This is a genomic window from Streptomyces sp. NPDC096339 (genome assembly GCF_044762985.1).
Lineage (GTDB): Bacteria > Actinomycetota > Actinomycetes > Streptomycetales > Streptomycetaceae > Streptomyces.
In genome coordinates this window covers 1-56,888 of sequence record NZ_JBIWFI010000019.1, presented here as the reverse complement: position 1 = coordinate 56,888, position 56,888 = coordinate 1, and the positions used below count along the sequence as shown (strand labels likewise).

General features: G+C 72.4%; 46 protein-coding genes and 2 tRNA genes (1 of these 48 running past the window's edge). 23 read left to right on the top strand and 25 right to left on the bottom strand.

The genetic code is table 11. The annotated features are described in order from the left end of the window. From aroA to ACIQ5Y_RS23320, 3 genes are all read left to right on the top strand, one after another. Positions 1-547 carry the end of a 3-phosphoshikimate 1-carboxyvinyltransferase gene (gene aroA, locus ACIQ5Y_RS23330; protein ID WP_403883576.1) on the top strand. The gene continues 815 nt to the left of window position 1, outside the view, so only the last 547 of its 1,362 coding nucleotides appear in the window; the start codon falls outside the window, past its left edge; it ends in the stop codon at positions 545-547. A gap of 9 nt (positions 548-556) precedes the next feature. Further along, positions 557-1,567, top strand: coding sequence for a ribosome small subunit-dependent GTPase A (gene rsgA, locus ACIQ5Y_RS23325; RefSeq protein WP_403883573.1), 1,011 nt, complete (start codon positions 557-559; stop codon positions 1,565-1,567). A 114-nt stretch (positions 1,568-1,681) separates the two neighbouring features. Further along, complete coding sequence (locus ACIQ5Y_RS23320; protein WP_366678933.1) at positions 1,682-2,005, top strand: multidrug efflux SMR transporter; 324 nt, start codon at positions 1,682-1,684, stop codon at positions 2,003-2,005. Here ACIQ5Y_RS23320 and ACIQ5Y_RS23315 read toward each other — a convergent pair. Further along, positions 1,971-2,510, bottom strand: a complete 540-nt coding sequence (locus ACIQ5Y_RS23315) for a TetR/AcrR family transcriptional regulator (protein WP_403883570.1) — start codon at positions 2,508-2,510, stop codon at positions 1,971-1,973. The genes ACIQ5Y_RS23320 and ACIQ5Y_RS23315 overlap by 35 nt on opposite strands. A 124-nt stretch (positions 2,511-2,634) precedes the next feature. On the opposite strand from ACIQ5Y_RS23315, the gene hisN reads away from it, so the two are divergent. The 3 genes from hisN (at position 2,635) to ACIQ5Y_RS23300 (ending at position 4,606) form a co-directional block, all read left to right on the top strand. Further along, positions 2,635-3,438, top strand: a complete 804-nt coding sequence (gene hisN, locus ACIQ5Y_RS23310; RefSeq protein ID WP_403883567.1) for a histidinol-phosphatase — start codon at positions 2,635-2,637, stop codon at positions 3,436-3,438. Positions 3,439-3,570: 132 nt separating this feature from the next. Beyond that, positions 3,571-3,963 (top strand): cyclic nucleotide-binding/CBS domain-containing protein, encoded by a 393-nt coding sequence (locus ACIQ5Y_RS23305; RefSeq protein WP_403883564.1) that lies wholly within the window; start codon positions 3,571-3,573, stop codon positions 3,961-3,963. A 226-nt stretch (positions 3,964-4,189) separates the two neighbouring features. Further along, the gene (locus ACIQ5Y_RS23300) at positions 4,190-4,606 is read left to right on the top strand and encodes a Fur family transcriptional regulator (protein ID WP_403883561.1); all 417 of its coding nucleotides are present in this window, start codon (positions 4,190-4,192) and stop codon (positions 4,604-4,606) included. A 113-nt stretch (positions 4,607-4,719) separates the two neighbouring features. Here the strand turns inward: ACIQ5Y_RS23300 and ACIQ5Y_RS23295 are convergent. The 5 genes from ACIQ5Y_RS23295 to ACIQ5Y_RS23275 all read right to left on the bottom strand — a co-directional run bounded on the left by ACIQ5Y_RS23295 (position 4,720) and on the right by ACIQ5Y_RS23275 (position 10,814). Then, positions 4,720-4,793, bottom strand: a tRNA-Met gene (locus ACIQ5Y_RS23295). Between the two features lie 47 nt (positions 4,794-4,840). Continuing rightward, a complete protein-coding gene (locus ACIQ5Y_RS23290) occupies positions 4,841-5,437 on the bottom strand; it encodes a TetR/AcrR family transcriptional regulator (protein ID WP_403883558.1) in 597 nt (198 codons plus the stop codon). Positions 5,438-5,697: 260 nt separating this feature from the next. Continuing rightward, positions 5,698-7,569, bottom strand: a complete 1,872-nt coding sequence (locus ACIQ5Y_RS23285; RefSeq protein ID WP_403883555.1) for a tetratricopeptide repeat protein — start codon at positions 7,567-7,569, stop codon at positions 5,698-5,700. A gap of 215 nt (positions 7,570-7,784) precedes the next feature. Further along, positions 7,785-7,858 (bottom strand) — tRNA-Met (locus ACIQ5Y_RS23280). Positions 7,859-7,922: 64 nt separating this feature from the next. After that, positions 7,923-10,814, bottom strand: coding sequence for a UPF0182 family protein (locus tag ACIQ5Y_RS23275; protein ID WP_403883783.1), 2,892 nt, complete (start codon positions 10,812-10,814; stop codon positions 7,923-7,925). Between the two features lie 130 nt (positions 10,815-10,944). Between ACIQ5Y_RS23275 and ACIQ5Y_RS23270 the strand changes: the two genes are divergently transcribed. Continuing rightward, complete coding sequence (locus ACIQ5Y_RS23270) at positions 10,945-11,514, top strand: PPA1309 family protein (RefSeq protein ID WP_403883552.1); 570 nt, start codon at positions 10,945-10,947, stop codon at positions 11,512-11,514. A 13-nt stretch (positions 11,515-11,527) separates the two neighbouring features. On the opposite strand, the gene ACIQ5Y_RS23265 is transcribed toward ACIQ5Y_RS23270, so the two are convergent. From ACIQ5Y_RS23265 to ACIQ5Y_RS23250, 4 genes are all read right to left on the bottom strand, one after another. After that, the gene (locus ACIQ5Y_RS23265; RefSeq protein ID WP_403883549.1) at positions 11,528-12,622 is read right to left on the bottom strand and encodes a PDZ domain-containing protein; all 1,095 of its coding nucleotides are present in this window, start codon (positions 12,620-12,622) and stop codon (positions 11,528-11,530) included. Positions 12,623-12,712: 90 nt separating this feature from the next. Then, complete coding sequence (locus ACIQ5Y_RS23260) at positions 12,713-12,910, bottom strand: hypothetical protein (protein WP_403883546.1); 198 nt, start codon at positions 12,908-12,910, stop codon at positions 12,713-12,715. A gap of 147 nt (positions 12,911-13,057) precedes the next feature. Continuing rightward, positions 13,058-13,519, bottom strand: a complete 462-nt coding sequence (locus ACIQ5Y_RS23255; protein ID WP_403883544.1) for a molybdenum cofactor biosynthesis protein MoaE — start codon at positions 13,517-13,519, stop codon at positions 13,058-13,060. A 438-nt stretch (positions 13,520-13,957) separates the two neighbouring features. Further along, the gene (locus tag ACIQ5Y_RS23250; protein ID WP_403883541.1) at positions 13,958-15,112 is read right to left on the bottom strand and encodes an SDR family oxidoreductase; all 1,155 of its coding nucleotides are present in this window, start codon (positions 15,110-15,112) and stop codon (positions 13,958-13,960) included. Between the two features lie 192 nt (positions 15,113-15,304). Between ACIQ5Y_RS23250 and ACIQ5Y_RS23245 the strand changes: the two genes are divergently transcribed. Next, on the top strand, positions 15,305-16,708 hold the full coding sequence (locus tag ACIQ5Y_RS23245) for a zinc-dependent metalloprotease (RefSeq protein ID WP_403883538.1): 1,404 nt from the start codon (positions 15,305-15,307) through the stop codon (positions 16,706-16,708). Next, on the top strand, positions 16,705-17,235 hold the full coding sequence (locus ACIQ5Y_RS23240) for an NUDIX hydrolase (protein ID WP_403883535.1): 531 nt from the start codon (positions 16,705-16,707) through the stop codon (positions 17,233-17,235). Before ACIQ5Y_RS23245 ends, ACIQ5Y_RS23240 begins: the two co-directional genes overlap by 4 nt. A gap of 92 nt (positions 17,236-17,327) precedes the next feature. On the opposite strand, the gene ACIQ5Y_RS23235 is transcribed toward ACIQ5Y_RS23240, so the two are convergent. From ACIQ5Y_RS23235 to ACIQ5Y_RS23220, 4 genes are all read right to left on the bottom strand, one after another. Next, on the bottom strand, positions 17,328-18,083 hold the full coding sequence (locus ACIQ5Y_RS23235; protein WP_403883532.1) for an AIM24 family protein: 756 nt from the start codon (positions 18,081-18,083) through the stop codon (positions 17,328-17,330). Positions 18,084-18,100: 17 nt separating this feature from the next. After that, on the bottom strand, positions 18,101-18,790 hold the full coding sequence (locus tag ACIQ5Y_RS23230) for an AIM24 family protein (RefSeq protein ID WP_403883529.1): 690 nt from the start codon (positions 18,788-18,790) through the stop codon (positions 18,101-18,103). An 11-nt stretch (positions 18,791-18,801) separates the two neighbouring features. Further along, a complete protein-coding gene (locus ACIQ5Y_RS23225; RefSeq protein WP_403883526.1) occupies positions 18,802-20,484 on the bottom strand; it encodes a TerD family protein in 1,683 nt (560 codons plus the stop codon). Between the two features lie 118 nt (positions 20,485-20,602). After that, a complete protein-coding gene (locus ACIQ5Y_RS23220; RefSeq protein ID WP_403883780.1) occupies positions 20,603-21,199 on the bottom strand; it encodes a M48 family metallopeptidase in 597 nt (198 codons plus the stop codon). Between the two features lie 165 nt (positions 21,200-21,364). Here ACIQ5Y_RS23220 and ACIQ5Y_RS23215 point away from each other — a divergent pair, with 165 nt between their 5' ends. Both ACIQ5Y_RS23215 and ACIQ5Y_RS23210 read left to right on the top strand, forming a co-directional pair. Beyond that, on the top strand, positions 21,365-22,507 hold the full coding sequence (locus ACIQ5Y_RS23215) for a ThiF family adenylyltransferase (protein WP_403883523.1): 1,143 nt from the start codon (positions 21,365-21,367) through the stop codon (positions 22,505-22,507). 84 nt (positions 22,508-22,591) lie between these two features. Beyond that, entirely contained in the window at positions 22,592-23,920 is a 1,329-nt protein-coding gene (locus ACIQ5Y_RS23210) for an ABC1 kinase family protein (RefSeq protein WP_403883520.1), read from the top strand. 54 nt (positions 23,921-23,974) lie between these two features. Here ACIQ5Y_RS23210 and ACIQ5Y_RS23205 read toward each other — a convergent pair whose 3' ends face one another. From ACIQ5Y_RS23205 to ACIQ5Y_RS23185, 5 genes are all read right to left on the bottom strand, one after another. Further along, positions 23,975-24,181: a hypothetical protein gene (locus ACIQ5Y_RS23205; protein ID WP_403883517.1), complete on the bottom strand. Its 207-nt coding sequence runs from the start codon at positions 24,179-24,181 to the stop codon at positions 23,975-23,977. A gap of 100 nt (positions 24,182-24,281) precedes the next feature. Further along, positions 24,282-24,611: a hypothetical protein gene (locus ACIQ5Y_RS23200; RefSeq protein WP_403883514.1), complete on the bottom strand. Its 330-nt coding sequence runs from the start codon at positions 24,609-24,611 to the stop codon at positions 24,282-24,284. Then, on the bottom strand, positions 24,608-24,979 hold the full coding sequence (locus ACIQ5Y_RS23195) for a WhiB family transcriptional regulator (protein WP_365165514.1): 372 nt from the start codon (positions 24,977-24,979) through the stop codon (positions 24,608-24,610). Before ACIQ5Y_RS23195 ends, ACIQ5Y_RS23200 begins: the two co-directional genes overlap by 4 nt. Before the next feature lie 180 nt (positions 24,980-25,159). Beyond that, positions 25,160-25,498, bottom strand: a complete 339-nt coding sequence (locus ACIQ5Y_RS23190) for a hypothetical protein (protein WP_403883777.1) — start codon at positions 25,496-25,498, stop codon at positions 25,160-25,162. Between the two features lie 181 nt (positions 25,499-25,679). Further along, positions 25,680-27,914: an ATP-dependent DNA helicase UvrD2 gene (locus tag ACIQ5Y_RS23185; protein WP_403883511.1), complete on the bottom strand. Its 2,235-nt coding sequence runs from the start codon at positions 27,912-27,914 to the stop codon at positions 25,680-25,682. 101 nt (positions 27,915-28,015) lie between these two features. Here ACIQ5Y_RS23185 and ACIQ5Y_RS23180 point away from each other — a divergent pair, with 101 nt between their 5' ends. Further along, complete coding sequence (locus ACIQ5Y_RS23180) at positions 28,016-28,276, top strand: mycoredoxin (protein WP_030029876.1); 261 nt, start codon at positions 28,016-28,018, stop codon at positions 28,274-28,276. A gap of 77 nt (positions 28,277-28,353) precedes the next feature. On the opposite strand, the gene nudC is transcribed toward ACIQ5Y_RS23180, so the two are convergent. The 5 genes from nudC to ACIQ5Y_RS23155 all read right to left on the bottom strand — a co-directional run bounded on the left by nudC (position 28,354) and on the right by ACIQ5Y_RS23155 (position 39,163). Next, positions 28,354-29,295 carry an NAD(+) diphosphatase gene (gene nudC / locus ACIQ5Y_RS23175; RefSeq protein ID WP_403883508.1) on the bottom strand — a complete coding sequence of 314 codons (942 nt, stop codon included), beginning with the start codon at positions 29,293-29,295 and terminating at the stop codon, positions 28,354-28,356. Positions 29,296-29,366: 71 nt separating this feature from the next. Beyond that, positions 29,367-30,776 carry a dipeptidase gene (locus tag ACIQ5Y_RS23170; protein WP_403883505.1) on the bottom strand — a complete coding sequence of 470 codons (1,410 nt, stop codon included), beginning with the start codon at positions 30,774-30,776 and terminating at the stop codon, positions 29,367-29,369. Positions 30,777-30,786: 10 nt separating this feature from the next. Further along, positions 30,787-34,545, bottom strand: a complete 3,759-nt coding sequence (locus tag ACIQ5Y_RS23165) for a UvrD-helicase domain-containing protein (RefSeq protein ID WP_403883502.1) — start codon at positions 34,543-34,545, stop codon at positions 30,787-30,789. A 433-nt stretch (positions 34,546-34,978) separates the two neighbouring features. After that, positions 34,979-38,554, bottom strand: a complete 3,576-nt coding sequence (locus ACIQ5Y_RS23160; RefSeq protein ID WP_403883775.1) for a UvrD-helicase domain-containing protein — start codon at positions 38,552-38,554, stop codon at positions 34,979-34,981. Positions 38,555-38,803: 249 nt separating this feature from the next. Then, entirely contained in the window at positions 38,804-39,163 is a 360-nt protein-coding gene (locus ACIQ5Y_RS23155) for an MGMT family protein (RefSeq protein WP_403883500.1), read from the bottom strand. A 119-nt stretch (positions 39,164-39,282) separates the two neighbouring features. Between ACIQ5Y_RS23155 and ACIQ5Y_RS23150 the strand changes: the two genes are divergently transcribed. The 4 genes from ACIQ5Y_RS23150 (at position 39,283) to ACIQ5Y_RS23135 (ending at position 44,813) form a co-directional block, all read left to right on the top strand. Next, complete coding sequence (locus ACIQ5Y_RS23150) at positions 39,283-42,114, top strand: lysylphosphatidylglycerol synthase domain-containing protein (RefSeq protein ID WP_403883497.1); 2,832 nt, start codon at positions 39,283-39,285, stop codon at positions 42,112-42,114. 103 nt (positions 42,115-42,217) lie between these two features. Beyond that, complete coding sequence (locus ACIQ5Y_RS23145; protein ID WP_403883494.1) at positions 42,218-42,793, top strand: hypothetical protein; 576 nt, start codon at positions 42,218-42,220, stop codon at positions 42,791-42,793. 9 nt (positions 42,794-42,802) lie between these two features. Beyond that, positions 42,803-43,978 carry an N-methyl-L-tryptophan oxidase gene (solA, locus tag ACIQ5Y_RS23140; RefSeq protein WP_403883491.1) on the top strand — a complete coding sequence of 392 codons (1,176 nt, stop codon included), beginning with the start codon at positions 42,803-42,805 and terminating at the stop codon, positions 43,976-43,978. 55 nt (positions 43,979-44,033) lie between these two features. After that, complete coding sequence (locus ACIQ5Y_RS23135) at positions 44,034-44,813, top strand: class I SAM-dependent methyltransferase (RefSeq protein WP_403883488.1); 780 nt, start codon at positions 44,034-44,036, stop codon at positions 44,811-44,813. Here the strand turns inward: ACIQ5Y_RS23135 and ACIQ5Y_RS23130 are convergent. After that, a complete protein-coding gene (locus ACIQ5Y_RS23130) occupies positions 44,791-45,531 on the bottom strand; it encodes a YwiC-like family protein (protein ID WP_403883485.1) in 741 nt (246 codons plus the stop codon). The genes ACIQ5Y_RS23135 and ACIQ5Y_RS23130 overlap by 23 nt on opposite strands. A gap of 190 nt (positions 45,532-45,721) precedes the next feature. Between ACIQ5Y_RS23130 and ACIQ5Y_RS23125 the strand changes: the two genes are divergently transcribed. The 7 genes from ACIQ5Y_RS23125 to ACIQ5Y_RS23095 all read left to right on the top strand — a co-directional run bounded on the left by ACIQ5Y_RS23125 (position 45,722) and on the right by ACIQ5Y_RS23095 (position 56,753). Further along, complete coding sequence (locus ACIQ5Y_RS23125) at positions 45,722-49,381, top strand: nitrate reductase subunit alpha (RefSeq protein WP_403883482.1); 3,660 nt, start codon at positions 45,722-45,724, stop codon at positions 49,379-49,381. Between the two features lie 4 nt (positions 49,382-49,385). Next, the gene (narH, locus tag ACIQ5Y_RS23120) at positions 49,386-50,930 is read left to right on the top strand and encodes a nitrate reductase subunit beta (protein WP_403883479.1); all 1,545 of its coding nucleotides are present in this window, start codon (positions 49,386-49,388) and stop codon (positions 50,928-50,930) included. Further along, on the top strand, positions 50,927-51,631 hold the full coding sequence (narJ, locus tag ACIQ5Y_RS23115; RefSeq protein WP_403883476.1) for a nitrate reductase molybdenum cofactor assembly chaperone: 705 nt from the start codon (positions 50,927-50,929) through the stop codon (positions 51,629-51,631). Before narH ends, narJ begins: the two co-directional genes overlap by 4 nt. Beyond that, entirely contained in the window at positions 51,631-52,356 is a 726-nt protein-coding gene (gene narI, locus ACIQ5Y_RS23110) for a respiratory nitrate reductase subunit gamma (protein WP_403883473.1), read from the top strand. The genes narJ and narI overlap by 1 nt, the downstream gene beginning before the upstream one ends. Then, entirely contained in the window at positions 52,353-53,615 is a 1,263-nt protein-coding gene (locus ACIQ5Y_RS23105) for a TIGR04053 family radical SAM/SPASM domain-containing protein (RefSeq protein ID WP_403883470.1), read from the top strand. The genes narI and ACIQ5Y_RS23105 overlap by 4 nt, the downstream gene beginning before the upstream one ends. Before the next feature lie 31 nt (positions 53,616-53,646). Further along, on the top strand, positions 53,647-55,023 hold the full coding sequence (hemG, locus tag ACIQ5Y_RS23100) for a protoporphyrinogen oxidase (protein ID WP_403883467.1): 1,377 nt from the start codon (positions 53,647-53,649) through the stop codon (positions 55,021-55,023). Between the two features lie 122 nt (positions 55,024-55,145). Then, positions 55,146-56,753 (top strand): alpha/beta hydrolase, encoded by a 1,608-nt coding sequence (locus tag ACIQ5Y_RS23095; RefSeq protein ID WP_403883464.1) that lies wholly within the window; start codon positions 55,146-55,148, stop codon positions 56,751-56,753. The last annotated feature ends 135 nt before the right edge of the window (positions 56,754-56,888 follow it).

The window sequence follows — 56,888 nt, the reverse complement described above, 5'->3', positions numbered from 1 at the left end:
CACCGGCGGCACGGTCACCATCCCGGACTGGCCGCGCCGCACCACGCAGCCCGGCGACGAGCTGCGCCGCATCTTCACGGAGATGGGCGGCTCCTGCGAGCTGACCGAGGAGGGCCTGGTCTTCACCGGCAGCGGCAAGATCCACGGCATCGACGTGGACCTGAGCGAGGTCGGCGAACTCACCCCGGGCATCGCGGCGGTCGCCGCGCTGGCCGACTCGGAGTCGGTGCTGCGCGGGGTCGCGCACCTGCGCCTGCACGAGACGGACCGGCTGGCCGCGCTGACCAAGGAGATCAACGCGCTCGGCGGCGACGTCACCGAGACCGAGGACGGTCTGCACATCCGCCCGCGCAAGCTGCGCGGCGGCGTCTTCCACACGTACGACGACCACCGGATGGCCACCGCCGGCGCGGTGATCGGTCTGGCCGTGGAGGGCGTGCAGATCGAGAACGTGGCGACGACCGCGAAGACCCTGCCGGACTTCCCGAAGATGTGGGCCGACATGCTCGGTCAAGCTCCGCGAGGCACGACGGGAGCGGGAGCGTAGGGCCCCGTCATGCGCAGGTACGGCAAGCACACCGACGAGGACGACATCCGCCAGCGCCCGAACCCCAAGGGCAACCGGGCCAGGACGAACATCCGGCCCAAGCACGAGGACGCCTCCGAGGGCTTCGTCCTCACCGTGGACCGCGGCCGGCTGACCTGCCTGGTCGAGGACCGCACGGTCACCGCCATGAAGGCCCGTGAGCTGGGCCGCAAGGCGGCGGTGGTGGGCGACCGGGTGTCACTCGTCGGTGATCTGTCCGGCAAGAAGGACACCCTCGCGCGGATCGTGCGGATCCAGGAGCGCAAGTCCGTCCTGCGGCGCACCGCCGACGACGACGACCCGTACGAGCGGGTGGTCGTCGCCAACGCGGACCAGCTGGCCATCGTCACGGCCCTGGCCGATCCGGAGCCGCGGCCCCGGATGATCGACCGCTGCCTGGTCGCGGCGTACGACGCCGGGCTGGAGCCGCTGCTGGTGCTCACCAAGTCCGATCTGACCTCCGCGGACAAGATCCTGGAGATCTACTCGACGCTCGGTCTGAACTACGTCGTCACCAACCGCGAGGAGCTCGCGACGGGCGACGCCGCCGAGCGGGTCCGCGAGCGGCTGACCGGCCGGATCACCGCTTTCGTCGGGCACTCGGGCGTCGGCAAGACCACCCTGGTCAACTCGCTGGTCGCCGAGGGCCGCCAGCGCGCCACCGGGCACGTCAACGCGGTGACCGGCCGCGGCCGGCACACCACCACCTCCGCGCTCGCGCTCCCCCTGCCCTCGGGCGACGGCTGGGTCATCGACACCCCCGGCGTGCGTTCCTTCGGCCTGCACCACGTGGACCCGTCCCGGGTGATCCTGGCCTTCCCGGACCTGGTTGCGGGTACCGAGGAGTGCCCGCGCGCGTGCAGCCACGACGAGCAGGACTGCGCGCTCGACAAGTGGGTGGAGGACGGCCACGCGGATCCGGCGCGGCTGTATTCGCTGCGGCGGCTGCTGGAGACGCGGGAGCGCCGCGAGGGCGACTGATCCTCCGGGGCGGCGGGGCGGCGGGGTTTGCCGTGTTTCTCGAACCACGTGTCGGGATAAATGCATAATCGCACCAAGTGACAGGTCGTCACGTGACGCGGGGAGGCATTCGCCATGGCGTGGCTGCTGGTCGTGGTCGCCGGACTACTGGAGACCGGTTTCGCGGTCTGCCTCAAGCTGTCCCACGGGTTCACCCGGCTGTGGCCCACGATCGCCTTCGCCTGTTTCGCGCTCGGCAGCTTCGGCCTGCTGACCCTCGCACTGAAGAAGCTGGACGTGGGCCCGGCGTACGCGGTGTGGACGGGGATCGGCGCGGCCGGCACCGCCATCTACGGCATGGTCTTCCTCGGCGACCTGGTCTCCACCCTCAAGCTGGTCTCGATCACCCTGGTCATCCTCGGGGTCATCGGGCTGCAGCTCTCCGGCTCCGCGCACTGAGCAGGGCGAGCAGTTCGGCCGCCCCCGGCTCCTCCCCCGGGGCCACCACGTAGGAGAGGGCGAGGCGCACGGCGAGCTCGCACCGCCGTACGTCCTCCGCGGGCATGAGCGCCGCCGCGGCCCGGTCGCGCACCGCCCGGGTCAGCTCACCGGGCCCGGGCGCACGGCCCGGCGCGGGCAGGTCCGGGTCCCAGAACCCGGTCAGCAGGGCCCGTACGAGGGGATACGCACGGGCCGCCCGTAAGGTCCACTCCGCGACGGCGGCGAGCCGCTCGCCCGTCCTCCCCGGGGCGGCGAGGGCCCGGTCCACCCCGTCGAGGTACCGGTCGGCCTCCAGCCGGACCAGGGCCCTGCCCAGGCCCCCCTTGCCGCCGAACTCGTTGTAGAGGCTCTGCCGGGACACTCCGGCCGCGGCGGCGACGTCGACCATCTTGACTGCCGGCCACGGGCGCGCGGCGAGGGCCGCTCCCGCCGCCTCCAACAGGGACTCCCGGGCCGCCGGCATCGTCGCCTCCCCCGTTTGGCTCCACAGCCAGAGTTGACGGGCCGACAGATCCTGTCAAGGGCGCCCGCCGGCCGCACTGTGGACCTCGTTCGCCGTGCCGCGGCGGTCTCGATACTGTTCGGGCATGCCCGAGTATGACGATGACCTGCGCCTTGCCCTTGAGCTCGCCGACGCGGCGGACGCCACCACGATGGAGCGGTTCCGCGCCCTCGACCTGGCGGTCGAGACGAAGCCGGACATGACTCCGGTGAGCGAGGCGGACAAGGCCGCCGAGGAGGTCGTCCGGGCCGGCATCGAGGCCGCACGGCCCGCCGACGCGATCCTGGGCGAGGAGTACGGCCTCAAGGGCAGCGGCCCGCGCCGCTGGGTCGTGGACCCGATCGACGGTACGAAGAACTACGTGCGCGGGGTACCCGTCTGGGCGACCCTGATCTCCCTGATGGAGGAGGGCGCCGACGGAGTGTTCCGCCCGGTCGTCGGCGTGGTGTCCGCACCGGCGCTGGGGCGCCGCTGGTGGGCCTCGAAGGGCGGCGGCGCCTTCGCGGGCGGCGCGCTCGGGGAGACCACCCGGATCGGCGTGTCCAAGGTGGCGGGGCTGGGCGACGCCTCGTTCGCGTACTCCTCGCTGAGCGGCTGGGAGGAGCAGGGGCGGCTTCCCGGCTTCCTGGACCTGACCCGGGCCTGCTGGCGTACGCGCGCCTACGGCGACTTCTGGCCGTACATGATGGTCGCGGAGGGTTCGCTCGACCTGTGCGCCGAGCCGGAGCTGAACCTGTGGGACATGGCCGCCCTCGCGGTGGTGGTCGAGGAGGCCGGCGGCCGCTTCACCGGCCTGGACGGCGTGGACGGGGTGCACGGCGGGAACGCCGCGGCATCGAACGGGCTTCTCCACGAGGAGATGCTGGACCTGCTGCGCCCGCGCGCCTGAGCGTGCCCCCTTGATGACCCTGCGTTGTCGTGGGAATGTGAGAATCCTCCGCTTGTGCGCTTGTGAACCCTTTCTCTAGGGTTCCGGCGCACCCACCCAGGCGGAGGGACTCACCAGGAGGTGGCTCTCTTCATGCTCGTCCGTGACGCCATGAGCACCGTGATCCTCACCCTCGGACCCGCCCACACCCTCCGTCAGGCGGCCTGCCTGATGTCCGGCCGACGCATCGGCGCGGCCGTAGTCCTCGACCCCGACCACAGCGGAATCGGCATCCTCACCGAGCGCGACATCCTCAACTCGATCGGCGCGGGCCACGACCCCGACCGGGAGACCGTGAGCGCGCACACCACCAACAACGTGGTGTTCTGCACCCCCGACGCCACCTTGCAGGAAGCCGCCGAGGCGATGGCCCACGGCGGCTTCCGGCATCTGATCGTGTTGGAACACGGCGGCCCGGTGGGCATCGTGTCCGTCCGCGACGTCATCAGGTGCTGGACGCCGGCGCGGCGTACGGTTCCCGCCTGACACGACGGCGCAGGGCCGGGACCCCAGGAGGGTTCCGGCCCTGCGTCTCACCACGGCAAGCGGTCCGGTCGGCCGCGGAGGGCCTGGACCGCGACTCCGACCCGCTCGCCGAGGCGGCGTATTTCGTACTCGATCCTACAATGGACTTTATCCAAGTCAAGGAAGAGTCCAAGATCGCAACACTTCAGGAGTTACACCGGGTCACCTCACTGTTAGGCTGACGTCCATGAGTGACCTGCTGGAACGACTCCGCGGACGCGGCTGGCGCATGACGGCGCAGCGGCGTGTCGTGGCCGAGGTGCTCGACGGTGACCACGTGCACCTGACGGCGGACGAAGTACACGCGCGCGCCGTGGCCAAACTGCCCGAGATCTCCCGGGCCACCGTCTACAACACGCTGGGCGAGCTGGTCACCCTCGGCGAGGTCCTGGAAGTCGCCACGGACCGCCGCGCCAAGCGGTACGACCCGAACGCCCACCGGCCGCACCAGCACCTGGTCTGCGCCCAGTGCGGAGCGATCCGCGACGTCCACCCGGCGGGCAACCCGCTGGCCGACCTGCCCGACGCCGAGCGCTTCGGCTTCGTCGTGTCGACGGTCGAGGTGACGTACCGCGGGATCTGCCCGAACTGCGCGGGCGCCTGAAACACGGAGAAAGGCCCGGACCCCGTGGGGGTCCGGGCCCTTTCCCTTCTCCGCTTGGCATACGGAAACGACTCAGGGCCCGGATCCATTGGATCCGGGCCCTGAGTCTTCAGTAGCGGGGACAGGATTTGAACCTGCGACCTCTGGGTTATGAGCCCAGCGAGCTACCGAGCTGCTCCACCCCGCGTCGGTGAACCCAACGTTACGTGAGAGCCCCGGGCAGATGCAAATCGGTTAACCGGCCAGTCCGCGGTGGAGCAGGGCGGTCAGCGTCTCCACAACCTCGCCGTCGTCGAGCCCCGCCCCGCCGGTCATCGCGGCGTACGCCGGCATCGAGACCATCACCCCCATCGCCGCGGCGACCACCTCGGGCTCTCCGGGCAGGTCACGGCCCTGTTCGCGCATGTAGGCGAGGTGGTCGCGCAGCGGACCGGTGTCCACGAGGAGCTGCCCCCAGACCTGCCCCGATCCGGGCGGCTCGGTCATCGACTTCTGGAAGAGGGCCGCCACGACCGGCAGACGGTCCCGGAAGACGCCCCACATGGCCGCTGCATGCACCCGCAACTGCCCCCGGTCGGCCAGGTCGTGCTCGCGCGGGTGACCCCCGGCGCCGAGCGCCGCATCCACCTGGGCCCCCATGTCCGCGAAGAGGGCGCTCAGCAGCTCGTCCTTGCCGGCGAAGTGCTCGTAGAACGATCCGGTGGAGCGGCCGGCCGCCTTGGTGATGTCGGTGATCTTCGTCTGCGCGTAGCCGCGCTCCAGGAAGAGCACCCGCGCGGCCTCCTTGAGTGCCGCCTCCGTCCCGGCAGCCCGCTCCTTGCGCACTCCCACCGCGATCCCCGGCCCCGCAGGGGGCAAATCCGGCCCTGCCGGGGGAAGCCCGGCGGCGCCGGGGGCGAATCCAGCCTCGCCGGCGTTTGAGGCGCGGGGGTCCGGGGGCAGCGCCCCCGGCAGCCGCGCCGCGCCCTCGCCCGTCCGGCCCCGCCAAGGGGACTGCACCAGCCGCGCCGGCGACTGAGGCACGGGGTGCGGGGCCAGAGGCCGGCAGGCGCGCCGCACGCGCCCGCCCCGGCCGAGCCCCCCGCAGGGGATCAGGCCGAGAGTTCCTCCGCCAGCGCTTCCCGGAGTCGCGCCGCCCGTTCCGAGACCTCCGCCGGGCCCAGCTCCATCGCCCGGACGCACCACTTCTGGCCCTCCGCGAGGTCCCCGTGCCGGGCCGCCAGCAGGCCCAGCCGCAGCGCGGCCCGGCCGTGGCCCGCCACCGCCGCCCGGGTCCACCACAGTGCTGCCTCCGGCTCGCTCCCCTCGCGGGCCAGCAGCAGCCCGAGGTTGAACGCCCCGTTGCGGGAGCCGGCTTCGGCCGCCTCCCGGTACCACCGCGCGGCCACGTCCACGTCACCGCGGGCGGAGGCCAGCATGCCGACCCGCACCTGTGCCCGGCGGTGCCCCAGTTCGGCGGCCCGCTCGTACCACTCCTCGCTCTCGGTCCGGGCGGCCCCGCCCACCGGCTCGCCGAGCGCCACCGGCTCCGGCGGTGGGGCCAGCGACTCCAGCAGCGCGGCCAGCCGGAAGGCCGCCTCCGCGCTGCCGCCGCCCGCCGCGCACCGCAGGTGCCGTTCCGCGGCCCGCTCCTCGCCGTCCCGCACCAGCGCGATCCCGACCTGGAGAGCCGCGTCCGTGTGGCCGGCCGACGCGGCCCGCTCGTACCACTTCAGGGCGGAGCGGTCCTCGTCGCGGCTGGCGAAGAGGATCCCGAGGTTGAAGGCGGCGTCCACGCTGCCGGCCTCCGCCGCCTTCGAGAACCACGGCTCGGCGCCCGCCGCGTCCCCGGCCTGGAGCAGCATGATCGCCAGCGCGTTGGCCGCCTCCCGGTGCCCGGCGTAGGCCGCACGGCGGTACCACTGCTCGGCCTGCGCGGTCCGGTCCTGTGCCACGCACAGCAAAGCAAGGTTGTACGCCCCGTTTTGATCGCCCGCGTCCATCGCGGTCCGGTACCAGCGTTCCGCGGTCTCGGTCTCGCCGCGGGCGGCGTGCAGCGCGCCCAGGGCGTTGGCGGCGTTCCCGTCGCCGTCCTGCGCGGCGCGGTGCCACCACGCGGCCGCGCTGTCCTCGTCGCCGGCGTCGCGCAGCAGGAAGCCGAGCGCGCACGCGGCCCGTGCCTCGCCCTGCTTGGCGGAGGTCAGGTACCAGCGTCCGGCCTCCTTGAGCTCCCCGCGGGCCTCAAGCAGCGCGCCCAGGTGCAGCGCGGCACGCCGGTGTCCGCGCGCGGCGGCCTGCCGGTACCACTGCTCGGCCTCGGCCGGGTCGCCCTTGCGCAGGTGCCGCGCCAGCCGGTACGCGGCCTCGCGGTGGCCCTGTTCGGCGGCGGCGCGGAACCACCGCTCGACTCCCTTGTCCCCGCGGTGCTCCAGCAGGTCGGCCAGTCCGTACGCGCCCAGCGCATGGCCGGATTCCGCCGCCTGCCGCATCCAGTACTCGGCGGCGGGCTCGTCGCCGCGCTCGCGGAAGTGGCGGCCCAGGGCGTGCGCGGCGGGCGCGGATCCGGCCACGGCCGCGACCCGCCACCAGCCGGCGGCCTCGTCCGGGTAGCCCCGCTGGTGCAGCAGTACGCCGAGGTTGTTCGCGGCGGCCCGGTCCCCCTCGCCGGTGGCGCCGCGCAGGTAGGGCTCGGCCCCGTCCAGGTCGCCGCGGCGCAGCAGCAGAGCCCCGAGCACGCTCATGGCGCCCGGGTCCCCCTTGTCGGCGGCGACCCGGTGCCGGGCTTCCAGCTCCGCGTCGCTCGCGGCGTCGACCTCCCCGAACACGTCCTCCGTGTTGTGCTTGTCCAAGACATCCGCATCGGTCTGCGCGGTCCGCGCGTCGGCGGCCCGAGCCGCCCCCTTGGCCCCCGTGGCCGGTTCGGCTTCCGCCCTCGCAATCCGCCCTGTCTCCAGCAGAGTTGGCCTGTCCCCCATAAATCCCATCGTCGCATCACCTGCTACCCGCGTACACCTGGTATGTCGCAGCCAGTGAGGTCACTACAGCGTTTTGTCGACATGCCCACAGACCGCTAAGTCAAACACGGTCCTGCCCCAACTCACCCGCCCCAGCTACCGCGTGTCCATCCCCGTACATATCCGGGGCATATCCCGGACATGACGAAGGCCCGGATCCATCGGATCCGGGCCTTCGTCTTCAGTAGCGGGGACAGGATTTGAACCTGCGACCTCTGGGTTATGAGCCCAGCGAGCTACCGAGCTGCTCCACCCCGCGTCGGTGACACCACAGTATCACGACGCGGGACGAAGCCGTTACTCCTTGATCACGGACCCTCCGCTCACTGACCGGCCGGCTTGGGCGCCGCCGCCTTCGCTTCGGCGTCGATCGCCTTCTTCAGCGCCGCCTTGATCTCGTCCTGCGCCTTGCCGAAGGCCGCCCAGTCGCCGGCCTGCCTGGCCTTCTCGGCGTCTTCGATCGCCTTCTGCGCTTCGGCGAGCGCGGCCTTGACCGTCGGGTCCTGACCGACCTGCGGCGGCGTGACGTTGCCCTCGCCCGGAGGCTGCGCCGGCGGGACGGACGTGGTCGGGGCCTCCGCTCCGAACACCACGTTCAGCGCCTTCTCGAGCGTGTCCTCGAAGGCCGTCTGGTTGCCGTAGGTCACCAGCACCTTGCGCAGCAGCGGGTACTTCAGACCGGAGCTTCTGACGTACACCGGCTCGACGTAGAGCATCCCGCCGTCGAGCGGCACCGCGAGCAGGTTCCCGTACTCGATCTCCGAGTCACCACCGCGCAGCAGGCGGATCGTCTCGGCGATCTTCGGATCGGACTGGAACTTGCTCTGCACCTGTTCGGGGCCCTCCGGCGGCTTGCTCGTGGGCGTCTTCAGGATTCTGATCTTGCCGTAGTCCGGGGTGCCCGGATCGGCGTTGACCGACATGAAGGCGCTGAGGTTGCCCCGCCCGTTCGGCGTGAACGTCGTCGTGAGGGAGAAGACCTGGTCCTTCTCCTTCTGGCCCGGCGTCTTCATCGACAGGTAGTACGGCGGAACCGCCGTACCGGCCTTGGTCGTCGGGTCGTCCGGGACGGCCCACGCCTCACTGCCGCTGAGGAAGGTCTGCGGGTCGGTGACGTGGTAGCGGGTCAGCAGCTCGCGCTGGACCTTGAAGAGGTCCTGCGGGTAGCGCAGGTGGTCCAGGAGCGGCTTGGAGATCTCGCTCTTGGACTTCACCGTGCCGGGGAACGCCTTCATCCAGGTCTTCAGGACCGGGTCCTCGGTGTCCCACTGGTACAGGGTGACCGTGCCGTCGTACGCGTCGACGGTGGCCTTCACCGAGTTGCGGATGTAGTTGACCTGGTTCTCCTGGGCGACCACCGCGCGCTGGCTGTTGGTCAGCGAGTCCGTGGTGCTCTGGCCCAGCGTGGTGCGCGAGGCGTACGGGTAGCCGTTGGTGGTCGTGTACGCGTCGACGATCCAGACGACCCTCTTGCCGATGACGGCCGGGTACGGCGCGCCGTCGATGGTCAGCCACGGGGCGACGGTCTCGACGCGGTCCTTCGGCGTGCGGTTGTACAGGATCCGCGAACCCTTGCCGATGGCCCCCGAGTAGAGGATCTGCGGCTCGCTGAAGGTGAGCGCGTACGCCGCCCGGTTGACCGGGTTGTCGAGGTTGACGCCCGAGTCGCCCTCGTAGCTCGTCTCCCTCTCGCCCTGGTTGTCCGAGGTGTAGTCGAGCTCCTTCTGCGGACCGCCGACGATCGAGTACTGCTTCGTCTGCTCGCCGTAGTAGATGCGCTGCTCGAAGTCCGTGCCGAAGATCCCCTTGGAGGGGAGGTCGGACTGGGTGAAGTCCGGGGCGCCCTGGTCACCGACGGTGGTGCCCTTGGCCGCGACCACGCCGTAGCCGTGCGTGTACTTGAAGTGGTCGTTGATCCAGTTGTTCTTCGGGATGCCGCCGATGTTCAGCTCGCGCAGCCCGATGACCGTGTCCTGCCCGCTGTACCGGTCCACGGCGAGCGTGGACGGGAAGGCGTAGTAGTTCTTGACCTGCTGGCCTACCTGGAAGGCCGGCGAGACGATGTTCGGGTCGAGGAGCCGGATGCTGGCGGTCGTGTCGGCCTGCTGGCGCAGGACGTTCTTGTCCGTCTTCGGGTTCGGGGCACCCGGGTATTCCGTGACCTCGGAGCCGGCGACCCCGTAGGCGTCGCGCGTGGCATCGATGTTCTTCTTGACGTACGGGGATTCCTTGGCCTGCTCGTTCGGCTGGACCTGGAACTTCTGCACGATCGCCGGGTAGAGCCCGCCGATCAGGATCGCCGAGAGCACCATCAGGCCGAAGCCGATCACCGGCAGCTGCCAGGTGCGGCGCCACAGCGTCGCGAAGAACAGCAGGGCGCAGATCGCGGCGATGGCGACGAGGATCGTCTTCGCGGGCAGGTAGGCGTTCGCGTCGACGTACCGCAGACCCGTCCAGTTGTCGGCGGCCTTGAAGTCACTGGACTTCACGGCCAGCCCGTACCGGTCGAGCCAGTACGCGACGGCCTTGAGGGTGACGAAGAGGCCGAGCAGCACCGACAGGTGCCCGGTCGCCGCGGCGGTGGCCCGGGCGCCCGGGCTGGTCACGCGCAGTCCGCCGTACAGGTAGTGCACGACGGCCGCGGCGATCACCGACAGCACGACCGCGGCGAAGCCGAAGCCGAGCAGGAAGCGGTACCAGGGCAGGTCGAAGGTGTAGAAGGACACGTCCATGTGGAACTGGGGGTCCTTCGTGCCGAAGGGCACCCCGTTCACGTACATGAGCCAGGTCTTCCACTGGCCTGCCGCGGAGGCGCCCGCGATCAGGCCGACGAGCACGGCGATGCCCAGGAGCAGCCACTTCTTGTACGGGGCGATGCTCATCCGGTAGCGGTCGAGGCTCTGCTGCTCCATCGACATCGCGCTGAGCGGCGGCCGCAGCCGGTGCGCCAGCCAGATGTTGAAGCCCACGGCCCCCGCCATCAGCAGGCCGAAGACGGCGAAGAGGCCGATCTTGGTCCACAGGGTGGTGGTGAAGACCGTCGAGTACTTCACGGAGCGGAACCACAACCAGTCCGTCCAGAAGCCCGCGAACATGATGAAGAGCATGGCCAGGACGGCCAGGACGCCCAGGGTCATCAGGAGAGTCCGGGCCCGCCGGGAGGGGCGGCCGACTCTCATCCGTGGCCCGGAAGGGCCTCCGCCGCGGTCCGGCATCTGGAAAGCCAAGGTCCACACCTCGAAAGTCGCTGAGTCTGGTAATAACGGGGCCCCCGATCGTAGAGCCCACTCTTGCAACTTACTGAGGCTTTAGTCAGTTCCCGGTAACCGCCGGAAAGGAGGCAGGATGTTGTCCATGTCCAACGTTTCGCCTTCCCCCGGCACGCCGATGGCGGCCAGCCCGCTCACCCGTGCCTGTCTAGAGATCGACGAGTACGCCGCCGGCCTCGGCTGGGACCAGCCCGCGCGGCTGTTCGCCCTCGTCGACACCGCCAAGCTCAAGAAGCAGGAACCTCGCCTGGCGAGCCAGCTCGGCCTCGACCAGGACGACGCCGGCAACACCTCCCTCACCCCGATCGAGCAGGACGAGCTGCCCAAGGGGACGCCCCTCGACAAGTTCCTGGGCACCGTCGCCTGGCCCGACGCGGTCGTCGGCTGCGCCCTGACGGTGGAGCGGCTGATGCTGCCGCCGTCCGCCGAGGCCTCCGTGCCGGAGGGGCTGAACGACAAGCAGCTGTCGAAGTGGGTCGCCGGTCACCCGGAGCGGCAGGAGGTGCGCCTCACGGTGGCCGTGCTGCGGGACGGGTCGCGCGAGTCGGCCGTACGCCTGCGGGAGAAGGACTCCTCGACGGAGGTCCTCACCGGCGGCGGGCTGGTGCCCGGGCTGGCGGAGGCGCTGGCCGCGACCTTCTCCTGAGCCGTCGAGGGGGTCAGGACCTGGTGACGCCGCACTGCGGCAGCCCGGCCTTGTCCCCCTTGCGGATCTTCTCCAGCGCCTTCGTGGCGTCGTCGATGGTGGACACCTTCACCAGGGTCAGGCCGTCGGGCACGTTCTTGGCGGCCGACGCGCAGTTCTCGGCGGGCGTCAGGAAGTACTCGGCGCCCGCCTTGCGCGCCCCGATGGTCTTCATCTGGATGCCGCCGATGGGGCCGACCTTGCCCGTGTCGTCGATGGTGCCGGTGCCCGCGACGAACTTGCCGCCCGTGAGGTCCTCCGGGGTCAGCTTGTCGACGATGCCGAGGGCGAACATCAGGCCGGCGCTCGGGCCGCCGACGTCGGCGAGCTTGATGTCGATCGTGAACGGGAACGTGTGATCGGTGCCGGCCCGGATGCCGACGATGGCGTGGCCGTCGTCCTCAGCCTTGCCGGCCGTGATGACGATCTTGGTGGAGCCGCTGGGCTCACGGTTCGCCTTGGCCGCCTCGGCCGCTTCCGCGGCGGGCACGATGGTGAACTCGACCGGGTCGCCCGGCTTGTGCTTGGTGACGAACTTGGCCACGTCCTCGGGCGCGGTGACCGGGGTGCCGTCCACGGCCTTGATCACGTCCCCGGCGTGCAGCTTGCCGTCGGAGGGGCTGTCCTTCACGACCGAGGCCACGATCACGCGGGCGGTGACCGGGATGCCGAGCTCCTTCAGGGCCGCCACCTTGGCGCTCTGCTGCGACTGGCTGAACTCCTCGGCGTTCTCCTGGGTGGACTGCTCGTCCGTTTTGCCGTCGGGGTACAGGTTCTCGTGCGGTACGACGATGTTGTCGTCGGCCAGCCAGCCGTAGACCGCCTCCAGCAGGTTCATGTCGTAGTCCGCGCCGGTGACGCGGACCGTCGTCATGTTGAGGTGGCCGCTGGTCGGGTACGTCTTGCGCCCCGAGATGTTGAGGACGGGCTCGCCGTGCGAGTCCCCGAGCGTGTTCACGGTCGGCCCGGGACTCATCTCCGAGTAGGGGACCTTGATGAACACCCCCGCGCAGAGCAGCGCGAACAGCACGAGCGTGGAGGCGAGCATCGTCGCGGTGCGGCGTGGCATGGATCCGACAGTACGGGACGGCCCTGTGAAGCGGCTCCCGGGGCCGGTCCGCGAGGGGCCGGAGCCGGGCCGGAGCACTCGCGGGACGCGTCAGACGGCGTCGGAACCGGAGTGTGCTTCCGCCTTCACCCTGGCGGGATCGGTCTTGCCCATGGCTTCGCGGAACCGCGCGTAGCCCGCCAGCTCGGATATGTCGCCTTGTGTGCGGTCGCGTGCCGCCCAGCTGCCCCATATGCCCGCGCCGATCGCGGCGAACAGCGGAATCAGCAACCACGCCAGAGATGCCATGGGCGTGTCTCCCTACCCCGAAAGTACGTGCCGTTGTGGTGGCTTCAACGCTCGTGCCCGTGGGGGGGTTACGCAAATCGAGGGCGTGTTGCGCGGCCGAACGGGTGCGAGGGTACCCCCTTCCGGGGGCGGCCCTCCGGCCGGGGGTCAGCAGGCGCCGACCCACTCCTCCGAGCCGTCGGAGAACGTCTGATGCTTCCAGATCGGGACCTCGTGCTTGAGGTCGTCGATGAGCATCCGGCAGGCGTCGAAGGCCTCGCCGCGGTGCGGGCAGGACACGGCGACGACGACGGCCAGGTCACCGACGGAGAGGTCGCCGACGCGGTGTACGGCGGCCAGGGCGCGGACCGGGTACTTGGCCACGACGCGCTCGGCGACGCGCCGCATCTCGGCCTGGGCGGTGGGGTGGCAGGAGTAGCCGAGGGACTCGACGTCGGCCCCGCCGTCGTGGTTGCGCACCGTGCCGACGAAGAGCGTCGTACCGCCCGTCGCGTCGTCGCCGACGGCCTGGAAGACCTCGTCGATCGAGAGCGGGGTGTCACGGATCTCGAGCAGCCGGATGGGGTCCGGAGCGGCCTGCTCGCCGGGGTGGTCGAAGTGCGGTGCCATGCCTTCATCGTGCCCTAGCCGCTGACGCGGCGAAATAGCAGGATCCCCCGGCGCGGCCCCGCCCCCTTGGGATCCTCCTACCAAACACCTACGCCCCCGCGGGCACGTCCAGCCTCGCCGGCCTCCGGGGGCACGTCCAGCCTCGCCGGCCTCCGCGGGCACGTCCAGCCTCGCCGGCCTCCGCGGGCACGTCCAGCCTCGCCGGCCTCCGCGGGCACGTCCAGCCTCGCCGGCCTCCGGGGGCACGTCCAGCCTCGCCGGCCTCCGCGGGCACGTCCAGCCTCGCCGGCGTTTGAGGCGCGGGGTCCGGGGCGGAGCCCCGGGAGCCCGGGCGCAGCCCGGGGCCGCTCGCGCGACGGCGCCGCACGGCCGCCCCGGCCCCCGGCCCCGGCAGGCAGGCCGGGAGGGCACCGGGCAGCGCCCGGGTCAGGGCCGGGGTCAGAGACCGCGGCGCCTGCGCGCAGCGCGAATCGCGGCGGCGGCACCCAGCAGCGCGACCGTCGCACCGGCGGCACCCGCGGCGGTGGCGTCCTTGCGGCCCAGCCGCCGCCCCGCGACGGTGTGGCGTCCCGCGACCTCCTGGAGGAGCTCGGCCAGCACCTCCTCGTTCGTCCACCGCGGCCGCCACCCCGCCGCGTGCAGCCCGCTGACGCTGACCACCCACGGGTGCATCGTGTACGCGAGGTCCCCGGCCGGGGACGGCGTGAGCCCGATCCGGTGCAGCCTGGCCGCCGCGCCCAGCGCGACCGCGGACGGGAGCTCCATGCGGCGGATGCCGCTCAGCTCCTCGACCTCCTCCTGCTCCAGCCAGCCCTCGCAGCCCACCGCCAGCTCGCCCTCGACCTTCTCCAGGGCGGCGTACTCCAGCGCGCTGACCAGGTCCTCGACGTGGCAGAACTGCCAGGTCGGCCGGGAGCCGGCCACCACCAGCAGGCGCGGGGACTCGAAGTAACGGGTCAGCGCGGTGTCCGTACCTCCGACGAGGACCGCCGGGCGGACCACGGTCACGTTCAGCCCGGGGTGCGCGCGAGGCGCCCGCCGCCCCAGCCGCTCGATCTCCAGAAGGTCTCCGACGCCGGTCGCCTCGGCGGTGGCACGCAGCTCGGAGTCCTCCGAGAGCGGGATGTCGTTGTCCGGCAGGGCCCCGTAGACCATCGCCGAGGTGCACAGCACGACCCGGTGCACCCCGGCCGCCGCGGCGGCCGTCAGCACGGTCTGGGTGCCGCGCACGTTGTACGCCGTACGGGCCGCCGGGTCGGTCTCCAGGTCGAGGTCCAGCGCGAGGTGGACGACCACGTCGGCGCCGCGCAGCTTCTCGGCGATCGCGGGGTCCCGTACGTCCAGGACGTGCCACTGCGCGGCCGCGCACTCGCCCCGCCGCTCGTCGATCGCGACGACCTGCTTGACCTCGTCGGACTCGGCCAACCTGGTCACCAGGGCAGCGCCCACCCCGGTCGCGGCACCGGTCACCGCGATCACCGGGCCGCGCAGGGCCGGGTTACGCGGCTGGCGAACACCGTCGGGGCTGTCGCCCGGCTCGGGGCGATTTTCCGGGCTGAGCTTGTCCAAAGCGTGCGGATCCGGGGAACTCACCAGGCGTCTCCAGCGGTTGTCTTCAGTAGGGACGCGTCGTGACGCGTACCTACCAGGTGATGTCCATCCTGCCGCAGCCCAGGAGTCGGCGGAGCACCGAGCCCGCAAGCGGCTCGGGTGTCTACGCTGGGTGGTGTTGTCGGACCATTGCCCGTCGGCACCCGCCGGCGGCCCTACGAGCCGAGGAAACCCGTGAGCGACACCCCATTCGGATTCGGCCTTCCGCCGGAGGAGCCGGAGAACGGCGACGAGGGCAAGAAGAAGGGCAATCAGGGCGGTCAGGGCGGCCCGAATCCGTTCGGGTTCCCGGGCATGGGACTGCCCGGCGGCGCCGGCGGCCAGGGCGGCGCGGACAATCCGTTCGCCGCGATGTTCGGTTCGATGAACCCCAATGACCTGGGCGCGGCCTTCCAGCAGCTCGGCCAGATGCTGAGCTACGAGGGCGGTCCCGTGAACTGGGACATGGCCAAGGACATCGCCCGCCAGACCGTCTCGCAGGGCACGTCGGACGGCGTGAAGGACGTGAGCGTCGGCATCGCCGAGAAGTCGGCCGTCGAGGAGGCCGTGCGCCTCGCCGACCACTGGCTGGACGGCGTGACCTCGCTGCCCTCGGGCGCCACGACCGCCGTGGCGTGGAGCCGCGCCGAGTGGGTCGAGGCGACCCTCCCGGTGTGGAAGGAGCTCGTGGACCCGGTCGCCGAGCGGGTCGGCGCGGCCATGGGCAGCGTGCTGCCCGAAGAGATGCAGGCCATGGCGGGCCCGCTGCTCGGGATGATGCGTTCCATGGGCGGCGCCATGTTCGGCCAGCAGATCGGGCAGGCCGTGGGCGTGCTCGCGGGCGAGGTCGTCGGCTCGACCGACATCGGGCTGCCCCTGGGCCCGGCCGGCAAGGCCGCGCTGCTGCCGCTGAACATCGAGAGCTTCGGCAAGGACCTGGGCGTCCCCTCGGACGAGGTACGGCTGTACCTGGCCCTGCGCGAGGCGGCGCACGCCCGGCTGTTCGCGCACGTGCCGTGGCTGCGCTCGCACCTCTTCGGTGCGATCGAGGGCTACGCCCGCGGCATCAAGGTCGACACCTCCAAGCTGGAGGACGTGGTCGGTCAGCTGGACCCGTCGAATCCGGAGCAGCTGCAGGAGGCGCTCCAGGGCGGCATGTTCCAGCCGCAGGACACCCCCGAGCAGAAGGCCGCCCTGGCCCGCCTGGAGACGGCGCTCGCGCTGGTCGAGGGCTGGGTGGACGCGGTCGTGCACGAGGCGGCCAAGCCCCGCCTGACCTCGGCGGACGCGATGCGCGAGACCATGCGCCGGCGGCGCGCCTCGGGTGGTCCGGCGGAGCAGACCTTCGCGACGCTGATCGGCCTGGAGCTGCGTCCGCGCCGGCTGCGGGACGCCTCGCGGCTGTGGGCCTCGCTCACCGACGCGCGCGGGGTGGACGGGCGCGACGGGCTGTGGGAGCACCCGGACATGCTGCCGACGGCCTCCGACCTGGACGACCCGGACGGCTTCGTGCACCGCGAGCAGATGGACTTCTCGGAGCTGGACAAGATGCTCGGCGAGGCCGCGGAGAAGCGCGACGAGGACGGCGGCGAGAAGTGAGCCTGCACGAAGACGCGGTCCTCGTGCTGAAGGCGTACGAGGACCAGCCCGAGCTGCGTGACGTCTACCTGGAGCACCTGGCCGCCCACGAGGACGGGGTCTACAAGCCCTGCCAGGCCGGGCACGTCACCGGCAGTGCCCTGGTGATCGACCCGGTGAGCCGCCGGGTCCTGCTGACCCTGCACAAGAAGCTGGGCATGTGGCTGCAGATGGGCGGTCACTGCGAGCCCGGCGACGAGACCCTGGCCGGGGTGGCGCTGCGCGAGGCCGTCGAGGAGTCGGGGATCCCGTCCGGGCTGAGCCTGCTGCCGGGCGGGCCGGTGCGGCTGGACCGGCATCCGATCCCGGCGCCCTGCAACTGGCACCTGGACGTGCAGTACGCGGCGCTGGCCCCGGCCGGCGCGGTGGCGGAGATCAGCGACGAGTCCCTGGACCTGCGCTGGTTCCCGTACGAGGAGGTGCCGGCGGTGGCCGACGCCTCGGTGGTGCGGCTGCTGGAGGCGACCTTGGCGCGGCTCGGCGACTGAGCCGCGGAGCCTGCGACCGGCGGAGTGACGAAGACGAAGGGGCGGTCCCGAGGTGGGACCGCCCCTTCGTCGTGGCTACCGCGCCGCCCGCGCTAGTTCCAGGCGTTGTTCTGGTTCTGCGCGTGCGCGCCGTGCTGACCCATGCCGAACTGGGCCGCGACGCCCTGGCCGAGCTGGGCGTTCTGCGGCGGCAGTACCTCGCTGGGCTGGACCAGCGCGAAGCCGGTGCCCAGGAAGCTGAGCTCCCAGCCCTCGCCGGTGTTGCCGCGGCGCCGCCAGACACCGGTGGAGTGCGTCTGGGCCTGCATCTGCACGCGCAGCGACGTCGACCAGGCGACGATGGCGTCCGCGTCGGCGTTGACGTACTTGTCGGGCGTGACCTGCATCATCAGCGGCTGACCGGAGGTCATCAGGGCGACCTTGCCCCGGCCGGAGATGTTGAGCTGGTACTTGCCGGAGCCGGAGATCCCGTACTGGCTGTCCACCGCGATGGCCTCGGTGTGCAGCGTGGAGTCCAGGGCCAGGACGTAGCTGCTGTCGACCGTGAGGCCGTCCTGGTCCACGTCCACGACGTGCACGTACTGGGCGAGGTTGGCCAGGTAGACCGTGCCCTGCCCGGAGCAGCGCATCAGGTCGAGACCCTCGCCGGTGCGGGCACGGGCGGTGCGCTGGGTGGTGCTCTGGTACTCGCCGTCGAAGTCGATGATGCCCTGGTAGGCGACCATCGCGCCCTTGCGGGCGAGTACGTCGTCGTGGCCGGTCAGCGAGACCCGCAGGAGCTGCGGGTTCTGGACGGTGTACCGGTCCTGGGACTGCGCCTCGGCGTGGGCGAAAAGTGAGCTCTGCATGGTGTGCCTTCTCCCCCTCAGCCCCGGGCCCGGAGCCGGTCGGTGCTGTCCTCGCTGGGCTGTACGACGACGATGCCCTGGCCGGAGAAGGCCATCTGGTAGGCCTCCCCGCTGCCCCGGCCGATCAGGGACGAGGCCTTGAAGCTGCGCTTGCCCTTGACCTTCAGGTTCGGGGACCAGGCGACGAGCGCGTCGGGGTCGACGTACGTCTCGTCCTCGCCGCGGCCGCAGTCGACCACGATCGGGGTGCCGCGGGAGGTGATGGCGACCCAGCCGGTGCCGGCGACCTGCACGTTGAACAGGCCCTGGCCGGCGAACTTGGCCATGCCCTTGACCCGCTCGACGCCCCACTGGAGGTGGGCGTCGAAGGCGAGCAGGTTGGTGCCGTTGACCGAGAGGGCGTCGTTGTTGAGGTTGATGACGACGACGTCCGCGCCGTAGTCGGCGAGGTAGAGCAGGCCGTCGCCGGTGCACTTCATGAGCGGTGCGCCTTCGCCGGTGAGCCACTGGGAGGCCATCTGGCGGACGGCCGGCGGGTTGGGCTCGTACTGGACGAAGCCCTCGTAGGCGACCATCGAGCCCGTGCGGGCGAAGAGGTCCTGGCCGCTCTGCATGGCGACCTTGAGCATGGCCCGGCCGTGGTTCTCCATGCGGGCCGTGACGGGGGTCGGGGCGTAGCCCGCGAGCTGCTGGTTCGTTGCGTTCATGTCGGGCTCCCTCAGACCTCGTACGGCTGGACGACGATGAAGTTGCCGGGAGCGCCGCGGAACTGGAGGTTCACGGTCTCCCCGCTGTGGCCGGGGTAGGCGTTGCGCCGGAGCCGGACCTGGCTGGACAGGATCACCTGGGAGGCGGCCGACCACGCCACGATGGCGTTGCTGTCCGCGAAGGTGGTCGGTGTGACGGGCAGGACGACGGGGACGCCTTGCGTCTTGACGATCACGGTGCCGGTGCCCTGGAACTGCATGGTGAACAGGGCGCCGCCGGGGATGCCGTGGCCCTCGATGCGGCGGACCTCGTGCTGGAGCGACTCGTCGAAGGCGAGGACGTTCTCCGCGGAGACGCAGATGGCGTCGCCCTGGAGTTCGATGGCGTGCAGGTGGGCGCCGTTCTCCGCGAGGAAGACCTGGCCGCGGCCGGTGCAGCGCATGAGCTGCATCTCCTGGCCGGTGGCGTTGCCGACGATGCGGCCGGCGAAGCCCGCGCCCTTGTAGCTGAAGTCGACCTTGCCCTGGTAGAGGACCATGCTGCCCTGGCGGGCGAGGACGGCCTGACCGCCCATCGCGAGGTCGACCCGCATGAGCTGCTGGTTCTGCGGGGTCCAGCGGCTGCCCGTGGGGGCTTCCTTGTACGGCTGGAGGGCGGCGGCGAGGCCCGCGCCCGCGGCGGGGGCGGCCTGCTGGGGGTAGCCGGGCTGCTGGCCGTACGCGGGCGGCTGCTGGCCGGGGACCTGGCCGTACGACGGCTGCTGGCCGTAGCCCGGCTGCGGCTGCTGGCCGTAGCCCGGCTGGGGCTGCTGGCCGCCGTAGGACGGCTGCTGGCCGTAGGGCGCGGGGGCCGGGGCGGGCGGCGGCGGGACCTGCCCGTAGGGCTGCTGCGGCGGCTGGCCGTAACCCGGCTGCTGCGGCGGGACCACCAGCGGCGCGGCCATCGTGGGCGCGCTGTGCTGCGGGTACGCCTGCGGCTGCGGGGCGGGGGCCGGCGCGGCCGGGGCCTGACCGCCGTAGGAAGGCGCGGGGGCCGGGGCCTGCGGGGCCTGCTGAGCGGGCGCGCCGAAGGCGGGTGCCGGGGCGGCCGCCTGCGGCGGCGCGGCGAATCCGGGCGTGGCCGCGGCCTGGGCCGGGACCTGCTGCTGCGGCTGCTGCGGCTCCTCCTCGGCGACCTCGCCTCCGAAGTTCTTCAGGAGCGCCTCGAGTCCGCCGTCGAAGCCCTGGCCGACGGCCGCGAAGCGCCAGACGTCCTTCAGGTAGAAGTCGCCGAGCATGACGGCCCGCTCGGTGCTGAACTCCGAGCCGTTGAACGAGTACCGGACGACCTCTTCGCCGCCCGCCACGATCCGGATGTAGCCCGGGCCGATCTGCGACATCTGTCCGGCGCCGTCGATGGTGGCGGTGAAGGACAGCTTGTGGATGTTCGCCGGGATGCGGTCCAGGGTCACCCGGAAGGATTCCGAGTCGCCGGACTGCGCGCCGAGGAGCTGGATGGACTCCTCCGGCGACTTCGGCTGGTTGAAAAAGACGAAGTAACGGTCGTCCGACAGCTGTTCATTGGCGTCGAGGCCGAAGCAGCTGATGTCGAAGGTGAGTCCGGGTCCGGAGATCTGGACGCCTACGTACAGATCCGTGCCCGCCGTCAGATCACTGATCTTGGCCTTGTGGCCTCGTTGGAATTCCCTGGCCATACGTAACGACCGTCCCCCATCCCGACTGTGAATACGTGCCGCTCAGGCTAACGGCAACTTCCGACATCCGGCCAAGCCGGTACCGACCCGGTACATATCACGCCGCGCCGCTCCGGACCTATTCGTCTCGGGCTGCGGGGACCTTCGGCAGCCTCTCGGCCGCGACCACGCCCTCCAGGTATCCGCGGGCCCGCTCGGTCTTCGGGTAGGCCTCCAGCAGCTCCCAGAAGCGGGGGCCGTGGCCGGGGACCAGGAGGTGGGCGAGCTCGTGCAGGAGCACGTAGTCGACCACGTACTCCGGCATCCCCTGGAGGCGGTGCGAGAGCCGGATGCTGCCCTCGGCCGGGGTGCAGGAGCCCCAGCGGGTGTTCTGGTTGGTGACCCAGCGGACCGAGCGCGGGCGTGCGCGGCCGCCGAAGTACTGCTCGGAGAGACGCTCGGCGCGCTCGCCCAGTTCCGCGTCCCCGAAGGTGCGTTTGCCCTCCTGGGCGGCGAGCTTGTCGAGCATGACGCCCACCCAGCGCCGCTCCTCCGCCTCGGACATCCGGGCAGGGATGAGGACGACCGTACGGTCACCCTCGCGGTAGGCGGATACGGTCCTGCGGCGGCGCGCGCTCCGGCGGACTTCGACGGCGCGCTGCGTTGGGTCGGCGGACACGCCACGACGGTACCGGGTCGCCGTCGCAGAAGTCCCGCTCGTCCAGGGTTCGAACATGATCGATTCACGGCGGGCCCGCAGAGCATCCCTTTTCTCCATCTCATATGCCTAATACCTCTCGCCTGTGGACAAATTTCTGCGGGGAATTCGGCGGGCGGGCACTGTTGCGGAAGTGGCCGCGCAAGACGCGGAAATCGAGGTCGGGATCGGGGGAGGCCGCAGATGTATCCGAAGGTGAAGCCGGCGCTGGCGCGGGCTTGGCGGGATCTGCAGACGGTGCAGTTCGGGGTGACCCCGGCGCACGCGGTGGTGCTCGGGCCGGTGGACACGGCGACGGGCGCGCTGATCGACCGGATCGACGGGACGCGGGGGATGGAGCTGCTGCGCGCGGAGGCCGCGGCGATGGGTCTGCCGGACGGTCAGGCGGACGAGGTGGTGCGGCGGCTGGCGGGGGCCGGCCTGATCGACGACGTCACGGCGGGCGGCCCGCGGGCGCAGGCCGTGCGGGGGCGGCCCGAGGCCCTGGAGCGACTGGGGCCCGATCTGGGCTCGCTGTCCCTCGTCCTCCGAGAGCCGGGAGGGGACTTGCGGGGCGTGGCCGCGCGCCGGGCGATACGGGTCCAGGTGCGCGGGAGCGGCCGGGTGGGCGCGGTGATCGCCTCGGTCCTGGCGGGGGCCGGCGTGGGCCGCGTCGAGGTCCTCGACGGGGGGCGCGTGGAGCCGGCCGATGTGGCGCCCGGCGGAATCGGGCCCGGTGGGGTGGGCCGGCTGCGAGCGGAGGCGGCCGGGAAGGCGGTGCGCGAGTCGGCGCCGGGCCCCGCCCCGAGGGCCGGGGAGCACGCGGGGACGGAGCCCGGGCTGGCTCTGGTGGTGGTCGCGCCCCGGGACGGGCTGGGGGCCTGGGCTCCGGATCCGGAGACCTCGGCCGGCTGGGTCGCCACCGGTATCCCGCACCTGTTCGCGGGAGTGCTGGAGGGCACCGGGCTGGTGGGGCCGCTGGTGCTGCCGGGGGCCACGGCGTGCGCCGGGTGCATGGAACGCGAGCGCGTGGACCGGGATCCGGCCTGGCCGAGGATGCTGGTGCAGTGGAGATCGGCGCACCGCCGTCGCGCGGGCGCGGCGTGCGACCTGGGGCTGTCCACGGCGGTGGCCGGCCTGGCCGCGGCCCACGCGCTGTCGTTCCTCGACGGTGAACTCCCCGCCAGCACGGGCTCGCGTTGGGAGGCCGCCCTGCCCTCCCTGTACTGGGAAGCAGCCCAGGTGCGCCCGCACCCTGACTGTCCGTGCGGGGCGAGCGCGGCCCGTCCAGCGGTACTGGAGCACGCGGGAGGAGTATCGGGAGCGGACCGGCAGGGAGGGTCATGACAGGATGCGTTGGGTCCGCCGGGCCGGAGGGCGGGCCAGAGGCTGCCACTTGCGGCGCAGCTGTCTGGGAAACGGAGGGGCGTTATGTCTGATCTTCCCCGGAAGGCGGTCACCCGTACCGCCAAGCTGGCCGCGCTGCCGCTCGGCATCGCCGGTCGGGCCACGTGGGGGCTGACCAAACGGATCGGCGGCAAGTCGGCCGAGATAGTCGCGCGAGAACTTCAACAGCGCACCGCGGAACAGCTGTTCCGCACGCTCGGGGAGCTGAAGGGCGGTGCCATGAAGTTCGGGCAGGCCCTGTCGGTCTTCGAGTCGGCCCTGCCCGAGGAGGTCGCGGGGCCCTACCGGGCGGCGCTGACCAAGCTTCAGGAGGCCGCTCCGCCACTGCCTTCGGCGACGGTGCACCAGGTGCTCGCGGACCGGCTCGGCGCGGACTGGCGGGACTTGTTCGAGGAGTTCGAGGACAAGCCGGCCGCGGCGGCCTCCATCGGCCAGGTGCACCGCGCGGTGTGGCACGACGGCCGGGCCGTGGCGGTCAAGGTCCAGTACCCGGGGGCCGGTGAGGCCCTGCTTGCGGACCTGAAGCAGCTGGGCCGGTTCGCGGGGCTGCTGGGTCCCTTGATCCCCGGTATGGAAATCAAGCCTCTGATCAAGGAGTTGCGCGACCGGGTCTCCGAGGAGCTCGACTACGAGTTGGAGGCGGAGGCCCAGCGGACGCACGCGGACGCCTTCGCGGACGACCCGGACGTGGTCGTGCCGGATGTCGTGCACCAGGGCGACCAGGTGCTGGTCACCGAGTGGATGGAGGGCACACCGCTGTCGGAGGTGATAGCCGACGGCACCGACGAGGAGCGTGACCGCGCCGGTCAGTTGCTGGCCCGGTTCCTCTTCTCCGGTCCCGCCCGCACCGGCCTGCTGCACGCGGACCCGCACCCGGGCAACTTCCGCCTGATATCGGGCGCGGACGGCCGGGTGCGGCTGGGCGTCCTGGACTTCGGAACGGTCGACCGGCTGCCCGGGGGCTGGCCCGAGCCCATCGGCAGGTCGCTGCGGATGACCCTGGACGGCGACGCCGAGGGGGTCTACGGGCACCTGTGCGCGGAGGGGTTCGTGAAGGAGTCCATAGAGCTGGACCCCGATGCGGTGCTGGACTACCTGAAGCCGATCATCGAGCCCGCCGAGGCCGAGGAGTTCACCTTCACCCGGCCGTGGCTGCGCGGCCAGGCGGCGAGGATCGCCGATCCCCGCTCCCCCGCACACCAGTTGGGCCGGCAGATCAACCTGCCGCCCTCGTACCTGCTGATCCACCGCGTGACGCTGAGCACCATCGGGGTGCTGTGCCAGCTGGGCGCGACGGTGCGGCTGCGGGAGGAACTGGACACCTGGCTGCCGGGGTTCGCTGACGACGAGTGAGGCCGTGGGGCGGCCGCCACCGGCCGCCACCGGTCGCCGCGGGTCTCCGCCGGCTCACCACCAGGAGGAGTCGAGCCTGCCTTCGATCGCGCGGAGGTTGGCGCGCGCGCAGTCGACGCAGAAGTACTGTCTGGTCCCGTTCTCCACCGAGCAGGTCCAGGTGGGCGGGGGGCCGGGCGGGGCCTGGGTGCCGCAGCGCGCGCAGACGACGGGCTCGGGCTCGGTTCCCGGTGGGGCGGGGTGGGGAGTCGGCTGGTCCACCTACAGACGATATCCCCGTACGGGGTGGACAGCCGTCCGCAACGCACCGGGGGGACCGGTCCCTTCGGACCGGTCCCCCCGGTGGTGCTGTCTTCGGCTCTTAGTGCATGACGGCCATGGCCAGCGCGCGGCGGGCACGCAGCGAGACGCGCTCGGCTCGCCGCTGCATGCGGCGGGCGGCGACCAGGCGCCGGGCGTGACGCTCGGCGTCCACCTCGCGCATGCGGTCGTCCATATGGGCACGAGCCAGGGCTTCTGGGATGAGTTGCATTTCGCGGGTCCTGTTCTGACGCGAGGTGATCGCGCCTGCGGTGATGAAGTCTGCGTGGGCGGCGCCGTGCGGCTGCTCGCTCGTGGTGTAGGGGGACATGAGGGCCTGCTTCAGGGGGTCGTGCGTGAGGGGGCGGTCGATGGTTCCGAGGGCGGTCATGCCGCTGCAACCGGGTTCTTGCGCGGACGGCCACGCGGGCGCTTCCGGGCTACGACGACGCCCTGGACGAAGAGCTCTCCGCCCCAGACGCCCCAGGGCTCACGACGCTCGGTCGCCCCTGCGAGGCAGGCCTCGACGAGCGGGCAGGTACGGCAGAGGGACTTCGCGTACTCGACGTCCGCCGGGGACTCGGCGAAGAAGACCTCCGGGTCGAAGGTGCGGCAGGGAACCGGGACGCCGAGGTTCTCGATGGCGTCGTCGAGCGCGGTGAGCGCGGTGAGCGGGGTCAAGGTGGAGTCCTCCGGGACTGCGGGCGGGGAGAGAGTCTGGGTCTGCGATACGGACGGGGCGTGCGCTTCGAGTTGCACGGTGTTTTCTTCCTCGTCTTGGTCGGCTAGTCGTTCCGGCCGGTCGGCCGGTCGCGGCTGGTCTGGTTCTGCCAGTCCCGAGGCCCCTTCGCTCCGTCATCCCCGTTCGGGGACAAACAGAAGGGCCGCGGATCCCGGGTGGGGTTCCGCGGCCCTGAAGGCGCCGGCCTGATCTTGCGATCAGGCTGGATCACTCCAGGGTTCGAGCCCACGGAAGGCCCACATCAGGTGGTGCTGGTGCTTCGTCGTCTGCTTCGTCTGCTGCGTCTGCTGCGTCTTGAATCCGGCCCTGTCGGCACCGGCGGCGGCAAAGCCATAGGCGCCGTGCGCCTGAGCTTCTGCTGCCAGTACTGCCACCGGTGCCTGGGTCGGTCGCTCATTGCGCTCGCTGACCGGAAGGGTCACCGACAGGGCGGGGCGGTCGGCGGAAATCGCGGACGCACCGGTACCCAGGAGGGAGACGGAACCGAGCAGGCAGGAAGCGGCGACCGAGCGATCGGTCATTTTGGTGAAGGTCATGAAGCTGGTCACTGGTCTCGCCTCCTCTCGGCGTCTCGGGGACCTGACCCCGGGGGGTCCGTCCCATGCGTATTCGGATAAGTACAGCACGGATCCGGGGCTTCGGAGAAGCCACCGTTTCCGTTGCTAAGAACCTATGGGTCTTCGCTGGGCATGTGCAAACTATTTTTCCGACGAGTTTCTACGCGTCGTCAGAATCCTCGGTTCCGCTCTCCTGGCCTGCGCAGATGGCCAGGACGTCGGCTCCGTACCGGACCACCTTGCGGGCGCCGACTCCGGAGATCATCGCGAGCTCACCCGGTTCGGCGGGCGCGGCCTCCGCGATCGCCATCAGCGTCTTGTCGGTGAAGACGCAGTACCCGGGCAGTCCCTGCTGCTTCGCCTGGACCGCGCGCCACTCCCGCAGCCGCTCGTAGAGCCCCTCGTCCATGTCGGACGGGCAGTCCTCGCAGCGCATCAGTTTGAGCTCGCCGGCCTCGGTGAGGGTCTTGCGGCACACGCGGCACAGCGTGGGGCCCCGCCTTGCGCGCCTGAGCGCCAGGCGGTCGGCCGGGGAGCCCGGCAGGCTCCCCGGGGCCACGGAGCCCGGACGCAGGCCGTTGAGGAAGCGGCTGGGCCGCCGGGAGGCCCTGCCGCCCGGGGCGCGGGAGAGCGCCCAGGAGAGCGTCAGGTGCAGCCGCGCGCGGGTGACGCCGACGTAGAGCAGCCGGCGCTCCTCCTCGACCTGCTCGTCGGTCTTGGCGTATGTGATCGGGATCATGCCGTCGGTGACGCCGACGAGGAACACGGCGTCCCACTCCAGGCCCTTCGCCGCGTGCAGCGAGGCGAGGGTGACGCCCTGGACCGTCGGGGCGTGCTGGGCGGCCTTGCGCTCCTCCAGCTCTCTCGTCAGGTCCGCCAGGGTGGCTCCGGGCCGGCTGCGGGCGAAGTCCTCGGCGAGGCGGACCAGGGCGGCCAGCGATTCCCACTGGTCGCGGACGGCGCCGGAGCCGGTGGGCGGCTGGGCGGCCCAACCGGTGGAGCTGAGCACGGCGCGGACCTGGGAGCCCAGTTCCACGACGTCGTCGAGGACCCGGTCGTTCCCGCCGGAGCGGGCGGCTCCGCGCAGCGCGAGCATCGCCTTCTGGACCTCCTGCCGCTCGAAGAACCGCTCGGCCCCGCGCAGCTGGTAGGGGACCCCGGCATCGGCGAGGGCCTGCTCGTAGACCTCGGACTGGGCGTTGATGCGGAAGAGCACGGCGATCTCGCCGGCCGGGACGCCCGCCGCGATCAGATCGCGGATCCGGTGGGCGACGCCCTCGGCCTCGGCGGGCTCGTCCGGGTACTCGGCGTAGACCGGGTCGGGGCCGGTGTCGCGCTGGGAGACCAGTTCCAGGCGGTGTTCGGCGGCCCGGCCCCTGGCCTGCTTGAGCAGGCCGTTGGCGAGGTGGACCACCTGGGGGGTGGAGCGGTAGTCGCGGACCAGCTTGACCACGGTGGCCTGCGGGTAGCGGGTGCGGAAGTTCAGCAGGTGGTCGGGGGTGGCGCCGGTGAAGGAGTAGATCGTCTGGCTGGCGTCGCCGACGACGCAGAGGCTGTCGCGTTCGCCGAGCCAGAGGTCGAGCAGCCGCTGCTGGAGCGGGCTGACGTCCTGGTACTCGTCGACCACGAAGTGCTGGTACTGGGCGCGGATCTGCTCGGCGATGTCGTGCCGGTCCTGGAGGATGCCGACCGTCAGGAGCAGCACGTCCTCGAAGTCGATCATCGCGCGGTCACGCTTGAGCTGTTCGTACGTCCCGTAGATCTGTGCGATCTCGGCCAGGTCCCGGGGGGCCTCCCGGCCCGCCTTGACGGCGGCCGCCGGATAGTCGGCGGGCACCGTCTGGGTGACCTTGGCCCACTCGATCTCGCCGGTGACGTCGCGCAGCTCGCCCCGGTCGAGGCGGATCCGGCAGCGGGCGCCGGCCTCGGCGACGAGCTGGATCTTGCGTTCCAGCAGTCGCGGCACGTCCCCGCCGACCGCCTTCGGCCAGAAGTACTGGAGCTGGCGCAGGGCGGCGGAGTGGAAGGTGCGGGCCTGGACCCCCTCGGCGCCGAGACCGCGCAGGCGGCCGCGCATCTCCCCGGCCGCTCGGTTGGTGAAGGTGACGGCGAGCACGCTGGCGGGCATCAGCTGGCCGGACTGGACGCCGTACGCGATCCGGTGGGTGATCGCGCGGGTCTTGCCCGTGCCGGCGCCGGCCAGCACGCACACCGGTCCGCGCAGGGTCGTCGCGACCTCGCGCTGCTCCGGGTCCAGGCCCAGGAGCACCGCGTCGGCCGATTCCGGGGAGCCGGCGGAGGCGGGGAAGGACGGGGAGTGCGTTGCTGCTGTCACCCCGCAATGCTGCCAGGTCTCGTGGGTCGGGCGGGAAACTTGTCCACAGCCCGCGCGCATCCGTCGTACTTGTACGACGGGAGGGGTGGTACGGGAATGGCGGCGGGGTCCCGTACGTTCGGGTACTCGGACCACCGAGCCCTCACGAAGGAGAGCGCAGCATGCAGGACACGGGCACCGTGACGATGTACAGCACGACCTGGTGCGGCTACTGCCGCCGGCTGAAGACCCAGCTGGACCGGGAAGGCATCGCGTACAACGAGATCAACATCGAGCTCGACCCGGCGTCCGCGGCGTTCGTGGAGAAGGCGAACGGCGGCAACCAGACCGTTCCCACCGTGCTCGTGAAGTCCGCCGCCGGCAACGAGTCCGTCATGACGAACCCGAGCCTGGCCCAGGTCAAGCAGGCCCTCGCCGTCTGAGCCGCGAGCGCTCGTCAGAATGGCCCCCGCCTCGGCGGGGGCCTTCTGCTGTGACGAACGTTACGGGGCGACGAAACTCACGGGGCCGGCTTCGGCAGCGGCTCGCCGTACCAGTTCTCGACGAGGCGGGCGGCGATGGAGATGCCCGACGGGGGCACCACCTCGCCGGTCTCGAACGCGCGGCGCAGGTCCTCGCGGGAGAACCAGCGGGCCTCCTGGATCTCCTCGCCGTCCACGTTGATCTCCGAGGTGGTGGCGCGGGCCGTGAAGCCCAGCATCAGGCTGTACGGGAAGGGCCACGGCTGGCTGGCCACGTACTCGACCTCGCCGACCCTGACGCCCGCCTCCTCCCACACCTCGCGCACGACGGACTGCTCGATGGACTCGCCCGGCTCCACGAAGCCGGCCAGGGTCGAGAAGCGGCCCTCGGGCCAGTGGACCTGACGGCCGAGCAGCGCGCGGTCCTCCTCGTCCGTGACCAGCATGATCACGGCCGGGTCGGTGCGCGGGTAGTGCTCGGCGCCGCAGCCCGGGCAGCGGCGGATGTGTCCGGCGGCCGCGACGACCGTGCGCTCGCCGCAGCGGGAGCAGAAGCGGTGCATCCGCTGCCAGTTCTCCAGCGCCACGGCGTGCACCATCAGCCCGGCGTCGCGCGGGCCCAGCAGCAGTCCGGCCTCGCGCAGGCCGGCCGGGCGCGCCGACTGGTCCATGCGGCCCGGCAGGGCGTCCTTCTGCAGCGCGAAATACCGTACGCCGTCCTCGTCGGTGCCCAGGAAGTAGCGGTGCGTCTCCGTGGCCGGGGCCTCGAAGGCCGCGGTCATCACGATGCCGGTGCCCCCGTCGGGGGTGTCGTCGATCAGCACCTGACCGCCGGAGACGACGAAGACACGGGTGGTGGGGTGGCTCCAGGCCGCGGCGAGCCACGCCTCGTCGAGGCGGTGGTGCGCGGCGCGGTCGATTCCGCTGGGCGCGGCGAGCGAGAGCGGACGCTCGGTACGGGTGCTCACAGGTACTTCCAACTCCCCCGGTGGTGGGACTAGGCAGGCGTACGACGGGCTACTACGAGTGCGGCGGGTGCGGGGTGCGGGCGTCAGGCGGTCCCGCGGCTGTGGGTGGCGGCCAGGTCGCCCCACAAGTAGGCGGTCGTCTCGACGCCCTTGAGGAGGAGGTCCAGCTCCACCTTCTCGTTCGGCGAGTGCCAGCCGTCGGAGGGTACCGAGATACCGAGGAAGAGGACGGGGGCGTCCAAAACGTCCTGGAGGTCCGCCGCCGGCCCCGAGCCGCCCTCGCGGGTGAAGCGGACCTTCTGGCCGAAGGCGCGGCCCATGGCCCGGACGACCGACTGCAGGGCCGGGTGGTCCAGCGGGGTAAGGCACGGGCGGGTCGGGGCGCCGAAGGTGATGGAGTGCCGGATCCCGTCCGGGATCCGGGCCGCCACCCAGTCCCTGACGGCCGCCTCGACCTCGTACGGGTCCTGCCCGGAGACCAGGCGGAACGACAGCTTCAGGTGGGCGGAGGCGGGCACGATCGTCTTGCCGCCGGGGCCCTGGTAGCCGCCGCCGATGCCGTTGACCTCGGCGGTCGGGCGGGCCCAGACCCGCTCCAGGGTGGAGTAGCCGGCCTCGCCGGCGGCCGCGTGGGACTTGGCCGTGCGCAGCCACTCCGCCTCGTCGAAGGGCAGCTCGGCGATGAGCGCGCGCTCGGCGTCGGTGAGCTCGGCGATGCCGTCGTAGAAGCCCGGGATCCTGACCCGGCCGTCCTCGTCGTGCAGGGCGGCGACCAGGCGGGCGGCGACGGTCGCCGGGTTCGGCACGGCTCCGCCGAAGGCGCCGGAGTGGATGTCCTGGTCCGGGCCGTGGAAGTCGATCTCGCAGTCGGCGACGCCGCGCATGCCGGTGCAGACCGTCGGGGTGGTCTCGGACCACATGCCGGTGTCGGAGACGATCACGACGTCGGCGGCGAGCTCGGCGGCACGGGCTTCGACCAGCGCGCGGAAGTGCGGGGAGCCGGACTCCTCCTCGCCCTCGATGAGGAGCTTCAGGTTCACGGCGGGGGCGGCGGAGCCGGTGGCCGCCAGGTGTGCGCGGACCCCGAGGGTGTGGAAGAACACCTGGCCCTTGTCGTCGGCGGCGCCGCGGCCGTACATGCGGCCGTCCTTGACCACCGGCTCGAACGGCTCGGTGTGCCAGCCGTCGGCGAGGGCGGCGGGCTGCACGTCGTGGTGCCCGTAGACGAGGACGGTCGGGGCGTCCGGGTCCTCGCTCGGCCAGTGTGCGAAGACGGCGGGGGCACCGTCTGTCTCCCAGATCTCGGCGACCGGGAAACCGGTCTCCTTGAGCTTCGCGGCCAGCCACTCGGCGCTGCGGCGCACATCGTCGGCGTGCTCGGGCTGCGCCGAGACCGAGGGGATGCGCAGCCACTCGGCGAGGTCGTCGAGGAAGGCGGCGCGGTGGGTGTCGATGTACGTGCGGACGACGCTGTCCGGCGTGCTGAGGCTCATGGCCACGAGCCTAGCCTTCCGCCTGAGCGTCACCGTCCGTGCCCGGTTCGCCTTGGAGGATCCGCTCAAGGCGGGCCCGGTCGGGGAGGTTGCGGGGCCGGATCACCCGGCCGCTGCGCACGTGCAGGAAGGCGGCCGTGACCTGGTCGAGGGGGGTGCCGGTGGCTTCCGCCCAGGCCAGGCGGTACACGGCGAGCTGGAGGGGGTCGGCCTCGGTGGTGCGGCCGGTCTTCCAGTCGACGATCTCGTAGCCGCCGCCTTCGGTGCGGTACACGGCGTCGATCCGGCCGCGGATGACCCGGCCGGCCAGCGTGAGCTGGACCGGGGCCTCCATGCGGTGGGGCGGACGGTCGGCGTATTCGCTCCGCTCGAAGGCGGCCTTGAGGGCGTCGAGGTCGGCCTCGTCCGCGATCTCCTGGTCGGAACCGGGCAGCTCGGTGGCCGGGTCGAGGACGTCGAGGAGCGGGAGGGGGAGCTCGTCGAAGCGGGACTCCACCCAGGCGTGGAAACGGGTGCCCTGGCGCGCCGCGGGCTGCGGGGGCTTGGGCATGGGGCGGGCGAGGTCGCGTGCGAAGCCCTGCTCGTCGGCGGCGAGCCGGAGCAGTTGGCTCGCGGAGAGGGCGGGCGGCAGCGGTACGTCGCGCACGGCCGCGCGGGAGCGGCGGAGCTCGCCCTCCAGGGCGTCGAGGTCGCGGTCCCAGGAGGCCACCGTCCGCGCGTCCTCGGGGGTGAGGGGCTGCCTCCCGGCGGGGGGCGGGGTGGCTGTCGGCGGCGCGGGTACGGCTGCGGCGTCGGCGGCCTCCGGCCAGAGGTCGTCGTACGGGTCGGCGGAGGTGGGCTCGGGTACGGCTGCCGCCTGCCTCCCGGCGGCGGGCGCGTCGGCTGCGACGGACGCGGGCCGGATGGATTCGTCCCCCACCCCGCCCCTTCCCGAAACCGGGGCTCCGCCCCGGACCCCGGTGGGATTCGGGCCTGCGGCCACGGGCGCGGCCGCGCTGTCGGTCCAGGCCTCGACCGCCCAGGGGTCGTCGAAGTCCGGCTCCTCGGCCGGGACCGCGGGCACGGGCGTGGCCGCGCCGTCGGCGGGGCGAGGTTCGGCCCAGGGGTCGGCGGGGTCCGGCCCCTCGGCCGGGGCCTCGTCCCCGGGCAGGGGTCCGACCACGGTGGGCTCGGCCCAGTCCTCCGCCGGCCAGGGCTCGTCGTCGTAGGACGGGTCCTCGCAGTGGGGGGGCCAGAGGTAGGGGTCCTCCTCGGGCGGGGATGGGGCCGCCAGGTGCGATTCGACCAGGGCCGCCGCCGCGCGGCGGAGGGTGAGGGAGGCCGGGTCCAGGGGGAGCGGCCAGGAGTGGTCCGGGGTGGAGTCGTCGGCGAGGGAGGGGTTCTCGGCCTTCGGGTCGGGCTCCTCCGCCCAGGCCTCGATCTCGCCGAAGCCCGCCGCGCAGTGCTCGTACAGGGCGCTCAGGAAGGCGGACGGGCCCCGGCGCTTCTTCTGCGTCGGGCCCCACCAGTGGCCCGAGGCCAGCAGGAGGGAGCGGGGGCGGGTGAAGGTCACGTAGCCGAGGCGGAGCTCTTCCGTCTCCTTGTGGGACTTCAGGGCGGCCTTGAACGCCTTCAGACCGGCCGAGGTCCACGCGGGGTCCCCGGGGAGGGTCGCGGCGTCGCCGCGCAGGGCGTACGGGAGCACCTTCGCGTACGAGGTCCAGGCCTCCGGCGCCTTCTCCTTCGGGAAGGAGCCCGCGCAGAGGTCCGGGACCACGACCACGTCCCACTCCAGGCCCTTGGACTTGTGGGCCGTCAGGACCTTGACCGTGTTCTCCCCGCCCGGCAGCGCGTGGTCCAGGCCCTTCTCGTACTGGGCGGCCGTACGCAGGAAGCCGAGGAAGGCGAGGAGGGTGGCCTCGCCGTCGAGGGCGGCGAAGCCGGCGGCGACGTCCATGAAGTTCGACAGGGTCTCGCGGCGGCGGGCGGCGAGGGCGTGCGGGGAGGCCGAGAGCTCCACGTCCAGGCCGGTGGTGGCCAGGACCCGGTGGAGGACGTCCATCAGGGGATCGGCGAGGGACCGCCTGAGGTCGCGCAGTTCCTGGGCGAGGTGCGCGAAGCGGACCCGGGCCTCGGCCGAGAAGGGCAGGTCGTCCGGGGCCTCCCCGGAGCCGTCGAGGAAGGTCTCCAGGGCGTCGGCCAGGGAGATGATCTCGGCCGGGTCCACACCCTCGACGGCCGCCGCGAGGCGCTCGTCCGGGTCCTCGGCGGAGGAAGGGGCGCGGCCCACCAGCAGGCGGGCCCGGCGGCCCAGCAGGGCCAGGTCGCGCGCGCCGATCCGCCAGCGCGGGCCGATCAGGAGCCGGACCAGGGAGGCGTTGGCCCCCGGGTCCTGGAGCACCTCGCAGACCGAGACCAGGTCCGCGACCTCGGGCAGGTGCAGCAGGCCGGACAGGCCGACGACCTCCACCGGCACGTCCCGGGCCACCAGCACGGCCTGGATCCGCGCGAAGTCCCCCGCGGAACGGCACAGCACCGCGATCTCCCCGGGCTCCGTGCCCGTGCGCACCAGGTGCGCGACGGAGTCCCCGAGCCATTCGAGTTCCTCGGCATGGGTCGGCAGCAGCGCGCAGCGCACGAACCCGGCCCGTTCCGCCCCGGGCGCCGCCCTCAGCGCCTCGACGCCCTCGTGCATGGCGCGCAGCGGGGCGGCGAGCCCGTTGGCCAGGTCGAGCAGGCGGCCGCCGCTGCGCCGGTTCTCGCTGAGGGAGAGCCGGGTGGCGGGGCTGCCGTCGGCGTGCGGGAAGTGCTCGGGGAAGTCGTCGAGGTTGGCCACGGAGGCGCCGCGCCAGCCGTAGATGGCCTGGCAGGGGTCGCCGACGGCGGTCACGGCGTGCCCGGTGCCCGCCCCGAAGAGACCGGAGAGGAGGAGGCGCTGGGCGACGGAGGTGTCCTGGTACTCGTCGAGCAGGACGACACGGAACTCCTCGCGCAGCAGCGCGCCGACCTCGGGCCGGGTGGTGGCGAGCTGCGCGGACAGGGCTATCTGGTCGCTGAAGTCGAAGAGGTCGCGGGAGCGTTTGGCGGCGCGGTAGCGGGAGACGAGCTCCAGCAGTTCGAGGCGGCCGCGCACGGCCTCGGGGACCTTGCGCAGGTCCTCGTTGGTGAGCTTCGTGCCGGCGAGGGTGTCCAGGAGGTCGGTGTCGTAGGCGCGCAGCCCGGCCGGTTCGACGAGGTGCTCGGAGAGCTCCGCGTCGAGCGCGAGCAGGTCTCCGACCAGGTCGGGAAGGGACTTGGTGAGCGAGGGGTACGGGCCGGGGGCCTCGCGCAGCACCTTCGCGGCGAGCTGGAAGCGGGTGGCGTCGGCGAGCAGGCGGGAGCCGGGCTCCAGGCCGATGCGCAGCCCGTGGTCCTTCAGGAGCTGCCCGGCGAAGGCGTGGTACGTGGAGATGCGCGGCTCGCCGCCGGCCGCGTCGGGGTCGGCCGGGGAGGGGTCCGGGTCGGTGATGCCGGCCCGCGCGAGGGCCTTGCGGACGCGCTCGGCCAGCTCGCCGGCGGCCTTGTTGGTGAAGGTCAGGCCGAGGACCTGCTCGGGCGCGACCGCGCCGGTGCCGACGAGCCAGACCACGCGGGCGGCCATGACGGTGGTCTTGCCGGAGCCGGCGCCCGCGACGACGACCTGCGGGGCGGGCGGGGCCGTGACACAGGCCATCTGTTCGGGCGTGAAGGGGATCCCGAGGAGCTCCTTGAGCTGCTCGGGGTCGGTGAGGACGGGGGAACGCGCGGACACGTAAAAAGGCTAGCCGCACCCACCGACAGCCTCGGCCGGCCGCGGTGCGCACCCGGCGGGCCGCAGTCGATGGGCGCCGCCGGGCCGTGCGCACCCCCGCGCCGCCGGGGTCGGGTGTGCGGTGGGGCGCCCCCGCGCCGTCGGGGTCGGGTGTGCGGTGGGGCGCCCCCGCAGGGCGTCGAACACAACCACGCCGCGCATGTCCGCTGCCTCCGCACGTTCGACGCCCGAGGAGGTGCCCCGCCGCGCGCCCGGCCCCGACGGCCCCTCGCGCGCGGGCCGCCCCGGGGATGCCGCTGCGCGGAGCCGTCCCCTACCCGCCCTTCCACCGTTCCCCGGGCTCCGCCCGGACCCACCCTGGGGCTCCGCCCCAGACCCCGCGCCTCAAACGCCGGCGAGGCTGGATCTCCCGGCCCGCGCCGGGAGGCCGCGGTCACTCGATGGTCTGGCGGCCCTCGGGGCGGGCGCTGCACGAGGCGCGGAAGGAGCAGTGGTCGCACTGGCGGCCCGTGACGGGCGCGAAGCGCTCCTCGAGGACCCGGCCCGCGGCGGTGGCGAGGAGGTCGCCGACCCATTCGCCGTCGAGCGGCTGCTGGGCCTGGATCTTCGGGTCGTCGGATCCCTGGCGCAGCTGCACGAGTTCGGCGCCGCCCGGCTCGGGGCGCAGCCCGTCGAAGACCTCGTCGACGGCGCCCTCGCGGACCGCGAGCTGGTAGACGGCGAGCTGGGGGTGGCGCGCGACCTCGGCCTTCGTGGGCGAGGACTTGCCGGTCTTGAAGTCCACGACGTACGCGCGCCCCTGCGGGTCCGCTTCGACGCGGTCCATGGAGCCGCGGATGCGGACGGTGTGGTCGCCCGCGTCGAGGGTGACGTCGAACTCGTGCTCCGTGGCGACGGCGGCCCGGCCCCCGCGGTCGGTGGTGTGCCAGCGCAGGAAGCGTTCGAGGGCGGCCCGGGCGTTCTCCTTCTCCTGGCGGGACTTCCAGGGCGCGTCGAAGGCGAGGGCGTCCCACACGGAGTCCAGGCGTTCCATGAGGACGGCCAGGTCGGCGGGGGTACGGCCGGAGGCGACCTCGTCGGCGAGGACGTGGACGACGTTGCCGAAGCCCTGGGCGGCGGTGGACGGGGCGTCGGCCTTGACCTCGCGGCCGAGGAACCACTGGAGGGAGCAGGTGTTCGCGAGCTGGTCCAGGGCGCTGCCGGACAGGGTGACCGGCCGGTCCCGGTCGCGCAGCGGGACGCTGCTGCGCGTGGGCTCGTACAGGCCCCACCAGCGCTGCGGGTGCGCGGCGGGTACGAGGGGCCGGTCCTCGTCGTCGGTGAGCGCGGCGAGCCGGGCGAGGCGGCGGGCGGCCGCCTCGCGGAGCTCGGGCGAGGCTTCGGGGTCGACGGTGGTGGCACGCAGCTCGGCGACGAGCGCGGGGACGGCGAGGGGGCGGCGGGGGCGGCCGGTGACGTCCTTGGGGGTGACGCCGAGTTCGGTGAGGAACCGGGAGGGCTGGTCGCCGTCCTCGGCGGGGGCCTTGACGGCGGTGACGACGAGGCGGTCGCGGGCACGGGTGGCGGCGACGTAGAAGAGGCGGCGCTCCTCGGCGAGGAGTGCGCCGGGGGTGAGGGGCTCGGCGAGGCCGTCGCGTCCGATGCGGTCGGCCTCCAGGAGGGAGCCGCGGCGGCGCAGGTCGGGCCAGAGCCCCTCCTGCACGCCCGCGACGACGACGAGACCCCATTCGAGGCCCTTGGAACGGTGGGCCGTCATCAGCCGGACGGCGTCGGGGCGGGTGGCCGTGCCGGTGAGGGTGTCGGCGGCGATGTCCTCGGCCTCGAGCTGTTCGAGGAAGTTGAGGGCGCCGCGGCCGCCGGTACGTTCCTCCGCGCGCGCGGCGGTGTCGAAGAGGGCGCAGACCGCGTCGAGGTCACGGTCGGCGTTGCGGCCGGCGGTGCCGCCGCGGCGGGCCTGGCGTTCGAGGCGCTGCGGCCAGGGGGTGCCGTCCCAGAGGGTCCAGAGGGCCTCTTCGGCGGTGCCGCCGCCCTGGAGGAGCTCGCGGGCCTTGCGGAGGAGGAGTCCGAGGCGCTGGGCGCCGCGGGCGTAGGCGGGGTCGTGGGCGGTGAGCCGCTCGGGCTCGGCGAGGGCGCGGGCGAGCAGTACGTCGGAGGGCGCGGGCACCTTGACGCCCGCGGCGCGCTCCTCGTCGCGCAGGGCGCGGCCGAGGCGGCGCAGGTCGGCGGCGTCCATCCCCCCGAGGGGGGACCCGAGCAGCTCTAGGGCGGCCTCGACGCCGATCCATCCGCCGTCGGCCGGGTCGCCTGCGGCGGGCTCGTGTTCCGGGTCCGTCCCGTCTGCGGCCCCGGGGCCGGGGCCGGGCGCGGCCGTTCCTGCGACGGGCTCGGGGTCCGGCCCGGGGGCCTGCTCGCCTGCGGCGGGCTCGGGGCGAGGGTCGCCTGCGGTGTCGCCTGCGGCGGGCTCGGGGTGCGGGTCGCCTGCGGCGGAGCCGGGCGCGGCGGGGGCGAGGGGGGTTTCCCGCCCACCCGCCCCAACGTTGCGAGCCAGCTCACCCACCTCGGGCTCCGGGGCGGCCGCAGAGCGGGCGGGCAAGGCCGCGCCTGCGGCCGGCTCGCCTGCGGCGCCCGGCGCGGCGCTCCCCGTGACCGTTCCCGCGGACAACGGGGTGGCCGTGGTGCGGAGGGCCGTGAGGAGGGGGGACACCGCCGGTTCGTGGCGGAGGGGGGTGGCCGTGGCGTCGGTTTCGGCCGGGACTCCCGCCGTGATCAGGGCGCGCCGCATCGCCGGGAGGGTGCGGCCGCCCGAGCGGACCAGGACGGCCATGTCCTGCCACGGCACGCCGTCCTCCAGGTGCGCGCGGCGCAGGATGTCGGCGATGTTGTCGAGCTCCGCGCCGGCCGTGGGGTACGTGTACACCTCGACCGAGCCTCCCTCTCGGGTGGGGGTGAGGGCACGGTGCGCGCGGACCGCGGCCGCGGGGAGGCGGGGTACCGGCATGCGGGTGGTCAGGAGGCGGGTCGCCGCGAGGAGGTTCGCGCGCGAGCGGCGGCCGACCGTGAGGGCCCGTACCGCCGCGCCCGGGAACGCGGACTCGAAGTCCAGTGTGTTGTTGATGTCGGCGCCGCGGAAGGCGTAGATCGACTGGTCGGGGTCGCCGAAGGCGGTCAGCGTCCCGCCGGGGCCGGTCAGCGCGCGCAGCAGCCGCAGCTGGGAGGCGTCCGTGTCCTGGTACTCGTCCACGAAGATCGCGTCGTAGGAGGAGGAGAGGGACGGGGTGCGCTCCGCGAGGAGGACGGCCCGGTGCAGGAGTTCCGCGTAGTCCAGCATGCCCTGTAGGTCCAGGACGTCCAGGTACTCGGAGAGGAACGCCGCGGCGGCCTTCCAGTCGGGGCGGCCGATCCGGTCGGCGAAGGAGGACAGGGCGGAGGGGCCGAGGCCCAGTTCGCGGGCGCGGGCCAGGACGGCGCGGACCTCGTCGGCGAAGCCGCGCGTGGTGAGGGCCGCGCGGAGGTCGTCCGGCCAGCGGATGGAGCGGGAGCGGCGCTGGCCCTCCAGGAGGGTGCGGACCATGACGTCCTGCTCCGCGCCGGACAGCAGCCGCAGCGGGTCCGCGAAGAGGTCGGTGTCCTGGTGGGCGCGGACCAGGCCGTAGCAGAACGAGTGGAAGGTGGTGGCCTGCGGCGCCCGCGCCCCGCCGAGGCGCAGGGCGGTCCGGTCGCGCAGTTCCACGGCGGCCTTGCGACTGAAGGTGAGGATGAGGATGCGGGCCGGGTCCGTGCCCGCCTCCACTCTGGCGGCCACCGCTTCGACCAGCGTGGTGGTCTTGCCGGTGCCCGGTCCGGCCAGGACCAGCAGTGGTCCGGTGGTGTGCTCAACCACCGAACGCTGGGCTGCGTCCAGCACAGGGGGATCCACCCGTTCCGGCCCGGTGCGCACGAGGCGGTACGCGTCGGGGGTCCGCGTACGCCGCCGTTCGGTGCGGCGGTCGGCGTCGGAGGGAGGGGTGATCACGTGAGGTGCCGGTCCTGGTCGTCCTGGGTGAGCTGGGCTGGGGGCTGGGTCGGGGGCTGGGCCTGCGAGTGGGCTTGCGGGCGGGCTTGCGGGCGGGTCTGCGGGTGGCTCCGCGGCGGTTCGCGGAGAAGCCGAAGAGGCAACGCTACGGCAACCGGCCGACGCCGCGCAGTCCCCCCGGGTACCCCGTACGGGCGTTCGCGCGTTCCCTCGACCGCCCGCTCAGGCCCCACATGGCCGAAGCTGTCAGGTGTGAGCCTCGTCGCGCGTGCCGTCCCGGCCGGAGTCCCCGGGCTCGCCGTCCCAGCGTGCCCGGCGCATGTCCAGCCGCGCCTCGCCGCCGGCCGTCAGGCGCAGCGGGGTGGCCTCCGCCCGGTAGTGCTCCAGGGCGCGCAGTTCGTGTCCCGGCAGGGGGACGCCGTCCGCCCGCACCACTCGCCACCAGGGCACGGCTCCCCCGTACAGGGCCATGACGCGCCCGACCTGACGCGGTCCGCCCTCGCCGAGCCACTCGGCGACGTCCCCGTACGTCATCACCCGGCCGGGCGGAATCCGCTCGGCCACCTCCAGCACGTGCTCCGCGTACGCGGGCAGTTCCTCGCTCATCCGGCCCATGGTGCAGCACGCCGGAGGGCTCTCGGTGGAAGCCCGGGTTCCATACCGGCGCGCACCCTGATGCCCCGCTCCCCGGTCGGTCCGTGCCACCATCTTCCGGGCGGTGACTGGTGATACGTGATCAAGAAGAGACGGATGTGACGACGAAGGAGCAGGGTGTGAGCCCTCCGAACGGCGCGGCGACGGACGGCGACGCGCGCCCGGGCGACGGCGACGGCGAGAGCCACAGCACCCACGACCGGGCTCATCACGACGGCACCCCCCGCCGCCCGGATTCCCCGGGGGACGGCCCCGCGCACCACTCCGGGGAAGCCCCGAAGGGGGCTCCCGAGGACGGCGGCCCCGAGGACGGTCCGCACGGGCACGCGCCCACGGCCGCCGATCGGGTCGAGGTCGACGAACCGCTGCTCGCCGCCCGCGTGCACCGGCCGTCCGATCTCGTACGCCTCCTCGTCGGCATCCTCGGCATCGCCGTCGTGCTCGGCATCGCCGCCTTCGCCCACGGCACCACCGCCGGCCTGGAAGCCGACATCAGCCAGGGCACCGGAGCCGCTCCCGACCTGCTGATCAAGGTCGCCGCGCTGGTCTCCAGCATCGCCGTGCTGCTGCTCCCCGTCGCGTTCGCCATCGAGCGGCTGATCAAACGCGACGGACTGCGCATCGCCGACGGCGTGCTCGCCGCCGTCCTCGCGCACGGGGTCACCCTCGCCACCGACCTGTGGGTCTCCCAGGCCGCCCCCGAGACCATCCAGGACGCCCTGACCCGTTCCACGGGGACCACCGGGGACCTCACCGACCCGGTGCACGGCTACCTCGCGCCCGTGATCGCGTACATGACCGCCGTCGGGATGACCCGCAGACCGCGCTGGCGCGTGGCCCTGTGGGTGGTACTGCTGCTCGACGCCTTCACGATGCTGGTCAGCGGTTACACCACCCCCTTCTCGATCATCCTCACCGTGCTCATCGGCTGGAGCGTGGCGTACGGGACCCTGTACGCCGTCGGCTCCCCGAACGTCCGCCCCACCGGGCAGAACCTCCTCGCGGGCCTGCGCCGGGTCGGCTTCCAGCCGGTCAGCGCGATGCGCGCCGAGCAGCTGACCGAGGGCGGTCCGGAGGCCTCCGAGATCGGCGACCGGGGGCGGCGCTACCACGTCACCCTGGAGGACGGCCCGCCGCTCGACGTCACCGTGGTCGACCGCGAACAGCAGGCCCAGGGGTTCTTCTACCGGGTCTGGCGCCGGCTCACCCTGCGGGGCATCACCACCCGGCGCAGCCTCCAGTCGCTGCGCCAGGCACTGGAGCAGGAGGCCCTCCTCGCCTACGCGGCCATCGCGGCCGGGGCCAACGCGCCGAAGCTGATCGCCACCTCCGAGCTCGGCCCGGACGCCGTCATGCTCGTGTACGAGCACCTGGACGGCCGGACGCTGGACTCCCTCTCCGACGAGGAGATCACGGACGACCTGACCCGCAACACGTGGAAGCAGGTGCGGGCCCTGCAGTCGCGGCGGATCGCGCACCGGCGGCTCACCGGGGACGCGTTGGTGGTGGATCGTTCCGGCAACGTCGTCCTCACCGATCTGCGCGGCGGCGAGATCGCGGCCGGTGACCTGGTGCTGCGGATGGACGTGGCGCAGCTGCTGACCACCCTCGGCCTGCGGGTCGGCGCGGAGCGCTCGGTGGCCTCGGCGGTGTCCGTCCTCGGCCCCGACACGGTGGCGGACTGCCTGCCGCTGCTGCAGCCGATCGCGCTGAGCAGGTCCACCCGGGCGACGCTGCGCAGGCTGGCCCGGGAGCGGGCGGACCGGCAGCGGGAGGCCGTACTGGAGTCCTCGCGGGCGGCGAAGGCGGCGCGCGAGGCGGGTTCGGACACGAGCCCGGTCGCCGACCGCAAGGCCCAGAAGCGGGCTCTGGACGACGCGCTGGACGGGGCCCGCGAGGAGGACCTGCTGAGCCAGATCCGCCGGCAGGTGCTGCTGATCCGTCCGCAGGCCCCGGTGGAGCCGGCCCGGCTGGAGCGGATCCGGCCGCGCACGCTGGTGTCGTTCATCGCGGGCGCGTTCGGCGCGTACTTCCTGCTGACGCAGCTCGCCCACGTGGACTTCGCGACCATCGTCGGCAAGGCGCAGTGGGGCTGGGTCGGGGCGGCGCTCGCCTTCTCGGCGCTCAGCTACTTCGCGGCGGCGATGAGCCTGCTGGGCTTCGTGCCGGAACGGGTGCCGTTCCTTCGGACGGTGGTCGCGCAGGTGGCCGGTTCCTTCGTGAAGCTGGTGGCGCCGGCGGCGGTGGGCGGTGTCGCCCTGAACACGCGGTTCCTGCAGCGCGCGGGGGTCCGGCCGGGCCTGGCGGTCGCGAGCGTGGGCGCCTCGCAGCTCTTCGGACTGGCCAGCCACATCCTGCTACTGCTGTCCTTCGGCTATCTGACGGGGACCGAGAAGACCCCCGAGATGACCCCGTCCAGGACGGTGATCGCCGGTCTGCTGACGGTGGCGGTGCTGGTGCTGGTGGTGACGGCGGTCCCGTTCATGCGGAAGTTCGTCGTGACGCGGGTCCGGGCGCTGTTCGCGGGCGTGGTCCCGCGCATGCTGGACGTGCTCCAGCGGCCGCAGAAGCTGATGACGGGCATCGGCGGGATGCTGCTGCTGACGGGCTGCTTCGTGATGTGCCTGGACGCGTCGATCCGCGCGTTCGGCGGCGGCGAGACCATCAGCCTCGCGAGCATCGCGGTCGTCTTCCTCGCGGGCAACGCCCTGGGCTCGGCGGCGCCGACGCCGGGTGGCATCGGCGCGGTGGAGACGACGCTGACGCTGGGGCTGATCGCGGCGGGGCTGGAGAAGGAGGTCGCGATCTCGGCGGTGCTGCTGTTCCGGTTGATGACGTTCTGGCTGCCGGTGCTGCCGGGGTGGGTGTCGTTCAACTTCCTGACCCGCAAGGAAGCGATCTGAGCCGAGGCTGAGGGTGTAGCCGCAGCCGCCCTGGGAACGATATCGGGACGCGGGCGAGGCTTTCCGCGGGCTGCGGACCGGGGGGACTGCGATGCTCCACTTTTTGAGTGGCTCCGAAGAACCGAATTGGCTCGTCAGCGCCCTGGTGGGGGCGGTGATCGGCGTGATGCTGGCGCCGGCCGGCAAAGCGGCCTTATATCCGGTACGTCGAATGAAGCGGCATCCCATGGCCGGGAAGTGGTATTCGTACCACTTCAGCTTCATGGCCGGACAGCCGATCCTGCGGTACGGCACCATCACCGTCAGGACCGGCGTGCGGACCCGCTACGCCATCCAGCGGACGACGTCGGCGGCGCCGTTCGGGGCCGATGGGAGGCCGACCCCTCCCGTGCTCAAGTACAGCGGCGGAAGCCTCACCGAAGAGGCCGATCACATCATCATGGTCTTCACCGGCATTTCCCACCGGGAAACCCTCACCTATCGTTTTCTCAGTCGAATTCCGTCGAACTCCAGTGTCATACCCGGAGTATGGGCGGCTTACGATCACGATTTGAATCCCGCCGCCGGCACCGCTATCGTCAGCCGCGATCCGCTGACCGACGAAGAAGCACGCCGATTGCTCGGCGCCTGGGTGGTCGGCGACGAATTCGCACTGCACCTCAGAAGATCTCCGCAATGAGGCATTTTCATGGTTACTTTCCTCGGTAATTCCAGTGATTCGATCGATGCGGACGTCATCGTCGTCGGTCTCGGCGCGATGGGGAGCCAGACCCTGTGGCGGCTCGCCGAGCGGGGCGTGGACGCGATCGGCATCGAGCAGTTCACCCCGGGGCACGACCGCGGGGCCAGCCACGGGGAATCCCGGATCATCCGCAGCGCCTACGCCGAGGGCGCGTCGTACGTGCCGCTGGTGAAGGAGGCCTGGCAGCTCTGGCGGGAGCTGGAGGAGGTCTCCGGGGCGCACTTGCTGGAGCAGACGGGCGCGCTGATGGTGGGGCCGGCCGATTCCCCGGTGATCGCCGGGCCGCTGGCCTCCGCACGGGCCTGGGACCTGAAGTACCAGCTGCTGGAGACGGCCGAGCTGCGCGAGGCGTTCCCGCAGTACGTGCCGGCCGACGGCCTGATGGGCTTCTACGAGGAGGACGCCGGCTACCTGCGCCCCGAGGCGTCGGTCACCGCGGCCGTGGAGGCGGCCCGGGTGCGCGGGGCCGAGGTGCTGCGGGAGAGCGGGGTCACCGCGATCCTGCCGGACCCGGTCCGCCCCCGGGTCCGGCTCGGCGACCGGGAGCTGACCGCCCGCCACGTGGTCGTGGCGGCCGGCGGTTGGCTGCCCGGGCTGCTGCCCGCCACTGCGCGGCTGATGCACGTCGAGCGCCGGGTGATGGGCTGGTTCCGGGTGGCGGACCCGGCTGCCTTCGAGGCCCGCCGGTTCCCCGTGTTCGTCCACAGCGACGCCTCGGGGGACCACAACCTGTACGGCTTCCCCACCCTCGACGGCGAGACCGTCAAGGTGGGCCTGCACACCTGGCCTGGGATCGACGAGGTCATCGACCCGGCCGACGGCCACCGCCCGCCGGACCAGGCCGACGCGCAGCGCTTCGCGGAGGCCGTCGACCGCACCTTCGTCGGCGTGGACCCGCAGCCGGTGCGCATGGAGTCCTGCATGTACTCGCTGACCCCGGACCGTCACTTCCTGGTCGGCCCGCGCGCGGACCTGCCCGGTCTCACCCTGCTTGCCGGGTTCTCCGGGCACGGCTTCAAGTTCGCCACCGTGATCGGCGAGATCGCCGCGCAGTTCGCCGTCACCGGGAAGAGCGCCCTGCCTGTGGAGAAGTTCGACCCGCACCGCTTCGACCGCCGCTGACGCACACCGACGCCAGGAGGCCGCCATTTTCTCGGACGCCGAATACGGGGAGCACGTGGCGGCCTCGTACCAGGACGGCCAGGGCCTGCCCGACCGGACCCTGACCCTGTGGCTCGACGTGTTCGCGCGGCACGCGGGGGTGCCCGCGCCCCGCACGGTGCTGGACCTGGGCTGCGGGACCGGGCGGTTCGCTCCGCTCCTCGCCGACCGGTTCGACGCCCGCGTCTTCGGTGTCGAGCCCTCGGCCTCGATGCTGGACGTGGCCCGCGCCACCCGCGCCCATCCGCGGGTGGCCTATCTGGAGGGGCGGGCGGAGTTCATCCCGCTGCCCGCGGACGGAACGGACCTGGTGGTGCTCTTCCAGGTGGTCCACCACCTGGAGGATCCGGTGAAGGCCGCGTGCGAGATCGCGCGGGTGCTGCGGCCGGGCGGCCGGATCGTCGTGCACGGATTCTTCTCCGGCCTGGACTACACCCGGCGGCACTCGCGCTACTTCCCGAGCGCCCACGCCATCGAGGAGGCCCGGCTGCCGACGGTCGGCGACACCGTCGCCGCGTTGCGGACGGCAGGTCTGGAGCTGCTCGCCGTGGAACGACATGTCATGGACCTGGCGGTGAGCCGGCGCGCGTACGCCCGCCGGATGGCCCATCGGGCCCTGTCGATCTTCCAGTACCTGCCGGAGGAAGAGATACGCGCCGGCCTCGACCTGATCCGGGCCGAGGCCGCCCGCGAGACCGTCCCGCGGCCGGTGCGCACCCCGGCGGAGCTGCTGGTGCTGCGCAAACCCCGGCCGGCCGGGCGGGCCACCGCCGTCAGAACAGCAGCGGGAGGCTGACCAGCAGCGCCGCCGAGCCGGCGACCTCGACCGCGCCGACCACCGGGACCTTCAGTCCGCGGCCCGGCAGCACGGCGGCGCGGACCAGGTACGCCGTGAAGGGCAGGGCCAGCCAGGGCGACAGCAGGACCGCGACGACCAGGGCCGCCGCGTGGCAGGCCACCGAACCGGTGCGGTACGCCCGCGAGTTCCGCTCCCGGATCATCGTCTTCACGTACGGGACGGTCCCCGCGAAGTAGAGCAGGCAGGCCAGCGCGGCCGGCCAGGCCCCCGCCGGGCCGAGGCCGCCCAGGCGGGCCGCCACCAACAGCATCCCGCACGCCGGGACCACCGCCGCCAGGCCGTTGACCAGGGCCCGCTCCCGGCCGCGCCGTGCGTAGTGGGTGTTGACCAGGACGAAGGGCGAGGCGAGCAGCGCCGCCGGCACCAGCCACGGGTGCAGCACCGCCAACGGCACGCCCACCGCCGCGAACGCCGCCCCGGACACGAGCGCCGGAAGGACGTGCCGGCCCGCCGAGCGCAGGCCGCGCGCGTGCAGCCGCAGCCACTGTTGGCCGTGGAAGACCGCGACGTACCCGAGCAGCCAGGCCCCGAACAGCAGCGCGTGCGTCCACCCCGGCCGGGGGGCGAGCAGCGTGCCCGCGAGGAACGGCACCGCCAGCATCGCCCAGGCCCCGTGCTGGTCCGGGATCCATGTGCGCCTCGTTGTCTTCGCCACCGTTTATTGGAATTTCCTCGCGTTATTTGCCTCCGCTGTCGCGGAGTTGGACCTTTCCAGGCTGGCATCCGCTCGGCCCGTGAAATACCGGGAAGAGGTCATGCCCGCACGGGACCTTTGTCACCGGATTCGACTGTTCCGCGGGCGTAGCGTCGATGGAGCACCATTGTTCTCGGCCTGGAGGGTCGCCTTGCAGAAGCGTCAGGGACATCGGGACGCCGCGGATCCACTCGTCAGGGCGGGGAGCTTCTTCACCCGCGCCGAGGTCTCCGAAGACCTGCGTACCGTCCATCACACGGGCGGACGTGCGGCCGAGGCCTTCTACCGGGACCGGTGGAGCCACGACAAGGTCGTGTACTCGACCCACGGCGTGAACTGCACCGGCTCGTGCCGGTGGAAGGTGTACGTCAAGGACGGGATCATCACCTGGGAGACCCAGGCCACCGACTACCCCTCCGTGGGCCCGGACCGGCCCGAGTACGAGCCCCGCGGCTGCCCCCGCGGCGCTTCGTTCTCCTGGTACTCCTACTCGCCCACCCGGGTGCGCTACCCGTACGTCCGGGGCGTCCTGCTGGAGATGTACCGGGAGGCGAAGGCGCGGCTGGGCGATCCCGTGTTGGCGTGGGCCGACGTCCAGGGCGACCCCGAGCGCCGTCGCGCCTACCAGCGGGCCCGCGGCAAGGGCGGGCTGGTACGGGCGAGCTGGGAGGAGGCGACCGAGATCGTCGCCGCCGCGCACGTGCACACCATCAAGGAACACGGCCCGGACCGCGTCGCCGGTTTCTCCCCGATCCCCGCGATGTCGATGGCCTCGCACGCGGCCGGTGCCCGCTTCCACTCCCTCATCGGCGCCCCGATGTTGAGCTTCTACGACTGGTACGCCGACCTGCCCGTGGCCTCGCCGCAGGTGTTCGGCGACCAGACGGACGTTCCGGAGTCGGGCGACTGGTGGGACGCGGCGTACCTGATGATGTGGGGCTCCAACGTGCCGGTGACCCGCACCCCGGACGCGCACTGGATGGCGGAGGCGCGCTATCGCGGCCAGAAGGTCGTCACCGTCTCCCCGGACTTCGCGGACAACACGAAGTTCGCCGACGAATGGATGCATCCGCACCCCGGCACGGACGGTGCGCTGGCCCTGGCGATGGGGCACGTCATCCTGAAGGAATTCTTCGTCGAGAAGGAGACGCCCTTCTTCGCCGATTACGTGGGGAAGTACACCGACCTTCCTTTCCTCGTGTCGCTGAAGGAGACGGAACAGGGTCTGGTGCCGGGCAAGTTCGTCACCGCCGCCGACCTCGGGCGGGAAACGGAGAACGCGGAGTGGAAGACCGTCCTCGTCGACGACGTGACCGGTGAGCCGGTCGTCCCGAACGGCACGCTCGGGCACCGCTGGGGCGGGAACGAGACCCCCGAGTGGAATCTCGACCTCGGCGATACCGTGCCCCGGCTGACGCTCCTCGGGGAGAACGGCGCCGCGGAGATCACGCTGCCGCGCTTCGAGGACGACGAGCGCGGCGGTACGGTCCGCCGCGGGGTCCCCGTGCGCCGTCTCGGAGGGCGGCTCGTCACCACCGTCTTCGACCTGATGCTCGCCCAGTACGGCGTCGAGCGCGCGGGCCTGCCCGGTGAGTGGCCCGCCGGCTACGAGGACGCCTCGCAGCCCGGCACCCCCGGCTGGCAGGAGTCGCTGACCTCGGTCCCGGCCGCGCAGGCGGCGCGCGTGGCACGGGAGTTCGCGCGGACCGCCGAGCGGTCGCAGGGCCGCTGCATGATCCTGATGGGCGCGGGCACGAACCACTGGTTCCACTCCGAGACCATCTACCGCGCCTTCCTCGCCCTGCTCACCCTCACCGGCTGCCAGGGCCGCAACGGTGGCGGCTGGGGCCACTACGTCGGCCAGGAGAAGTGCCGCCCGGTCACCGGCTGGGCCACCCTCGCCGCCGCCTCCGACTGGTCGCGCCCGCCGCGCCAGATGATCGGCGCGGCCTGGTTCTACCTGCACACCGACCAGTGGCGTTACGACACCCTGCCCGCCGAGGCCCTGGCCTCGCCTCTGGCCACGGGCGCCTTCGAGGGCATGACGGGCTCCGACTGCCTGGCGGCGAGCGCCCGGATGGGCTGGATGCCGTCGTACCCGACCTTCGACCGCAACCCGTTGGAGCTGGGCGAGGGCGAGGACCCGGTCGGCGAAACGGTTCGGCGGTTGAAGGACGGCACGCTCGGCTTCGCCGGCGAGGATCCGGACGCGCCGCGCAACTGGCCGCGCGTGCTCAACGTATGGCGGGCGAACCTCCTCGGCTCCAGCTCCAAGGGCAACGAGTACTTCCTCAAGCACCTCCTCGGCACCCACTCCAACCTCCCCGAGGACGGGCCGCGCTGCACGCCGAAGGACGTCGCCTACCGGGAGGAGGACGTGGAGGGGAAGCTCGACCTGCTGATGAGCATGGACTTCCGGATGACGTCCACGACGCTGCTGTCGGACGTGGTCCTGCCGGCCGCGACCTGGTACGAGAAGCACGACCTGTCCTCCACGGACATGCACCCCTTCCTGCACGCCTTCACCCCGGCCGTGGACCCGCCCTGGCAGGCCCGCTCCGACTACGACGCCTTCCTCGGCCTCGCCGAACGCTTCGGCGAGCTCGCCGGGACCCACCTCGGCGTCCGCAGGGACCTGGTGGCGACCGCCCTCCAGCACGACACCCCGGGCGGCGAGATGGCCCAGCCGGGCGGCGTCGCGCTCGACTGGTCGAAGGGCGAGTGCGAGCCCGTACCCGGCCGGACGATGTACGACCTCGCGGTGGTGACCCGGGACTACGGGGCGGTCGGCGAGAAGTTCGCCGCGCTCGGCCCGCTCGTGGACGGGCTCGGCGTGACCACGAAGGCCGTCACCTTCGACGTGGCGGAGGAGGTCGCGTACCTCGGCGAGAAGAACGGCCTGGTCAGGGGTGGGACAGCCGACGGCCGCCCCCGTCTGGACACGGCACGGCGGGCCTGCGAGGCGATCCTGGCCCTCTCCGGCACCTCCAACGGCCGCCTCGCCACCCAGGGCTTCGAGACCCTGGAGAAGAAGGTCGGCACGCACATGGCCCACCTGGCCGCCGAGGCCGAGGGCAAGCGGATCACCTTCGCCGACACCCAGGCCCGCCCGGTCCCGGTGATCACCTCACCGGAGTGGTCGGGCTCGGAGTCCGGCGGGCGCCGCTACACCGCCTTCACCGTCAACACCGAGCACCTCAAGCCCTGGCACACCCTCACCGGCCGCCAGCACTTCTTCATCGACCACGACTGGCTGCACGAGGTCGGGGAATCGCTGCCCGTCTACAAACCGCCGCTCAACATGCACACCCTGTACGGGGAGCCCGAGCTGGGCCGCGTCGACCGGAAGACGAAGTCGGTGGCCGTGCGCTACCTGACCCCGCACAACAAGTGGGCGATCCACAGCCAGTACCAGGACAACCTCTACATGATGACCCTCGGCCGGGGCGGTCAGACGGTGTGGATGTCCCCGCAGGACGCGGAGGCGATCGGGGTCGCCGACAACGACTGGATCGAGGCGGTCAACCGCAACGGCGTGATCACCGCCCGCGCGATCGTCTCCCACAAGATGCCGCCGGGCACGGTCTACATGAACCACGCCCAGGAACGCACGGTCGGCGTCCCGAAGACGGAGAAGACGGGCCGCCGCGGCGGCATCCACAACTCGCTGACCCGGGTGATGCTCAAGCCCACCCACCTCATCGGCGGCTACGCCCAGCTGACCTGGGCCTTCAACTACCTGGGCCCGACCGGCAACCAGCGCGACGAGGTGACGGTCATCCGCCGCCGCGACCAGAACGTGGAGTACTGATCCCATGCCCCGGAGCGAAGCGACCGTCGGACGCGTCTTGGCTCAAGTGGCCATGGTGATGAACCTCGACAAGTGCATCGGCTGCCACACCTGCTCGGTCACCTGCAAGCAGGCGTGGACCAACCGGCAGGGCACCGAGTACGTCTGGTTCAACAACGTCGAGACCCTCCCGGGCCAGGGCTACCCCCGCCGCTGGGAGGACCAGGAGAAGTGGCGGGGCGGCTGGGAGCGCACCCGCTCCGGCAGGCTGCGCCTGAAGGCGGGCGGCCGGCTCAGGAAGCTCGGCACCCTCTTCGCCAACCCCGACCTCCCCGAGATCGACGACTACTACCAGCCCTGGACGTACGAGTACAAGAACCTGACCGAGGCCCCGGCGGGCGACGACCTGCCCACCGCCCGGCCCGTCTCGCAGGTCACCGGCGAGCCCATGGACACGATCGAGTGGGGTCCGAACTGGGACGACAACCTCGGCGGCGCCCCCACGCACGCACCGAAGGACCCGATCGTGGAGAAGATCCGCGACGAGGTCGGCGAGAAGATCCGCTTCGAGTTCGAGCAGAGCTTCATGTTCTACCTCCCCCGGATCTGCGAGCACTGTCTGAACCCCGCCTGCGTCTCCTCCTGCCCCTCGGGCGCCATGTACAAGCGGGAGGAGGACGGCATCGTCCTCGTCGACCAGGACCGGTGCCGCGGCTGGCGCATGTGCGTGACCGGATGCCCGTACAAGAAGGTGTACTTCAACCACCACACCGGCAAGGCCGAGAAGTGCACCTTCTGCTTCCCTCGCATCGAGGTCGGCATGCCGACGGTCTGCTCGGAGACCTGCGTCGGCCGGATGCGCTACCTCGGCGTGATGCTCTACGACGCCGACAAGGTCGCCGAGGCCGCCGCCGTGGAGGACGAACATGACCTCTATCCCGCCCAGCTGGACAGCTTCCTCGACCCGCACGACCCGGCCGTGATCGCCGCCGCGGAGCGCTCCGGCATCACCCGGGAGTGGATCGAGGCCGCCCGGAACTCCCCCGTGTACGACCTGATCGCCGGCTACCAGGTCGCCCTTCCCCTGCACCCGGAGTACCGGACCATGCCGATGGTCTGGTACGTGCCCCCGCTCTCCCCCGTCGTCGAGGCGGTCGCCGCCACCGGCAGCGACGGCGAGGACGCGGGCAACCTCTTCGGGGCCATCGACGCCCTGCGCATCCCCGTCGAGTACCTCGCGGCGATCCTCACGGCTGGCGACACGTACGCCGTGGAGGCGGTGCTGCGCCGGATGGCGGCGATGCGCGCGTACATGCGGAGGATCAACCTCGGCGAGGAGAAGGACGAGTCGATCGCCGAGGCGGTCGGGCTCACCGGCACCGAGATGGAGGACATGTTCCGCCTCCTCGCCATCGCCAAGCAGGAGGACCGCTTCGTGATCCCGACGTCGGCCCGCGCCGACGCGGACGCCCTCGCCGAATCCCACCCTCTGGAAGACCGCTGCCCCGTGGGCGCGGCGGGCGAGCCGCGCGTGATGCTCAACCTCAGCCCGACAAGGAGGAGTTCGTGACCACCGGCTCCCGTTCCCCCGATGCCCTGGTACGCCTGGTCGCGTGCTGCGCCCTGCAGTACCCCGGCGACCACTTCCACGACGAACTCCCGCGGCTCCGCGCGGCCCTCGCCGGGGCGCCCGCCGAACCGGCCGCGCTGCTCGGCTCCTTCCTGGACCACGCCGAGTCGCTCACCCCGATCGAGCTGTGCGCCGCGTACACCGGCACCTTCGACACCCGCAACCGGCGCTGCCTTTACCTGACCTGGTGGGTGGACGGGGACACCCGCCGCCGGGGCCTGTCCCTGGTCCGGCTGAAGCGGATCTACCGGGACTTCGGACTGGAGTTCGCCGGTGAGGAGCTGCCCGACTTCCTGCCCGTGGCGCTGGAGTTCGCGGCGCTGCGCGAGGAGGCGGGCACCGAGCTGCTCCAGGAGCACCGGGCCGGTCTGGAGCTCCTGCGGCTCGCACTCGCCGAGTCCGCGTCCCCGTACGCGGGGGTGCTGGAAGCGGTCTGCTCGACGCTGCCCGGCCCGTCCCCCGAGACGAAGGCCGAGGCGAAGGCGCTCGCGAGGAGCGGGCCGCCGCAGGAGCTGGTCGGCGCGGGATCGCCGCTGGAACCCTTCGGCCCCGGCATCGACATCGGCTTCGACAGCGGCATCGACACCGACAGGCCGGCCGACCTCCCCTGGCCCGCCTTCACGGAAAGGCGGTCGGCCTGATGGACCTCCTCCTGTGGGGCGTGCTCCCGTACCTCTCGGTCGCGCTGCTGATCGCGGGCACGGTCTGGCGGGCCCGGTACGACAAGTTCGGCTGGACCACGCGTTCCACGCAGCTGCACGAGTCGCGGCTGCTGCGCATCGGTTCGCCGCTCTTCCACTTCGGCATGCTCTTCGTGGTCCTCGGCCATGTGGTGGGGCTGCTGATCCCGATGAGCTGGACCGACGCGGTCGGCCTGAGCGACCACGCCTACCACCTGCTGGCCGTCTCCACGGGTGCGGTGGCGGGCCTTGCGGCCGCGGCCGGGATCGGCATCCTGGTCTACCGGCGCTTCAAGGTCCCCGCGGTCCGCCGGGCGACGCTGAAGAGCGACCACCTGATGTACGCCTTCCTGCTCGGCGCGATGGTCCTGGGCCTGACGGCGACGATCCTGAACTCCACCGGGCAGACGGACGGCTACAACTACCGCGAGGGCGTCTCGGTCTGGTTCCGCAGCCTGTTCGCCCTCTCCCCGGACCACCACCTGATGGCGGCGGCCCCGCTCGCCTTCAGGCTGCACGTCCTGTTCGGGTTCACCCTGTTCGCGCTGATCCCGTACTCGCGGCTGGTGCACATGTTCTCGGCGCCGCTGAAGTACCTGTTCCGGCCGTACGTGGTCTACCGACGGCGGGATCCGAAGCAGCTGGCCAACCGGGCGCCCGAGCGGGGCTGGGAGCGGGTTTCGTGAGGCCCACCACCGTCGTGCGGCGGCCCCGGCACTCCGTCTCCGAGCGCCCGTTCATCGTCATCTGGGAGGCCACCCGGGCCTGCCCGCTCGCCTGCCTGCACTGCCGGGCCGAGGCTCAGACCGCCCGCCATCCCGGGGAAGCGGACGGGGCCGGCGCCCGGCGCGTCATGGACCGGATCGCCGATTTCGGCAGGCCGAGCCCACTCTTCGTGATCACCGGCGGGGACCCCTTCCAACGGGCCGACCTCACCGAGCTGATCGCGTACGGCACCTCGCTGGGTCTGCGCGTCGCCGTCTCCCCCTCCGGCACGCCGACCCTCACCCGGGCCAACCTGGCCGCGGTCCGCGACGCGGGCGCGGTGGCGCTGTCGCTCTCCCTGGACGGCTCGACGGCGGAGCGGCACGACGCCTTCCGGGGAGTGCCCGGGGTGTTCGACCGGACCCTTGAGGGCTGGCGGGCGGCGCGCGAACTCGGCCTCAAGGTGCAGGTCAACACCACCGTCACGCGCGAGAGCCTGGAGGACCTGGCCGACATCGCGGCCCTCGTGAAGCGCGAGGGCGCGATGCTGTGGTCGGGCTTCGTCCTCGTCCCCACGGGGCGCGGGGAGCAACTGGCGCGGCTCACCCCGGCCGAGGTCGAGGACGTACTGCACTTCCTCTACGACTGCGGTTCGGTCATGGCCACCAAGACCACGGAGGGCCACCACTTCCGGCGGGTCGCGCTCCAGCGCACGGTGCTCGCCGCACGCGGGGAACGCCCCGAGCCGGGCCCCCTCCACGAGCGCCTGACCGCCCGCGCGGCGGAGCTGGGGCTCTTCGACGGCGAGCGGCGACCGGTACGGCGGCCGCCGATGGACGTCTCCTCGGGGCGGGGCTTCGTCTTCATCTCGCACACGGGCGAGGTGCACCCGTCCGGCTTCCTCCCGGTGTCGGCGGGCAACGTCAAGGACCGCCCGCTGACGGAGATCTACCGCGAGTCCGAGCTGTTCGTGCGGCTGCGGGACCCCTCGCTCCTGCGCGGGAAGTGCGGGGCGTGCGAGTTCAAGGCGGTGTGCGGCGGCTCGCGCTCGCGGGCGTACGGCTTCACGCGTGACGTGCTGGAGGAGGACCCGTACTGCGTCTACGAGCCGGGCGGCTTCCCGTACCAGGAGGACATCAGGGCCCTGACCGACCTGACCGACCTGACCGATCCGACCGATCCGACCGATCCGACCGATCCGACCGAAAGAACGATGCGCCGGCCTCCGGCCGTGCCATAGGTTCCCAAAGGGAACATATCGGGAGAAGACAATGCGCTCAGTGATCGTCATCGGTGGCGGGATCAGCGGCCTGGCCGCCGCGTGGCAGTTGCGCGGCCGGGCCGACGTGACCGTACTGGAGAGCCACGGCAAGGTCGGCGGCAAGCTCCGTACCGGCACCATCGCAGGGATCACCGTCGACGAGGGCGCGGAATCCCTGATGGCCCTGCGGCCGGAAGCGGTGGAACTGGCCGCCGCCGTGGGGCTCGGCGAAGCCCTGTGCGACCCGGCGAAGTCCCCCACCACGATCTGGACCAACGGCGCCCTGCGCCCCCTGCCTCACGGGCACGTCATGGGCGTCCCGACCGACCCCTCCGCCCTGGCCGCCGGCGGCCTGCTCTCGCCGGAGGGCGTCGCCCGCGTCGCCGCCGAGGACACCCTGCCCGCCGCTCCCCTCACCGAGGACTGCTCGGTGGCCGAGTACCTTGCGGGCCGCTTCGGCCGGGAGGCCGTGGACCGGCTCGTCGAACCCCTCCTCGGCGGGGTCTACGCCGGGCGCGCCGACCGGCTGTCGCTGCGCGCCGCCATGCCGAGGATCGCGGCGCTGGCGGCGCAGGGCGGTCCGCTGCTGCCGGCCCTGCGCCGCATGAGGGCGGCGGGTGCCCCGCGCTCGGCCCCGGTGGCCGTGCAGGGCGTGGCCGGCGGCACCGGCCGGTTCCCGCAGGCGGTCGCCGAGGCCTGCGGGGCGCGGATCCTGACGGGCACCACGGCGCGCGCACTCCAACAGCTGCCGGGCGACCGGTGGCGGGTAGAGGCCATGACGGACGACGGAGCGCTGACGATGGAAGCGGACGCGGTGGTCCTCGCCCTTCCCGCCTTCGCGGCGGCGGAGCTCCTGCGCCCGCACTCCCCCCTCGCGGAGGCGGAGCTCTCCGCGATCCCGCACGCCTCGACGGCGGTCATCACCATGGCGTTCTCCCGCACCCGGGCCCACTTCCTCCCGGAGGGCAACGGCTTCCTGGTACCGCCGGTGGACGGGCACGCCCTGAAGGCGGCGTCCTTCCTCTCCAACAAGTGGCCGTGGCTGCACGCTGCCGCCCCGGACACCTTCGTCGTCCGCGCCTCCATCGGCCGCATCGGCGAGGACGACCTCCTCGCCCGCCCGGACCGCCACCTGATCCGCTCCGCGATCGCCGAACTCCACCACGCGGTCGGCCCGATGGGCGAACCCCTCGCGGCCCGCGTGACCCGCTGGGACCGCGGCCTCCCCCAGTACACCGTCGGACACCACGCCCGTGTGGCCCGCATCCGCGAGGCGGCCTCGAAGCTCCCGGGCCTGGCGCTGTGCGGGGCGGCGTACGAGGGCGTGGGCGTGGCGGCGTGCGTGGCCACCGGCCGAGCGGCCGCCACCCACGCCCTGACCGCCTGACCGCCCGGCCCCTGACCCCTGACCCCGCTCCTCAACCCCGGAGGGGCTGGGGCGGGCACCGGAGGGGACACGGATGGGTCAGCGCGGGGGCGGCCGGAGGCGGGGACGCACAGGATGGGGGTATGTCGACAAACGCCCTCCGGGTCACCGCCACCACCGCCGCCCTCGCGGCCGCGCTGCTCACCACCAGCGCGTGCTCCGACGACGGCGACGGGAACGGGGGCGGGAAGGTGAACGCCGACGGGACCAAGGCCGCCAAGCCGCTGAAGTGGGAGGACTGCCCCGCCCCCACCCCCCTGGAGGGCGGCGGGCAGGCACCCCCCAAGGGGTGGCAGTGCGCCACCCTCGACGTTCCGCTCGACTACGCCAAGCCCGAGGGCGAGACGATCCCGATCGCGCTCATCCGCGCCAAGGCCCGGGACAAGGACAAGCGGCTCGGGTCGCTCGTCTTCAACTTCGGCGGCCCCGGCGGGTCCGGGATCAGCACCCTGCCCGGCGCCGCCAAGGAGTACGACGCCCTGCGCGAGCGGTACGACCTGGTCAGCTTCGACCCGCGCGGGGTGGGGCGGAGCGTGCCCGTCCGCTGCCTGGGCGACAAGCAGCTGGACGCGTACTACGCGCAGGACTCCTCCCCCGCCACCCCCGAGCAGGAGAAGGCCTTCACCGACGGCATCAAGCAGTACCAGCAGGCCTGCGAGCGGAACTCCGCCAAGGTGCTGCCCTACGTCGGCACGGAGAACGCCGCCCGCGACATGGACCGCATCCGCCAGGCCCTCGGCGACGAGAAGCTGAACTACTTCGGCATCTCCTACGGCACCGAGCTCGGCGGGGTGTACGCGCACCTCTTCCCGAAGAACGTCGGTCGGGCCGTCTTCGACGCCGTCGTGGACCCGACCAAGAACTCCGAGGAGGGGGCGCTCGGCCAGGCCAAGGGATTCCAGCTCGCCCTCGGCAACTTCGCCCAGGACTGCGTGGACCGCGGCGACGAGTGCAAGATCCAGGGCAGCACCGCCAAGGAGATCGAGGCGAACGTCATCAAGCTGCAGAAGGAGCTGGCCGCCAAGCCGATCGCCGGCATCGGGGACCGGAAGCTCACCGAGTCCATCGCGACCAACGGCATCGCGCAGGCCCTGTACTCCAAGGAGCTGTGGCCACTGCTGGAGCAGGGCCTCGACGAGGCCGAGGGCGGCCAGGGCCAGCTGCTGATGGCGCTCTCCGACGCTCTCAACGGCAGGGACGAGCACGGCCAGTACAGCAACATCGGCGCGGCGAACACCGCGATCAACTGCGCGGACGCCAAGGACCGTTACACGCTGGAGCAGACCAAGGCCAAGCTGCCGGCCTTCCGTGCCGCCTCGCCCGTCTTCGGGGACTTCCTCGGCTGGGCCATGATGAGCTGCACCGGCTGGCCGGTCGCGGGCGCCTGGGAGACCCCGGACGTCTCCGCCCCCGGCTCCGCCCCGATCCTGGTGGTCGGCAACACCGGCGACCCGGCAACCCCCTACGAGGGCGCCCGGAACATGGTGGAGCGGCTCGGCAAGGGCGTCGGGGTGGAGCTCACGTACAAGGGCGAGGGCCACGGCGCCTACAACAGCGGCGACGCGTGCGTGCAGGGAGCGGTGAACTCGTACCTGCTGGACGGCAAGACCCCGAACGCCGGCACCGTCTGCACCGCGACGAAGGAAGCCACGGGGACGCCGGTGGCGCCCGAACCTCCCGAAGGCGCCTGACGGCCGGAACACGAAGAGGGGCCGGGGGGGGCCCCCCGGGGGGGCCCCCCCCCCCCCCGGGGGGGGGGCGGCGGGGGGGGGGGGGGGGGGGCGGGGGGGGCCCCCCCCAAAGACAAAGAAAGAACAAACCACACA

Excerpts from the sequence above, each read along its gene's own strand:
- rsgA (WP_403883573.1), top strand. The coding sequence starts at position 557 with ATGCGCAGGTACGGCAAGCACACCGACGAGGACGACATCCGCCAGCGC.
- ACIQ5Y_RS23320 (WP_366678933.1), top strand. The coding sequence starts at position 1,682 with ATGGCGTGGCTGCTGGTCGTGGTCGCCGGACTACTGGAGACCGGTTTC.
- ACIQ5Y_RS23315 (WP_403883570.1), bottom strand. The coding sequence starts at position 2,510 with ATGCCGGCGGCCCGGGAGTCCCTGTTGGAGGCGGCGGGAGCGGCCCTC.
- hisN (WP_403883567.1), top strand. The coding sequence starts at position 2,635 with ATGCCCGAGTATGACGATGACCTGCGCCTTGCCCTTGAGCTCGCCGAC.
- ACIQ5Y_RS23305 (WP_403883564.1), top strand. The coding sequence starts at position 3,571 with ATGCTCGTCCGTGACGCCATGAGCACCGTGATCCTCACCCTCGGACCC.
- ACIQ5Y_RS23300 (WP_403883561.1), top strand. The coding sequence starts at position 4,190 with ATGAGTGACCTGCTGGAACGACTCCGCGGACGCGGCTGGCGCATGACG.
- ACIQ5Y_RS23285 (WP_403883555.1), bottom strand. The coding sequence starts at position 7,569 with ATGGGATTTATGGGGGACAGGCCAACTCTGCTGGAGACAGGGCGGATT.
- ACIQ5Y_RS23275 (WP_403883783.1), bottom strand. The coding sequence starts at position 10,814 with ATGCCGGACCGCGGCGGAGGCCCTTCCGGGCCACGGATGAGAGTCGGC.
- ACIQ5Y_RS23270 (WP_403883552.1), top strand. The coding sequence starts at position 10,945 with ATGTTGTCCATGTCCAACGTTTCGCCTTCCCCCGGCACGCCGATGGCG.
- ACIQ5Y_RS23265 (WP_403883549.1), bottom strand. The coding sequence starts at position 12,622 with ATGCCACGCCGCACCGCGACGATGCTCGCCTCCACGCTCGTGCTGTTC.
- ACIQ5Y_RS23260 (WP_403883546.1), bottom strand. The coding sequence starts at position 12,910 with ATGGCATCTCTGGCGTGGTTGCTGATTCCGCTGTTCGCCGCGATCGGC.
- ACIQ5Y_RS23255 (WP_403883544.1), bottom strand. The coding sequence starts at position 13,519 with ATGGCACCGCACTTCGACCACCCCGGCGAGCAGGCCGCTCCGGACCCC.
- ACIQ5Y_RS23235 (WP_403883532.1), bottom strand. The coding sequence starts at position 18,083 with ATGCAGAGCTCACTTTTCGCCCACGCCGAGGCGCAGTCCCAGGACCGG.
- ACIQ5Y_RS23230 (WP_403883529.1), bottom strand. The coding sequence starts at position 18,790 with ATGAACGCAACGAACCAGCAGCTCGCGGGCTACGCCCCGACCCCCGTC.
- ACIQ5Y_RS23225 (WP_403883526.1), bottom strand. The coding sequence starts at position 20,484 with ATGGCCAGGGAATTCCAACGAGGCCACAAGGCCAAGATCAGTGATCTG.
- ACIQ5Y_RS23220 (WP_403883780.1), bottom strand. The coding sequence starts at position 21,199 with ATGTTCGAACCCTGGACGAGCGGGACTTCTGCGACGGCGACCCGGTAC.
- ACIQ5Y_RS23215 (WP_403883523.1), top strand. The coding sequence starts at position 21,365 with ATGTATCCGAAGGTGAAGCCGGCGCTGGCGCGGGCTTGGCGGGATCTG.
- ACIQ5Y_RS23210 (WP_403883520.1), top strand. The coding sequence starts at position 22,592 with ATGTCTGATCTTCCCCGGAAGGCGGTCACCCGTACCGCCAAGCTGGCC.
- ACIQ5Y_RS23200 (WP_403883514.1), bottom strand. The coding sequence starts at position 24,611 with ATGACCGCCCTCGGAACCATCGACCGCCCCCTCACGCACGACCCCCTG.
- ACIQ5Y_RS23190 (WP_403883777.1), bottom strand. The coding sequence starts at position 25,498 with ATGACCTTCACCAAAATGACCGATCGCTCGGTCGCCGCTTCCTGCCTG.
- ACIQ5Y_RS23185 (WP_403883511.1), bottom strand. The coding sequence starts at position 27,914 with ATGCGCGCGGGCTGTGGACAAGTTTCCCGCCCGACCCACGAGACCTGG.
- ACIQ5Y_RS23180 (WP_030029876.1), top strand. The coding sequence starts at position 28,016 with ATGCAGGACACGGGCACCGTGACGATGTACAGCACGACCTGGTGCGGC.
- ACIQ5Y_RS23170 (WP_403883505.1), bottom strand. The coding sequence starts at position 30,776 with ATGAGCCTCAGCACGCCGGACAGCGTCGTCCGCACGTACATCGACACC.
- ACIQ5Y_RS23155 (WP_403883500.1), bottom strand. The coding sequence starts at position 39,163 with ATGAGCGAGGAACTGCCCGCGTACGCGGAGCACGTGCTGGAGGTGGCC.
- solA (WP_403883491.1), top strand. The coding sequence starts at position 42,803 with ATGGTTACTTTCCTCGGTAATTCCAGTGATTCGATCGATGCGGACGTC.
- narH (WP_403883479.1), top strand. The coding sequence starts at position 49,386 with ATGCCCCGGAGCGAAGCGACCGTCGGACGCGTCTTGGCTCAAGTGGCC.
- narI (WP_403883473.1), top strand. The coding sequence starts at position 51,631 with ATGGACCTCCTCCTGTGGGGCGTGCTCCCGTACCTCTCGGTCGCGCTG.
- hemG (WP_403883467.1), top strand. The coding sequence starts at position 53,647 with ATGCGCTCAGTGATCGTCATCGGTGGCGGGATCAGCGGCCTGGCCGCC.
- ACIQ5Y_RS23095 (WP_403883464.1), top strand. The coding sequence starts at position 55,146 with ATGTCGACAAACGCCCTCCGGGTCACCGCCACCACCGCCGCCCTCGCG.